Annotated in this window: 60 protein-coding genes, 1 pseudogene and 1 riboswitch (2 of these 62 cut by a window edge); of the genes and pseudogenes, 34 read left to right on the plus strand and 27 right to left on the minus strand. The window is 73.3% G+C overall.

All coding sequences use genetic code 11. The annotated features are described in order from the left end of the window. On the plus strand, positions 1-631 hold the final stretch of the coding sequence (locus ACFYON_RS05325; RefSeq protein ID WP_387320606.1) for a glycoside hydrolase family 65 protein. Its footprint begins 1,742 nt before the window's first position; the window shows 631 of its 2,373 coding nt (coding positions 1,743-2,373); its start codon lies off the left edge, out of view; the stop codon is at positions 629-631. Between the two features lie 42 nt (positions 632-673). Here the strand turns inward: ACFYON_RS05325 and ACFYON_RS05330 are convergent, their stop codons facing one another. The 3 genes from ACFYON_RS05330 to ACFYON_RS05340 all read right to left on the minus strand — a co-directional run bounded on the left by ACFYON_RS05330 (position 674) and on the right by ACFYON_RS05340 (position 1,645). Next, a complete protein-coding gene (locus ACFYON_RS05330) occupies positions 674-853 on the minus strand; it encodes a hypothetical protein (protein WP_357707138.1) in 180 nt (59 codons plus the stop codon). 82 nt (positions 854-935) lie between these two features. After that, a complete protein-coding gene (locus ACFYON_RS05335; protein WP_354868160.1) occupies positions 936-1,283 on the minus strand; it encodes a thioredoxin domain-containing protein in 348 nt (115 codons plus the stop codon). Beyond that, positions 1,253-1,645 carry a MerR family transcriptional regulator gene (locus ACFYON_RS05340; RefSeq protein WP_349879300.1) on the minus strand — a complete coding sequence of 131 codons (393 nt, stop codon included), beginning with the start codon at positions 1,643-1,645 and terminating at the stop codon, positions 1,253-1,255. Before ACFYON_RS05340 ends, ACFYON_RS05335 begins: the two co-directional genes overlap by 31 nt. A 250-nt stretch (positions 1,646-1,895) precedes the next feature. Here ACFYON_RS05340 and ACFYON_RS05345 point away from each other — a divergent pair, with 250 nt between their 5' ends. Continuing rightward, positions 1,896-2,558, plus strand: coding sequence for a dienelactone hydrolase family protein (locus tag ACFYON_RS05345; protein ID WP_387188826.1), 663 nt, complete (start codon positions 1,896-1,898; stop codon positions 2,556-2,558). Between the two features lie 41 nt (positions 2,559-2,599). Here ACFYON_RS05345 and ACFYON_RS05350 read toward each other — a convergent pair whose 3' ends face one another. After that, positions 2,600-3,784, minus strand: a complete 1,185-nt coding sequence (locus ACFYON_RS05350) for an AI-2E family transporter (RefSeq protein ID WP_387188825.1) — start codon at positions 3,782-3,784, stop codon at positions 2,600-2,602. A 130-nt stretch (positions 3,785-3,914) separates the two neighbouring features. On the opposite strand from ACFYON_RS05350, the gene ACFYON_RS05355 reads away from it, so the two are divergent. After that, the gene (locus ACFYON_RS05355) at positions 3,915-4,097 is read left to right on the plus strand and encodes an antitoxin (protein ID WP_354868166.1); all 183 of its coding nucleotides are present in this window, start codon (positions 3,915-3,917) and stop codon (positions 4,095-4,097) included. 78 nt (positions 4,098-4,175) lie between these two features. On the opposite strand, the gene ACFYON_RS05360 is transcribed toward ACFYON_RS05355, so the two are convergent. The 8 genes from ACFYON_RS05360 to eccB form a co-directional block, all read right to left on the minus strand. Continuing rightward, positions 4,176-4,787, minus strand: coding sequence for a C39 family peptidase (locus ACFYON_RS05360; protein WP_387188824.1), 612 nt, complete (start codon positions 4,785-4,787; stop codon positions 4,176-4,178). A 146-nt stretch (positions 4,788-4,933) separates the two neighbouring features. After that, a complete protein-coding gene (locus tag ACFYON_RS05365; RefSeq protein ID WP_354868171.1) occupies positions 4,934-5,347 on the minus strand; it encodes a TIGR03618 family F420-dependent PPOX class oxidoreductase in 414 nt (137 codons plus the stop codon). A gap of 31 nt (positions 5,348-5,378) precedes the next feature. Then, complete coding sequence (locus ACFYON_RS05370; RefSeq protein WP_387188823.1) at positions 5,379-5,708, minus strand: hypothetical protein; 330 nt, start codon at positions 5,706-5,708, stop codon at positions 5,379-5,381. Positions 5,709-5,772: 64 nt separating this feature from the next. Beyond that, on the minus strand, positions 5,773-6,606 hold the full coding sequence (locus ACFYON_RS05375) for a hypothetical protein (protein WP_387188821.1): 834 nt from the start codon (positions 6,604-6,606) through the stop codon (positions 5,773-5,775). 139 nt (positions 6,607-6,745) lie between these two features. Further along, entirely contained in the window at positions 6,746-7,171 is a 426-nt protein-coding gene (locus tag ACFYON_RS05380) for a hypothetical protein (RefSeq protein WP_387187669.1), read from the minus strand. Positions 7,172-7,330: 159 nt separating this feature from the next. Continuing rightward, entirely contained in the window at positions 7,331-8,620 is a 1,290-nt protein-coding gene (locus tag ACFYON_RS05385) for a WXG100 family type VII secretion target (protein ID WP_387187666.1), read from the minus strand. Beyond that, positions 8,613-8,984 (minus strand): hypothetical protein, encoded by a 372-nt coding sequence (locus ACFYON_RS05390; protein ID WP_354868186.1) that lies wholly within the window; start codon positions 8,982-8,984, stop codon positions 8,613-8,615. The genes ACFYON_RS05385 and ACFYON_RS05390 overlap by 8 nt, the downstream gene beginning before the upstream one ends. 116 nt (positions 8,985-9,100) lie before the next feature. Continuing rightward, on the minus strand, positions 9,101-10,570 hold the full coding sequence (gene eccB / locus ACFYON_RS05395; RefSeq protein WP_354868187.1) for a type VII secretion protein EccB: 1,470 nt from the start codon (positions 10,568-10,570) through the stop codon (positions 9,101-9,103). Between the two features lie 162 nt (positions 10,571-10,732). Here eccB and ACFYON_RS05400 point away from each other — a divergent pair, with 162 nt between their 5' ends. Further along, positions 10,733-11,905 (plus strand): type VII secretion protein EccE, encoded by a 1,173-nt coding sequence (locus ACFYON_RS05400; protein ID WP_387187664.1) that lies wholly within the window; start codon positions 10,733-10,735, stop codon positions 11,903-11,905. Here ACFYON_RS05400 and eccD read toward each other — a convergent pair. Then, the gene (gene eccD, locus ACFYON_RS05405) at positions 11,889-13,286 is read right to left on the minus strand and encodes a type VII secretion integral membrane protein EccD (protein WP_387187662.1); all 1,398 of its coding nucleotides are present in this window, start codon (positions 13,284-13,286) and stop codon (positions 11,889-11,891) included. The genes ACFYON_RS05400 and eccD overlap by 17 nt on opposite strands. Before the next feature lie 169 nt (positions 13,287-13,455). On the opposite strand from eccD, the gene eccCa reads away from it, so the two are divergent. From eccCa to ACFYON_RS05440, 7 genes are all read left to right on the plus strand, one after another. Next, on the plus strand, positions 13,456-17,421 hold the full coding sequence (eccCa, locus tag ACFYON_RS05410) for a type VII secretion protein EccCa (protein WP_387188820.1): 3,966 nt from the start codon (positions 13,456-13,458) through the stop codon (positions 17,419-17,421). Positions 17,422-17,494: 73 nt separating this feature from the next. Next, the gene (locus ACFYON_RS05415; protein WP_354868195.1) at positions 17,495-17,905 is read left to right on the plus strand and encodes a YbaB/EbfC family nucleoid-associated protein; all 411 of its coding nucleotides are present in this window, start codon (positions 17,495-17,497) and stop codon (positions 17,903-17,905) included. An 18-nt stretch (positions 17,906-17,923) separates the two neighbouring features. Beyond that, positions 17,924-18,217, plus strand: coding sequence for a hypothetical protein (locus ACFYON_RS05420; RefSeq protein ID WP_354868198.1), 294 nt, complete (start codon positions 17,924-17,926; stop codon positions 18,215-18,217). A gap of 31 nt (positions 18,218-18,248) precedes the next feature. Then, positions 18,249-18,977, plus strand: coding sequence for a hypothetical protein (locus ACFYON_RS05425; protein WP_354868201.1), 729 nt, complete (start codon positions 18,249-18,251; stop codon positions 18,975-18,977). A gap of 12 nt (positions 18,978-18,989) precedes the next feature. Then, positions 18,990-19,259, plus strand: a complete 270-nt coding sequence (locus ACFYON_RS05430; protein WP_354868203.1) for a hypothetical protein — start codon at positions 18,990-18,992, stop codon at positions 19,257-19,259. Between the two features lie 213 nt (positions 19,260-19,472). Further along, positions 19,473-19,781, plus strand: a complete 309-nt coding sequence (locus ACFYON_RS05435; RefSeq protein WP_354868205.1) for a WXG100 family type VII secretion target — start codon at positions 19,473-19,475, stop codon at positions 19,779-19,781. A gap of 28 nt (positions 19,782-19,809) precedes the next feature. Further along, on the plus strand, positions 19,810-20,091 hold the full coding sequence (locus ACFYON_RS05440; protein ID WP_354868208.1) for a WXG100 family type VII secretion target: 282 nt from the start codon (positions 19,810-19,812) through the stop codon (positions 20,089-20,091). 61 nt (positions 20,092-20,152) lie between these two features. Here the strand turns inward: ACFYON_RS05440 and mycP are convergent, their stop codons facing one another. Beyond that, positions 20,153-21,391 carry a type VII secretion-associated serine protease mycosin gene (gene mycP / locus ACFYON_RS05445; protein ID WP_354868209.1) on the minus strand — a complete coding sequence of 413 codons (1,239 nt, stop codon included), beginning with the start codon at positions 21,389-21,391 and terminating at the stop codon, positions 20,153-20,155. A 55-nt stretch (positions 21,392-21,446) separates the two neighbouring features. Next, positions 21,447-21,788, minus strand: coding sequence for a helix-turn-helix domain-containing protein (locus tag ACFYON_RS05450; RefSeq protein ID WP_354868211.1), 342 nt, complete (start codon positions 21,786-21,788; stop codon positions 21,447-21,449). Between the two features lie 165 nt (positions 21,789-21,953). On the opposite strand from ACFYON_RS05450, the gene ACFYON_RS05455 reads away from it, so the two are divergent. Beyond that, the gene (locus ACFYON_RS05455) at positions 21,954-22,607 is read left to right on the plus strand and encodes a carbonic anhydrase (RefSeq protein ID WP_354868214.1); all 654 of its coding nucleotides are present in this window, start codon (positions 21,954-21,956) and stop codon (positions 22,605-22,607) included. A gap of 56 nt (positions 22,608-22,663) precedes the next feature. Here the strand turns inward: ACFYON_RS05455 and ACFYON_RS05460 are convergent, their stop codons facing one another. The 4 genes from ACFYON_RS05460 to ACFYON_RS05475 all read right to left on the minus strand — a co-directional run bounded on the left by ACFYON_RS05460 (position 22,664) and on the right by ACFYON_RS05475 (position 26,054). Continuing rightward, complete coding sequence (locus ACFYON_RS05460) at positions 22,664-23,692, minus strand: hypothetical protein (RefSeq protein ID WP_354868216.1); 1,029 nt, start codon at positions 23,690-23,692, stop codon at positions 22,664-22,666. Positions 23,693-23,695: 3 nt separating this feature from the next. Continuing rightward, positions 23,696-23,827: riboswitch (cyclic di-AMP (ydaO/yuaA leader) on the minus strand. A gap of 154 nt (positions 23,828-23,981) precedes the next feature. Beyond that, positions 23,982-25,256, minus strand: coding sequence for a YibE/F family protein (locus ACFYON_RS05465; protein ID WP_354868218.1), 1,275 nt, complete (start codon positions 25,254-25,256; stop codon positions 23,982-23,984). 163 nt (positions 25,257-25,419) lie between these two features. After that, the gene (locus ACFYON_RS05470) at positions 25,420-25,599 is read right to left on the minus strand and encodes an SHOCT domain-containing protein (protein WP_281600365.1); all 180 of its coding nucleotides are present in this window, start codon (positions 25,597-25,599) and stop codon (positions 25,420-25,422) included. A gap of 155 nt (positions 25,600-25,754) precedes the next feature. Beyond that, positions 25,755-26,054: a metal-sensitive transcriptional regulator gene (locus tag ACFYON_RS05475; RefSeq protein ID WP_013283780.1), complete on the minus strand. Its 300-nt coding sequence runs from the start codon at positions 26,052-26,054 to the stop codon at positions 25,755-25,757. Positions 26,055-26,134: 80 nt separating this feature from the next. On the opposite strand from ACFYON_RS05475, the gene ACFYON_RS05480 reads away from it, so the two are divergent. The 9 genes from ACFYON_RS05480 to ACFYON_RS05520 all read left to right on the plus strand — a co-directional run bounded on the left by ACFYON_RS05480 (position 26,135) and on the right by ACFYON_RS05520 (position 32,250). Beyond that, a complete protein-coding gene (locus ACFYON_RS05480) occupies positions 26,135-26,341 on the plus strand; it encodes a heavy-metal-associated domain-containing protein (RefSeq protein WP_354868222.1) in 207 nt (68 codons plus the stop codon). 34 nt (positions 26,342-26,375) lie between these two features. Further along, positions 26,376-27,347, plus strand: a complete 972-nt coding sequence (locus ACFYON_RS05485) for a hypothetical protein (RefSeq protein ID WP_354868225.1) — start codon at positions 26,376-26,378, stop codon at positions 27,345-27,347. Between the two features lie 17 nt (positions 27,348-27,364). Then, positions 27,365-29,620 carry a heavy metal translocating P-type ATPase gene (locus ACFYON_RS05490; protein ID WP_354868228.1) on the plus strand — a complete coding sequence of 752 codons (2,256 nt, stop codon included), beginning with the start codon at positions 27,365-27,367 and terminating at the stop codon, positions 29,618-29,620. A gap of 67 nt (positions 29,621-29,687) precedes the next feature. Next, the gene (locus ACFYON_RS05495) at positions 29,688-29,861 is read left to right on the plus strand and encodes a CsbD family protein (RefSeq protein WP_073827041.1); all 174 of its coding nucleotides are present in this window, start codon (positions 29,688-29,690) and stop codon (positions 29,859-29,861) included. Positions 29,862-30,036: 175 nt separating this feature from the next. Continuing rightward, entirely contained in the window at positions 30,037-30,453 is a 417-nt protein-coding gene (locus ACFYON_RS05500; RefSeq protein ID WP_354868231.1) for a YbaB/EbfC family nucleoid-associated protein, read from the plus strand. Next, the gene (locus tag ACFYON_RS05505) at positions 30,453-30,776 is read left to right on the plus strand and encodes a hypothetical protein (RefSeq protein WP_354868233.1); all 324 of its coding nucleotides are present in this window, start codon (positions 30,453-30,455) and stop codon (positions 30,774-30,776) included. The genes ACFYON_RS05500 and ACFYON_RS05505 overlap by 1 nt, the downstream gene beginning before the upstream one ends. A 2-nt stretch (positions 30,777-30,778) precedes the next feature. Further along, positions 30,779-31,273 carry a hypothetical protein gene (locus tag ACFYON_RS05510; RefSeq protein WP_354868235.1) on the plus strand — a complete coding sequence of 165 codons (495 nt, stop codon included), beginning with the start codon at positions 30,779-30,781 and terminating at the stop codon, positions 31,271-31,273. A 7-nt stretch (positions 31,274-31,280) separates the two neighbouring features. Next, positions 31,281-31,790: an EndoU domain-containing protein gene (locus ACFYON_RS05515; protein ID WP_354868450.1), complete on the plus strand. Its 510-nt coding sequence runs from the start codon at positions 31,281-31,283 to the stop codon at positions 31,788-31,790. A gap of 16 nt (positions 31,791-31,806) precedes the next feature. Further along, positions 31,807-32,250, plus strand: a complete 444-nt coding sequence (locus ACFYON_RS05520) for a hypothetical protein (RefSeq protein ID WP_354868237.1) — start codon at positions 31,807-31,809, stop codon at positions 32,248-32,250. Positions 32,251-32,260: 10 nt separating this feature from the next. Here ACFYON_RS05520 and ACFYON_RS05525 read toward each other — a convergent pair whose 3' ends face one another. The 3 genes from ACFYON_RS05525 to ACFYON_RS05535 all read right to left on the minus strand — a co-directional run bounded on the left by ACFYON_RS05525 (position 32,261) and on the right by ACFYON_RS05535 (position 35,168). Next, positions 32,261-33,520, minus strand: coding sequence for a sigma-70 family RNA polymerase sigma factor (locus ACFYON_RS05525; RefSeq protein ID WP_355095196.1), 1,260 nt, complete (start codon positions 33,518-33,520; stop codon positions 32,261-32,263). Further along, positions 33,517-33,876 (minus strand): YciI family protein, encoded by a 360-nt coding sequence (locus ACFYON_RS05530; RefSeq protein ID WP_355095199.1) that lies wholly within the window; start codon positions 33,874-33,876, stop codon positions 33,517-33,519. Before ACFYON_RS05530 ends, ACFYON_RS05525 begins: the two co-directional genes overlap by 4 nt. A gap of 101 nt (positions 33,877-33,977) precedes the next feature. Further along, on the minus strand, positions 33,978-35,168 hold the full coding sequence (locus ACFYON_RS05535; protein ID WP_354868241.1) for a DUF2786 domain-containing protein: 1,191 nt from the start codon (positions 35,166-35,168) through the stop codon (positions 33,978-33,980). Between the two features lie 138 nt (positions 35,169-35,306). Here ACFYON_RS05535 and ACFYON_RS05540 point away from each other — a divergent pair, with 138 nt between their 5' ends. Beyond that, the gene (locus ACFYON_RS05540; RefSeq protein WP_357707156.1) at positions 35,307-36,140 is read left to right on the plus strand and encodes a DUF3152 domain-containing protein; all 834 of its coding nucleotides are present in this window, start codon (positions 35,307-35,309) and stop codon (positions 36,138-36,140) included. 13 nt (positions 36,141-36,153) lie between these two features. Here the strand turns inward: ACFYON_RS05540 and ACFYON_RS05545 are convergent, their stop codons facing one another. Continuing rightward, on the minus strand, positions 36,154-36,579 hold the full coding sequence (locus tag ACFYON_RS05545; protein ID WP_355095768.1) for an ATP-binding protein: 426 nt from the start codon (positions 36,577-36,579) through the stop codon (positions 36,154-36,156). A gap of 38 nt (positions 36,580-36,617) precedes the next feature. Next, positions 36,618-37,373, minus strand: coding sequence for a class I SAM-dependent methyltransferase (locus ACFYON_RS05550; protein ID WP_355095770.1), 756 nt, complete (start codon positions 37,371-37,373; stop codon positions 36,618-36,620). A gap of 84 nt (positions 37,374-37,457) precedes the next feature. Between ACFYON_RS05550 and ACFYON_RS05555 the strand changes: the two genes are divergently transcribed. Continuing rightward, positions 37,458-37,676, plus strand: a complete 219-nt coding sequence (locus ACFYON_RS05555) for a hypothetical protein (protein ID WP_354868248.1) — start codon at positions 37,458-37,460, stop codon at positions 37,674-37,676. Positions 37,677-37,684: 8 nt separating this feature from the next. Here the strand turns inward: ACFYON_RS05555 and ACFYON_RS05560 are convergent. Continuing rightward, positions 37,685-38,244, minus strand: a pseudogene (locus ACFYON_RS05560) (ANTAR domain-containing protein). Between the two features lie 145 nt (positions 38,245-38,389). Next, positions 38,390-38,839, minus strand: a complete 450-nt coding sequence (locus ACFYON_RS05565) for an STAS domain-containing protein (RefSeq protein WP_354868249.1) — start codon at positions 38,837-38,839, stop codon at positions 38,390-38,392. 170 nt (positions 38,840-39,009) lie between these two features. On the opposite strand from ACFYON_RS05565, the gene ACFYON_RS05570 reads away from it, so the two are divergent. The 3 genes from ACFYON_RS05570 (at position 39,010) to ACFYON_RS05580 (ending at position 41,569) form a co-directional block, all read left to right on the plus strand. Continuing rightward, complete coding sequence (locus tag ACFYON_RS05570; RefSeq protein WP_387188816.1) at positions 39,010-39,744, plus strand: GAF and ANTAR domain-containing protein; 735 nt, start codon at positions 39,010-39,012, stop codon at positions 39,742-39,744. A 74-nt stretch (positions 39,745-39,818) separates the two neighbouring features. Beyond that, positions 39,819-40,778, plus strand: coding sequence for an ATP-binding cassette domain-containing protein (locus tag ACFYON_RS05575; RefSeq protein WP_354868253.1), 960 nt, complete (start codon positions 39,819-39,821; stop codon positions 40,776-40,778). Beyond that, positions 40,775-41,569, plus strand: coding sequence for an ABC transporter permease (locus ACFYON_RS05580; protein WP_354868256.1), 795 nt, complete (start codon positions 40,775-40,777; stop codon positions 41,567-41,569). Before ACFYON_RS05575 ends, ACFYON_RS05580 begins: the two co-directional genes overlap by 4 nt. On the opposite strand, the gene ACFYON_RS05585 is transcribed toward ACFYON_RS05580, so the two are convergent. Then, positions 41,511-44,744, minus strand: coding sequence for a BTAD domain-containing putative transcriptional regulator (locus tag ACFYON_RS05585; protein WP_354868258.1), 3,234 nt, complete (start codon positions 44,742-44,744; stop codon positions 41,511-41,513). The two genes, ACFYON_RS05580 and ACFYON_RS05585, sit on opposite strands and share 59 nt — an antisense overlap. 287 nt (positions 44,745-45,031) lie before the next feature. Between ACFYON_RS05585 and kdpF the strand changes: the two genes are divergently transcribed. From kdpF to ACFYON_RS05625, 8 genes are all read left to right on the plus strand, one after another. Next, positions 45,032-45,121 (plus strand): K(+)-transporting ATPase subunit F, encoded by a 90-nt coding sequence (gene kdpF / locus ACFYON_RS05590; RefSeq protein WP_036343797.1) that lies wholly within the window; start codon positions 45,032-45,034, stop codon positions 45,119-45,121. Further along, positions 45,121-46,776, plus strand: a complete 1,656-nt coding sequence (gene kdpA / locus ACFYON_RS05595; RefSeq protein ID WP_354868260.1) for a potassium-transporting ATPase subunit KdpA — start codon at positions 45,121-45,123, stop codon at positions 46,774-46,776. Before kdpF ends, kdpA begins: the two co-directional genes overlap by 1 nt. A 20-nt stretch (positions 46,777-46,796) precedes the next feature. Beyond that, on the plus strand, positions 46,797-48,971 hold the full coding sequence (gene kdpB, locus ACFYON_RS05600; RefSeq protein WP_354868262.1) for a potassium-transporting ATPase subunit KdpB: 2,175 nt from the start codon (positions 46,797-46,799) through the stop codon (positions 48,969-48,971). Continuing rightward, complete coding sequence (locus tag ACFYON_RS05605) at positions 48,971-49,852, plus strand: potassium-transporting ATPase subunit C (protein ID WP_354868264.1); 882 nt, start codon at positions 48,971-48,973, stop codon at positions 49,850-49,852. Before kdpB ends, ACFYON_RS05605 begins: the two co-directional genes overlap by 1 nt. 70 nt (positions 49,853-49,922) lie before the next feature. Continuing rightward, positions 49,923-52,469 (plus strand): DUF4118 domain-containing protein, encoded by a 2,547-nt coding sequence (locus tag ACFYON_RS05610; protein WP_354868266.1) that lies wholly within the window; start codon positions 49,923-49,925, stop codon positions 52,467-52,469. Then, entirely contained in the window at positions 52,466-53,146 is a 681-nt protein-coding gene (locus ACFYON_RS05615; RefSeq protein ID WP_354868268.1) for a response regulator, read from the plus strand. The genes ACFYON_RS05610 and ACFYON_RS05615 overlap by 4 nt, the downstream gene beginning before the upstream one ends. A 58-nt stretch (positions 53,147-53,204) precedes the next feature. Next, complete coding sequence (locus ACFYON_RS05620; protein ID WP_355096466.1) at positions 53,205-54,305, plus strand: magnesium and cobalt transport protein CorA; 1,101 nt, start codon at positions 53,205-53,207, stop codon at positions 54,303-54,305. 96 nt (positions 54,306-54,401) lie between these two features. Beyond that, on the plus strand, positions 54,402-54,589 hold the start of the coding sequence (locus tag ACFYON_RS05625) for an ion transporter (protein WP_354868272.1). The gene runs 772 nt beyond the window's last position; only the first 188 of its 960 coding nucleotides appear in the window; its start codon is at positions 54,402-54,404; the stop codon falls past the right edge of the window.

Genomic DNA, 54,589 nt, shown 5'->3' on the forward strand with positions numbered 1-54,589 from the left:
GTACTTCGACCTCTATCGCAAGCAGGTCGTCAAGCAGGCCGACCTGGTGCTGGCCATGCACTGGCGGGGCGACGCGTTCAACGCCGCCGAGAAGCTGCGCAACTTCGTCTACTACGAGCGGCGCACCGTACGCGACTCGTCGCTGAGCGCCTGCACCCAGGCGGTGCTGGCGGCCGAGGTCGGCTACCTCGAACTGGCCCACCGCTACCTGCGCGAGGCCGCGTTGATGGACCTGCACGACCTCAACGAGAACACCCGCGACGGCGTGCACATGGCGTCCCTGGCCGGCGCCTGGATCGCGCTCGTGGCCGGCTTCGGCGGGCTGCGCGACCACGACGGGACGCTCTCCTTCGCACCCCGGCTCTCCAGCCGCCTCAGCCGCCTGGAGTTCTCGCTCCAGTGGCACGGGATGCGGCTACGCGTCGACGTCCGGCCGCACCAGACGACGTACTCGCTGCGCAACGGCGGGCCGGACACCATCGTGGAGCTGCGGCACCACGGCGAGCCGCTGCGGGTCACCTCCGCGCAGCCGGTCACCGTGCCGGTGCCGCCGGCGCACACGAAGGGGCCGCAGCCGGAGCAGCCGCCGGGTCGCGCGCCGCTGATGCACCTGCCGGAACGCGCGGACTGAGCGGCCCCGCCACCATCGGCGGGACCGCTCGGTACGCGTACCTCAGAACTGGCGGCCGTTCGACGGACGCCCGCCGGCGTCGCGCGGCGCCCTGGCCCGCGGGTCGTCGGCGGTACGCGCCGTCGCGGCGCGGTCCGCCCAGTCCGGCGAGCCCTTCAGCTCCTGCTCGCGGCGTTCCTGGTCGGTGCGTTCCTGTTCCCGGGACCTGTCCTGCTTCGCCATGACGATCCTCGCGATCGGTAGGGGTCCGTGGTCACCCCGCGCGTTCCCGCCCGGCGGCGGCTCAACCGTCAGCGCCCAGGGCTCAGGCGTCCAGGTGCTGGGCGAAGCTGCGGCGCAGGTGGTCCTTGGGGCGGGAGCCGACGATCGAGGCGACCACCTCGCCGTGCCGGAACACCAGCATGGTCGGCGCGGACATGATCCGGTGGTCGCGCGTGGCAACCGGGTTCTCGTCGGTGTTGACGGCGACGAAGCGCAGCGCGTCGCCGAACTCCTCGGCCAGCTCGGCCAGGTGCTTCGACACCACCCGGCACGGTGGGCACCATTCGGCCCAGAAGTCCACCACGACCGGCCGGTCGGCGGCCAGCACGGTGGCCGCGAAGGTCTCGTCGGTGACCGGCGTCAGCCGGCCGGTCCCCGTGTCCTGAGGCATGTTTCCTCCCGTTGGGCGATCGCGTGGGCGAGCTGGTCGTGCAGCCGGCGGCGAACGTCGCCGAGCCGGTCGAGGTAGTCGTCCACCTCGGCGAGCTTGCGCCGCAGCACCGCCACCGAATCGGGGCAGACGTCACCGGAGTCGTGCCCGGCGCGCAGACAGGCGACGAACGGCCGGATGTCGTCCAGGCCGAAGCCGATCGCCAGCAGGGACCGGATCTCTCGGACGACGCGCAGTTCCGCCTCGTCGTAGACCCGGTATCCGTTGGCGGACCGGTTCGGCCGGACCAGCCCGTGGGCCTCGTAGTAGCGCAGGGTGCGGGTGCTCGTACCGGCCCGCTGCGCCAGCTCCCCGATCCGCATCCGCCGCCCCCGTCCCTCTCTCTGCCGGTTGACGCTAAACCTTGCCGCCGACGTCAACGCAACCCCGCACTTGTGCGCCCTTGCCGGGCTCCCCGCCGGCCGTCCCCGTCGATCATGGGCGTGAGGTGCGGGGTCGGGGCAGCGCCCCGAGTCGGGTGATCATGAGGTTGGCGGGCGGGGGAAGCGCTTTCTGGGCCGTTAACTTCATGATCGTCGGGGTGGGGGGTATGCGGTGAGGGGAGAGCGGGGGGTGGAGGGAATGCGTGAGGTCTCGGTGCCTGTGGTCGACGGCGGGCTCGTGGGGGACGTGGTGGTGCCTGCCGGGGCGCAGGGGGTGGTGCTGTTCGCTCATGGGAGCGGCAGCTCCCGGCACAGCCCGCGCAACATGGCCGTCGGGCGCGCGCTCAACGAGCGCGGCCTCGCCACGATGCTCGTCGACCTGCTGACCGCCGACGAGGAGGCCCGGGACGAGGTCACCGCCGAACTGCGCTTCGACATCGGCATGCTGGCCGAGCGCCTGGCCGGGATCGTCGACTGGATGGGCGCCGACCCGGAGCTGGGGCGACTCCCGACCGGGCTGTTCGGCGCCAGCACCGGCGCCGCAGCCGCCCTGGTCGCCGCCGCGGCCCGGCCGGACCGGGTGGGCGCGGTGGTCTCCCGGGGCGGCCGGCCCGACCTGGCCGGCAGCTCACTGACCGGAGTACGCGCACCGACGCTGCTGCTCGTCGGCGGCCTGGACGAGCAGGTGATCGTGCTCAACGAGCAGGCCCGGGAGGTGCTCGGCGAGGTCGGGGAACTGCGCATCGTGCCCGGCGCCACGCACCTGTTCGAGGAGCCCGGCACGCTGGAGCAGGTGGCCGACCAGGCCGGCACCTGGTTCACCGCCCACCTGCGCCAGCCGCACCCCGCCTGACCCGCGGCCCGCCTGAGCGCACCTGGCCTGAGTGCAGGCCGTCAGCCTGCGGCTTCGACGGCCCGGTCCGGCCCGGAGGCGCTGCCGATCCCGGCGGCGCTACCGGTATCGGCAGCACTGTCGGTCCCCGCGGCGCGGCCGGTTTCGGCCCGGTGCCGCTGCACGGTGTCCAGCACCCGCCACAGCACCGCCGCGATCGGCACCGACACGAACGCCCCGGCGACTCCGGCGATCAGCGTGCCGGCGGTGACCACCACCAGGATGACCGCCGGGTGCAGCTGCACCTGCCGCCGCATCACGAGCGGTTCCAGCAGGTTGCCCTCGATCTGCTGGACGGCGATCACGGCGGCCAGGGTCAGCAGCGCGGTGGTGGGACCGTTCGCGGCCAGCGCGACGAGCACCGCCACCGCACCGGCCACCGTTGCGCCGATGATCGGCACGAACCCGCCGAGGAACGTGATCAGGGCGAGCGGCAGGGCCAGCGGCACGCGCAGCACGACCAAGGCCAGCCCGATGCCGATGGCGTCGATGGCCGCGATGACCATCGTGCCCCGGCTGTACGCGCCGAGCGTCCGCCAGCCGGCCCGTCCCGCGTCGGCGGTCAGCTCCCGGCGCGGGCCGGTCAGCCGGCGCAGCACCCAGCGCCACATCGAGCGGCCGTCCTTGAGCAGGAAGAACAGCAGCACCAGGGCGAGCAGCATCGCGCCCGCGACCTCGGCGACCTTGCGCGCACCGGCGACCGGGTCGGGCGCGCCGCTGCTCAGGCCCTCGCGGATCTGCTCCACGAGCCGGTCGAGCTGCTGGTCGGTGACCGGCAGGCTGGACGTGACGAAGTCCCGGGTGCGCTGCAACCCCTCGTCGAGCTGCTGGCTCAGCTCGCCGAACTGGCTCGCGGTGAGGTTCCAGACCAGGACACCGGCGCCACCCAGGATGCCGAGCAGCAACAGGATGCTCAGCAGCGCGGCGAGCCCGGCCGGCACCCGCAGCCGGCGCAGGCGTACCAGCACCGGGTCGAGCAGCGCGGCGAGGAAGAGCGTGCCGGCCAGCGCCACCGCGAGCGGCGCGAGCAGGACGGCGATCTGCCCGAGCAGCCACAGCCCGGCCGTCACGACCAGGAGGCAGGCGCTCCAGGTGACCGCCGTGCGTACCGGCCAGGGAAGTCCCGCCCAGGTCTGTCGCGGTCCGGCGGTCGGTGCCTGCCCGGTTATACCAGCGTCGTCGTCCACGTCGCCCTCCTCGATCGTGGCCGTTGGTACCCGGCAGGGATCGATCCGACACCAGGGCGGTAACCGCCCACCCGGTGTTTGTGCCCCCGGTCTCAGGGAAGGCATTCAACGTATCGAAGGGAGATCGGACATGGGTGACTTCATGGACAAGGCCAAGGACTTCGCGGACAAGCACGACAAGCAGGTCGACCAGGGCATCGAGAAGGCGGGCGACGCGGCCGACAAGCGTACGGGCGGCAAGCACGACGACCAGATCGACAAGGGCGTCGACATGGCGCAGCAGCGCACCGGCGACGGCGACACCGGTCGCTGACGTACACCCGCTTCGGCGCCGGAACACGACGGCGGGCCGGTCTCCGCAGGGGGAGACCGGCCCGCCGTTCGGATCGGGTCAGGAGCTGTAGCCGCGGCCGGCGATCCAGTCGGCCAGCTCGGTCACGTCCATCCAGTACGTCGGCGCGTCCGGCCGGGCCGGATCGGCGATGAGCACCCGGTCGCCGTCGCCCTCGTACCGCACGACGGTCACGTAGTGGCCGGCGTAGCTGTGCTCCACCCCGTCGACGTCCCGCGCGCCGCCCAGGATGTTCGCCACCACCGGCCGGTCGTCGTCCACAGCGGTACGGATGTCCGCGCGCAGGCGTTCGACCTGACCCGGGGTGGCCACGTCGTCGCGGATCTCGGTGGTCCGGTACTTGCCTCCGGTGTACTCGTTCAGCACCCGGGTGATGTCGATGGCCGAGTCGGTGCCGTTCTCGGTGGTGCCGAGCTTGGCGGCCAGCTCGTCCTGGCTCACGTCCCTGCCCTCGGCCGACAGCGCGATCCGGGTGGAGGCGGGACCGCAGTAGAAGAAGTTCGGCTGCGCCTGGTACTCGTAGTCGGCGGCACGGTCACCCTTGCCCTTGACCGGGGCGGCGTGGGCGGCGGCGGACGGACCGGCGACGGCACCGCCGGCCGCGGCCAGACCGGCGACGGACAGCACGCACTTACGGATGATCGGGTGCATGGTCGAGGCTCCATTCGGGGGTCGACGGCTCCGTGCGGGAGACGCGGCACCAGGGGTGGCGCTCGGCGTACGCAGAGTTCAACCGCCCTGCCGCGGCGGCCCATTTCCGGGCGTGACCGGGGCCACCGCGGAACCGGACAGACGCCTCAGCCGGGGAGGCTTCCCAGGAGCCCGGTCACCGCGATCTCGATGACGACCCGCTCCGGGTTCGGGCGCGGGGCGCGATACCGCTCGGCGTAGCGGCGCTCGGCCTCGGCCACCGACTCCGGGTCGCGGCGGAGCACCGCCCGGCCCTCCACTGTGAGCCACCACCGGCCGTCGACCTGGCACACCGCGACCGGGACGCCGTCCGGCCCGGCCGCCGCGACGTGCCGGGCCTTCGCCGAACCGGCGGAGGTGATCACCCGGGCCAGCCGGGCCGCCGCGTCGAAGGTCACCCCCACGGGTACGACGTGCGGGGTGCCGTCGGCACGGGGTGTGGTGAGCGTGGCGAGATGCCGGTCCGCGAAGAAGCGGGCCACCCGCTCGTCGCCCGGATCCAACCGGTGCCGTCCCGCCATGTCGTCTCCTCGTCGGCGTACCTGGGAAACCTCAGCGGCGGGGTGCCGGCGGCAACGTCTTCACCGGGGACTCCGCTGCGGCCCGCTGCTCGGCGCGGTGCTTGGCGACCAGCCGGCCCAGGTAGAACAACGCGCCCGCCAGGATGCCCATGTCGTCCAGGTAGATCGGGTCGGGCAGCAGGTCCACCGGCAGGATCGTGTAGATCAGCGCGCCGTAGAACGCGACCTTGCCGCCGGCGCCGAGCGCGCCGAGCATGCGGCGCGTGCGGACCACCCGGATGGCGAGCAGCACCACCCCGACCAGCATGGCCGCCACGACGACGGCGGCGAGCACGACGAGCACCCAGGTTTCACGGGACACGCCATCACGCTAGTCGAGCCGGGCCGGTGCCGCCCGCTGTCGTGGCACCGGCGGCACCGAACTCTCAGGCCGCGACCGCCGCCCGTCCCCGGGCCACCGGCGGCAGCTCGCGGGTGACCTCGACGCCCGCCGTCCCGCCCGGCAGTTCCCGGGTGGTCTCCGGCCCGGCGAACCCGACGATGGAGAGTTCCGCCTGCGGCTCGGCGACCGGATGCAGTGCGGCGAACACCTCGTCGCGCAGGCTCTGCGCCGCCGCCGCGGCCAGCTCGGCTGTCTGCCACGCGGCCTGCTCCCGCTGGGCGGTGGCCCGGTGCCGTGCCGCCAGGTTGTCCCGGACCAGCCGGCGCAGCAGCAGTTCCTGCTCGACCGGGTGCCGGGTCGGGTCCCAGCCGTTGCCGCCGAGGATGTCGCTGAGCTGCCGCACCGTGATCTCGTTGCGCCACTGGGCGTCCATCGCGGCACGGTGCAGCCAGCGCTCCCGATCCGCGTACTCGGCCGGGGTCCGGGCGGTGCGGGGCAGCGGCAGTGCCGCGGCGGCGGCCAGGCGCCGTACGTCGTCCTCCGCCGCCTGGTACGCCTGCCAGGCCGCCTCGGCCTCCTCCTGGGCGGTCAGCCACTCCGTCCGGCTGCGCTCCGCGGTAGCCGCCGCGCGGGATGCGGCCACCGCGACCTCGTCGGCGTACCGGTCCCGGTCCCGATCCTGTACGCGGGCCCGCTCGGCCTGTTCGATGCTGCTCGGCCGGGCGGCGTCGCTGATCCGGTCGACGATCTCCGAGCGGAACCGGGACGGGCGGACGATCAGCGCGGCCACCACTGTCGCGGCCACGGCGAGCAGGACCAGCCAGATCACGGCGGCCGTGGGCATGTCGGGCAGGACGGCGGAGAAGACGGTCTGCATCACCAGCACCTCAAGGTGGAACGTAGGACGGTAAAGGTTGTGGCCCGGACGTCCGGGCGGTGCGCGTCGTGGACGGCCAGGCGACGGGACGCGGCGCGGGCCAGTGGGCCGCGCCGGGGCGTACCGGAAAGGTGGCCGGTCAGGCGCGCGGCGGACCGCGGCGGGCGATGGCGGCCCGGGCCGGGTCGGCGACGGCGACGGCCTGGACGCCGGCGACGCGCCCGGCGGAGGTGGATTCGGCGACGGCCGCGGCGACGGCTGCCGGACCGGTCGTGGTCCGCGGCGCGGCGTCGGTGGCGGTGCCGTCAGCCGCCGCGAGACCGGCGGGACAGACCGTCGCGGCGCCGGTCGTGACCGCGTGCCGGGTTGCGACGTGCTCGATCGCGGCGGCGTGCTTGGCCACTGCGGCGTGCTCGGCCACTGCGGCGTGTGCGACCGCGGCGTGGGCGGGTGTGGCGGCGATGCCCTGAAGGCCGGCGATCAGCACCAGGCCGGCCACCGCCGTGCGGGCGATCCGGCGCAGCGTCGCCGTCCAGGTGGACGGGGCGAACGCTACGGGCAGCACCAATTCAACCTATCGGTCGGCGGACGATCTTGCAGCTCAAAGATCTTGCGGGTTACGTGAGCCACCACACGAGTCGGTGTGGACGGACCTCACTCGGGCCCGACGCGAGACGGCGCGACACCCCGGCGGGGGTGCCGCGCCGTCTCGTGGATGCCGGGATCAGTTGCCGCCGAGCACCGGCGGCGGGGCGGCGTCACCGTCGCCCCAGACCATCTCGTCCTCGGTGAGCCAGGTCAGCCGGCCGTCGGACTCGTCGTCGCCATGGCCTCCGCGCCCGCCCAGGACGCCACCGCGGCCGGCCATCGCGGGCCGCCCGTTGGTGCCGCCGACGCGCTCGGGGGACTTGCTCCCGCCGTCGACCACAAGGCCGCGGCCGGAGGTGAGCCGACCCGCGCCGGCTGCCGAGCGGTTCTCCGCGCCGGGCATGCCGCCGAAGCGGGCCGAGGACGCCGAGTTGGGGGCTGTGCCCGCGAGCGCGCCGGTGCTCAGCACTCCAGGGGCGCCGTAGAGCGCGCCGCCTCCGGGGCCACCGGCGGTCATCGTCGCCGGGCCGCCGCCACCGGGGCCGAAGCCCGGGCCACCGCCGACAGGCGGACCGCCGGGGGCGCCGGTCAGCGGAGTGGCGCCGGCCAGCGAGGTGCCGCCCGGGTCGACCGTCCCGGTGCTCGGCACCGGAACCGGAGTGCCGGTGCCGGGCTGGCCGCCCGGAGTGCCCGTACCCGGAGTGCCAGTACCGGGCGTGCCGCCGGTCGGGGCCGTGTGGTGCACGCCCGAGGTGGTCGCGGTGGCGTTCGCCCCCGGACCGAAGCTGCCCAGGCTCGGGCCGGACGACGGCGTCTTCACCGACGGGCCGTTCTGCAGCGTGGGGTCACCGTTGCCGGTGTGCCCGGGCAGCTCGGCCTCGGGCGGCTCCGGCACCACGATCCGGCTGTACGCCGAGAAGTCGTAGCCCTCGGCGAGCTTCGCCACGACCTGCACCATCCGCTGGTGTGCCTTCTCCTGCTCGGCCTTGTCCTGCTGGTGGCCGACGATCCCGCCGATCACCGCGCCGGCCGCGCCGCCGAGTAGGAGGCCCTTGCCGGCGCCGGAGAGCAGCTTGTCGTTGTCGTCGGTCTTCTCCGGGCTCTCCGCCTTGATCTGCGCGGCCCGCAGTTCGCTGGACATCATGTCGAGGCCCTGCCGGATGCCCGTCATGCCCTCGGCGAGGCTGCCCGAGTAGCTCACGACCATGCCCAGCCGGCGGTGGAACTCCCGCGCGGCGTCGCCGGACCAGGTCTTCGTCAGCGCTTCCAGGTCGGCGGTCAGATCGCGGCCGAGGTCGTCGAGCGTGCCCTTCAGGGAGGTCCACTGGGCGCTCAGCGCCTCGATCTGCTTCGGGTCGCCCGCCTTGACGTCCTGGTAGAGCTCCTCGTGGCTGACGTGCTCGTAGCGCCGGGTGTACTCAGACACGCGGGTCCTCCTTCGGCTGCTTCATCGCATTGTCGAGCCCGGAGAGGGCGGCGGCGATGTCGGCCGCGGCGGCGGCGTTGCGGGCCTCGGCGGTCTTGTAGTTCGTCATGATCTTCTGGGTCGCCTCGCGGGCGGCCAGGATCGCCCGGTGCAGCCGGTCGACGTGGTTGACGTAGCTCTGGTGCGTCTCGGAGTAGCGACGCGCGTTGTCGGCCGCGTCCGTGAACGTGCCGAGGGCCGGCGGGCGGCACTGCATCTGGGTGTTGAGCTTGCGTAACACCGACTCCGCCTGGTCCAGGCGCCGCTCGAGCCGCTGGTGGAAGTCCTCCAAGGACAGTACGTCTACTGTCGTGCGCCCCGTCATGGCTGCATCCCCGTAGTCCTCGTCGATAACCGTACGCCGTACTCAGGTTAGTCGAAGCGGGCCAACCCGGGCGACCCGTGACGCGGATCCTCCACTTCGGATGAGAAGAGAGCGGGTCAACCGCCCTGAACCTGGGCGGCCGCGCCGCCGGCCGAGGGCGTCGCGGTGGGCGCCGCGGGCGCTGACGCATCGAAGTACGCCATCGCGTCCTGTCGGGACAGCGTCGGGCCGGTCGGCACCAGCGCCAGCAGCGAGGCGGGCACCGCGAGCGGTGTCACGTCGCCGTATCCGAGCGCGCTCTTCGCGTCGCCCCCGGCAGTGCCGAGCGGATAGCGGATGCCCTGCGCGGTGATCAGGTAGACAGTCGATCCGGCCGCCGCCTTGCCGCTCTCGCCGGCCGTGGCCTGCACCAGCACGCCCTTGCCGCCGGGCAGCAGCACGTGCTCGGCGGTGCGTACCGCGTCCCGGGCGCCCTGCCGCGCGGGCATCGCGGTCGCCGAGGTCAGCTCGGCCGGCGCGGTGTCGAAGACCTCCAGCGTGGTGGTCGGCGGCTGGCCGGCCGGGCCGGGCCGGTAGGTGGCGCAGAGCACCGTGCGTCCCACGCGGACCTCGTGCAGCGTCGGCAGCCGGGCCGGCAGGCCGTCCGCGTCCAGCCGCTGGTCGGTGAGGAGCCGGCCCGCCTCGTCCGGAGTGATCTGCGTCACCTCACCGCCGCCGCCGAGCAGCAGCAGCGCGGTGACCTCCCGGACGGTGGCCAGGCCCTGCCGGGTGAGCACGTAGTACTGGCCGGCGGCCTGGTAGACCTGGCCGATCCGGGCCGGCCGGCCGGCCACGGTGAGCCCGCTCGCGCTGCCGTCCCCGGCGATCGAAGGCTTGCGCAGCACCGGACCGACCGGGACCGCGTTCAGCAGTTGCTGCCCGACGGTCAGATTCGTCGCGCCGGCCATCTTCAACGCCACCAGCGCCTGCTCGTCACCGGCCACCCGCAGCCGGGAACCGCCGGTGAGCAGGTAGCGGGCGTCGCTGGTCCGCACCACCACGGCCCGGTCGGCGAGCGACGTGCCGCCGGGCAGCGCGCGGTCGATCACCAGATGCGTGGTGGAGCGCTGCGGGTCGTTCGGATCCGGTACGTCGCACACCGACCACGGGAGCCCGACCAGGGACTTGCGATCCGGCAGGTCGTCCGGGGCGCCCACGATGCCGACCAGCCGCCCGCGCGGACGATCCCTGATGGAGGCCTGGGACATGGTGCGCGGCTCGGCCGCGGGGTCGTTGACGATCAGCCGCGCCGAGGCGTAGTTGAGCGTCGGGCGCAACACCTTGTCCTCGCCGAAGTAGTACGTCGCGCCGGTCTCCCGCTCGATCACCAGCGTGTTCGGCGCCAGCGGCGCGGAGTTGCTGGTGAGCTGCCCGTACGCGCCCACACCGCCGAGCACCACCGCTGCCGCGATGACGCTGCCGAACACCGCCATGCCGAGGCGGCGCATCGGCAGTTCGTTTGTCTCCGGATCGCCGGAGAGCAGGGCGGAGACGATGCGGCGGGTGACGAAGCGGTACGCCTGCACCTGATCGCGGCGGGTCCGCATGACTAACCTCCGGCGGGGGTGGGTCCACGACGACAGGTCCGAGCGGCGTCGCGGGCTTCCCTACGATAAGGGGCCGCCGGGGGTGCGCCGGACCCCGTCCGCCGCCCGAACGACAGCACCCGCCCGGCGGAGGCCCAGAATGTCCAGAAGGGACGCACACCGATGACGCAGCTCCAGGCGCCACCCGGTCGTACCGCCACCGCTCCCGCCTTACCGGTGGACCGGCCGGTCACCCCGGCGGACAAGCGCCGCCGGGGACGGCTCGGCCCGGTCGTGGTCGGGCAGCTCGTGGTGGTGGAGTGCGCGGCGCTCGCCGTCTGGTTCGCCACCGCCGGCCCGGCGTGGCTGCTCGCGGTGGTCGCCGTCCTGGCGCTGCTGGCCGTGGGCGCGGCCTTCGCGCGCCGGGGCGGCCGCTGGTGGTACGAGGACCTGATGCTCCGCCGCCGGCTGCGCCGGCGCCGCGACCGGGCCCGGGGCGCGACGCCCGGCGGTGACCCGCGGCTCGCGGCGCTCGCGCCGGAGCTGACAGTGGTGGAGCTGACCGAGCGCGGCACCCGGCTCGGCATCGGGCAGGACGACCGGGGCTGGTTCGCCGCGCTGGCGTTGACCGGCCGTCCCGGCGCGCCCGCCGGCTCGATCGAGGCGGCGGTGGTGGACCGCGCGCTCGCGGTGCTCGCCGACTTCTCCGGGCCGGTCACCCAGACCCAGGTCGTCTCGCACACCCTGGTCTGGTACCCGGCGCCCGGCGCGCCGCCGTCCGCGTACCGGACCGTGTGGGTTGCGCTGCGCCTGTCGGTGTCCGACGCACGGGCCGAGACGGTGAGCCGGGGCGGCGGGCTGCGCGGCGTGCACCGCACGGTGGCGGCCGGCGTGGGCCGGCTCGGCAAGGCGCTCAACGCCGCCGGCCTCGCTCACCGGGTGCTCGACCGCGACGAGCTGCACGCGGCGGTGGTGTCCGGCGCCGGGCTCGACCTCGCGCCGGAGTCCCCGGTGGAGACGTGGACCAGCCTGCGCGGGGGCGGCTGGACGCAGCGCTGCCTGGCCCTGCGGGTACGCCCCAACGGGTCGCTCGGCGCGCTCGTGGACGCGGTCACGGCCACCTCCGCGCCCTCGCACACGGTCGCCGCAGTGGTGCTCCCGAGCGGCCGGCAGGTGCCGCCGCTGCTGCGGGTGGCGGCCATGGACGGGCACGCCGAGGCGCTGGTCAAGGCAGTCCGGGAGATGGCCCGGCGCGCGGGCGTGCCGGCCCGCCTGCTGGACGGCCAGCACGGCCCGGGCGTCTACGCCACCGCCCCGGTCGGCACCGCGATGGGGACGGTCACGGTCGAAGGTTGACGATCCAGCCGTACGCGCCGCAGACCCAGAAGGTCAGCGGCACCAGCGCGATGATCAGCAGGATCTCGATGATGTCCAGGGTCCGGCCCCAGACCGGGGAGATCCGCTTGCCGGCCACGGTCAGGCCGTAGACCAGGCTGATCACCGCCACCACGGCCAGCCCGCCGAGGATCAGCCCGAGCCGCACCGCGAGCGAGCCTGCGGCGAACGTGGCGGCGGCGACCAGCCCCAGCCCGGCGGTGCCGGCCAGCAGCACCGGCGTGCGCTGGGCGCGGCTGAGGAACGGGCGTGCCCGCAGCAGCGACAGCAGCGCCAGCACCAGGCAGAGCAGGACCGCCGGGAGCCGGCCGTCCTCGGCCAGCACCACCTCGCCGCCGAGCACCAGCAGCGACACCGTCCAGAGCAGGCCGGTGAGGAACCCGTCGGCGCGCTCGCTGTTGCGCAGCACCGACGGGCCGTCCACCGACTCGGTGTCGGTCTTGAGGTCGTCCGGTCCGGTGGGGATGGACGGCACCGGCAGCCGGGCCAGGCGGTAGGCGAGCATCGGCAGCGCGGGCAGCGCGCCGAACGCGATGGTGGCCACCACCGCCGCCGAGGCCGCGGCGTCGATGCCGAAGGCCAGGCTGAGCACCGCGCCGAGGCCGACCGCGCCGCCCACGCCCACCGCGCCGAGGAACAGCGGCAGACGGTCGCCGACCGCCAGCGCGCCGATCGCGCCGAACACCACCACCGCGGTGCCGGCGAGCAGGACGTGCGGGCCGGCCAGCTCGCCGAGCGTCCGGTCCCCGGCGAGCACCAGCAGGCCGCCGACTCCCGCGTAACCGATTCCGGCCAGGGCCAGCACCGCGCCGGTGCGGCTGTCGCCCGCGGCCCGGGACAGCACCGCGGCGCCGACCAGCAGCGCCACCGCGACCACGAAGGCGGCGGCCGCACCGGGCAGCTGCGGCGGGCCGGTGAGCAGCGTCGCCACCGCGCCCCCGGCCAGCGCCGACGCGGCGAGCAGGACCGCGAAGACCCGCGTGGTGCCCACCTGCCAGGCGCCCGCCCGCTGGGTGGTGGAGGTGGCGACCGCGTCCACCACGTCGTCGAAGACGATCTCGGGGGCGGTCGCGGCACGCGGGTTGAAGTAGAGCACCTCGCCGTCGCGTACCCCGAGCTGCGCCGCGGTACGGCCGCCGTCGAACGGTTGACCGCCGAGCCGGGACAGGGCCCAGCCGCCGTGCCGTACGCCCTCGTCGGCCAGGTCCTCGCCCGCGTACCGCAGCAGCGTGGGGAGCAGGTCGGCGAGCGGCACGTCGGACGGCAGCGCCAGATCCATCCTGGTACGCGGCGCCACGATGGTGATCCGGCTCAGTCCGCCGGTCGCCGTCTTCGTCGCCACAGTGGCCTCCTCGTGCTCGCATACGATCCGCTGGGCCGTCGGCGTCGCCCCCACGGGTCCACGACGCCTGACGGAGATTACCTACGATGGCGGTCGCACAGGTTGCCCACCCGACGCTCACCGGCGGCGGCAGACCACGATCTGGGCCGCTTCTGGGGAGGGGAGAGCCGTGAGTACGGTGGTGTTCCGCCGACTTCCGCGTCAACCGGGGCCCGCGCTGCCGCGCGGCGAGGTGCTGCTGGAATCCCCGCCCGAGTTGCCCGAGCCACAGGCCAAGGGCATGGGCCAGGTGCTGATGATCCTGCCGATGCTCTGCGGTGTCGGCGCGATGGCGTTCCTCTACGCCGGCCGGGGCGGCGGCATGATGACGTACGTCGCGGGTGGCCTGTTCGGCGTGTCCATGTTGGGCATGGCGCTCGGCACGCTCGGCAACGGAGGCAAGGACAAGGCCGAGCTGAACGCCCAGCGCCGCGACTACATGCGCTACCTCGCGCAGATGCGCAAGCGCACCCGGCGGGCGGCCGAGCAGCAGCGCGCCGCGATGACCTGGCGGCACCCGGAGCCGGACGCGCTCTGGTCGATCGCCGCCTCGCGTCGGCTCTGGGAGCGGCGGATCACCGAGGACGACTTCGGCGAGGTGCGGATCGCGCTCGGTCCGCAGCGGCTGGCGGTGGAGATCGTGCCGCCGGAGACCAAGCCGGTGGAGGACCTGGAGCCGATGAGCGCGATCGCGCTGCGCCGGTTCGTCCGCGCCCACTCCAGCGTGCCGGACCTGCCGACCGCGCTGTCGCTGCGCGCGTTCAGCCGCATCGCGTTGCGCGGCGACCGGGAGCCGGTGCTCGACCTGGCCCGGGCCGCGCTGGGACAGCTCGTCACGTTCCACGCCCCGGAGGACCTCCTGGTGGTAGTGGTGGCCGCGCCGGACCGGCAGGCGGCCTGGGACTGGGTGAAGTGGCTGCCGCACGCCCAGCACCCGGGGCGTACGGACGCGGCGGGCGCACGCCGGATGGTGTTCGCCGCGCTGGACGAGGCGGAGACCGCGCTGGCCCAGGATCTGGGCGGGCGGCCCCGGTTCACGCCGGAGGCGAAGCCCCTGACCACCGCGCCGCACGTGGTGGTGGTGCTGGACGGCGGCGAGGTCTCGGCGAGCTGCGCGCTGACCGGGCCGGGCCTGCTCGGCACGACGGTGTTCGACCTGTCCGGCGCGGTACCGCGCGACGCCGGCCGCTGGCTGCTCTGCCTGGACGCCGGGGACGGCACCGGGCTGGACCTGGTCCGTGGCACCGCCACGTCGAGGCTCGGCCGGCCGGACCTGCTCTCCCTGAGCGCGGCCGAGGGGCTGGCCCGGCAGATCGCGCCGTTCCGGCTCTCCCAGCAGCAGGGCGCGAGCACCGAGGAGCCGCTGGCCCGCAGCATGGAGCTGCCCGACCTGCTCGGCGTCGGCGACGCGGCGACGGTGGACATTCGGCAGACCTGGCGTCCGCGCAGCCACCGGGACCGGCTGCGCATCCCGCTCGGCCTGGGCCCGGACGGCAACGTGGTGGAGCTGGACTTCAAGGAGTCCGCGCACGAGGGCATGGGACCGCACGGCCTGGTGATCGGCGCGACCGGTTCCGGCAAGAGCGAACTGCTGCGTACGGTGGTCGCGGCGCTCGCCGTGACGCACTCCTCGGAGGAGCTGAACTTCGTCCTGGTCGACTTCAAGGGCGGCGCCACGTTCGCCTCGCTGGACGCGTTGCCGCACACCAGCGCGGTGATCACGAACCTGTCCGACGAGTTGCCGCTGGTCGACCGGATGCGGGACGCGCTGGCCGGTGAGATGAACCGCCGGCAGGAGGTGCTGCGGGCGGCGGGCAACTACGTCTCCCGGTACGACTACGAGAAGGCGCGGGCCGCGGGTGAGCCGCTGGAGCCGATGCCCAGCCTGCTGATCATCTGTGACGAGTTCTCCGAGCTGCTGGCCGCCAAGCCGGACTTCATCGACCTGTTCGTGATGATCGGCCGGCTCGGCCGGTCGCTCGGCGTGCATCTGCTGCTGGCCTCGCAGCGGCTGGAGGAGGGCAAGCTGCGTGGCCTGGACACGCACCTGTCGTACCGGATCGGTCTGCGCACGTTCTCGGCGGTGGAGAGCCGGATCGTGCTCGGCGTGCCGGACGCCTACGAACTGCCCAGCGCGCCCGGCCACGGCTACCTGAAGACCGACACCGCGACCATGCTGCGGTTCCGCGCCGCCTACGTGTCCGGCCCGTACCGGGCGCCGGGGCAGGTGCAGCGCTCCACCCGGGCGCACGTGCAGCGCCGGATCGTCCCGTACGGCATCGACTACGTGCCGGTGCCGGTGGCGCCGAGCGCGGCCGAGGCGACCCCGGAGCCGGAGCAGTCCGGCGACGGCAAGGCAGTGGCCATGCTGGACGTGCTGATCGACCAGCTCAAGGGCCGCGGCAAGCCGGCGCACCAGGTCTGGCTGCCGCCGCTGGCCGAGCCGTCCGGGCTGGCCGAACTGCTGCCCAAGCTGAGCGTGCACCCGGCGTACGGCCTGACCACCGCCGACTGGCCGGGCCGCGGCCGGCTCGCGGTGCCGGTGGGCATCGTGGACCGGCCGTACGAGCAGCGCCGCGACCCGATGATGGTCGACCTGGCCGGCGCGGGCGGCAACGTGGTGATCGTGGGGGCGTCGCTGAGCGGCAAGAGCACGATGCTGCGTTCGATGCTGGCCTCGCTGGCGCTCACCCACACGCCGCGCGAGGTGCAGTTCTTCTGCCTCGACTTCGGCGGTGGCGCGCTGCGCAGCCTGGACGGGCTGCCGCACACCTCGGGCGTGGCGGGCCGGCGTGACGTCGAGGCGGTCCGGCGGACGGTGGCCGAGGTGGTCGCCGTGATCGACGAGCGGGAGAACCGGTTCACCCAGCACGGCATCGACTCGGTGGCCAGCTACCGGCGCCGCCGGGCGGCCGGGGAGTTCGCCGACGACCCGTTCGGTGACGTCTTCCTCGTGGTGGACGGCTGGAACACGCTGCGCCAGGAGTACGAGGAGCTGGAGCAGACGATCACCAACCTGGCGAACCGGGGCCTCGGCTTCGGCGTCCACGTGGTGATCACGGCGGTGCGCTGGGCGGAGATCCGGATCAACATGCGGGACCTGCTCGGCACCAAGCTGGAGCTGCGGCTCGGTGACCCGTCCGAGTCGGAGATCGACAGGCGGGCCGCGCAGAACGTGCCGGTGGGCGCGCCCGGTCGCGGTCTGACCCGGGACAAGCTGCACTTCCTGACCGCGATCTCGCGGATCGACGGCAAGCGCGACATCGAGGACCTGACCGAGGCGTCTGTGGCGCTGGCCGGGCACGTCGCGGCGAACTGGCCGGGGCGGCCGGCGCCGAAGGTGCGGCTGCTGCCGCGCAGGCTGACTGTCACCGAGCTGGCGAAGGTGGTCGACAGGTCCGCCCCGGGCATCCCGATCGGCGTCAACGAGTCGGCGCTCGCTCCGGTCTACCTGGATCTGGCCGGCGAGCCGCACCTGACCGTGTTCGGCGACGCCGAGTGCGGCAAGACGAACCTGCTGCGGCTGATCGCCCGGGGGATCGCCGAGCGGTACACCCCGGCCCAGGCGCGGCTGGTCATCGCCGACTACCGGCGCGGTCTGCTGGGCGCGGTCGAGGGGGATCACCTGCTCGACTACGCGCCGTCGAACCAGGTGTTCAGCCAGGGTCTCGGCTCGATCCGCAGCGCGTTGCAGAACCGGCTGCCCGGCCCGGACGTGACCACCGCCCAGTTGCGCGACCGGAGCTGGTGGAAGGGCCCGGAGCTGTACGTCCTGGTGGACGACTACGACCTGGTCGCCTCCGGTGGCAGCAACCCGCTCAGCGCGCTGCACGAGCTGCTGCCGCAGGCGCGCGACATCGGCCTGCACCTGATCATCACGCGCCGGGTCGGCGGTGTGGCCCGGGCGCTGTACGAGCCGGTGCTGCAACGTCTGCGCGAGCTGGACTCGCCGGGCCTGCTGATGTCCGGCAGCCGGGAGGAGGGCGCGGTGTTCGGCAATCTGCGGCCGACCCCGCAGCCACCGGGCCGGGGCACGCTCGTGCGCCGCCGCGACGGCCAGCAGCTCATCCAGACCGCGTGGACGGAACCGGCATGACGGGACGGACGGCCGACGCCCGGTCCGGTAGCGTCGGCCCGATCGATCGTCGCGAGTGGGAAGGGGCGAGTAGGTGAGCAGCCCGTCGGGTTTCGGTGCGGCAATGGAGGGTCTGCTGCGCCAGGCGCAGGAGCAGCAGCGCCGACTGGCCGAGCTCCAGCGGCAGCGCGCGGAGCTACGGGTCACCGGGGAGAGCCCGGACGGGCTGGTGCGGGTGACGGTGGACGGCGACATGAAGGTCGGCGACATCGAGCTGAACGCGCGGGCGATGCGGCTGGACAGCTTCTCCCTGGCCGAGGCGATGCAGGCCGCGATCGACGCGGCGTACGCCGCCTTCGAGGAGCGGCAGCGCGAGATGCTGAGCGAGATGCTCGGCGACTCCGAGACGGTCCGCCAGGCGCAGAACGGCACGCTCACCCCCGAAGACTGGTTCCGCCGCTTCGGGGTGGACCTGTCCGACCCGACCCGCAACCTGCGGCGCTGAACGAGAGGAAGGCCGGCGATGGCGAACACTGTCGACGTCGACGCGATCCGGAAGGCGGGCCAGCGGCTCGACGCCCCGGACGGGCCGATCCAGTACCTGCGCAACGTCGAGACGCTGCTGGCCGAGGTCAAGCTGCCCGGCACTGCGCTGAGCTGGTTCGGCACCGGCGCGGTGGAGCGGCACAACGCGGCGGTGGACGGGCACCTGGACAACGTGCGCAGCGGTGTGGAGCATCTGCGCAGGGCTGCCGCGCAGCTCGAACAGAGCGCGAAGAACTGGGAGAATTCGGATCAGCCCTGGGTGGTCAAGTGACCGGCCGGGTCCGCCACGGAAGGGACGCCTGATGCCACCGGAGATCCTCATCGCCAACGCCTCGGGGACGGTGACCGGCTCGGTGTCGGTCGCGCAGACCACGGCTCCGGTCCGCTCGGCGGCGGCGATCGCCAAGGGCAACCTGGTCTGGATCGCCGCCTCGGCGGCGCTGATCGGCACGATCCTCTACCTGGAGTCGTTCGACAACCAGCAGGTGAACGAGTCCATCCAGAAGTGGGACGAGGCGGCCCGCCTGCTCGGCGCGGACCAGTTCGGCGCGGCCATGGCGGCGGTTCCGCCGGACGCGGCGGAGTGGGACTTCGACGACCGGGACGCGTTCGACCTGTTCCTGCGCAAGCTCGGGGCGGAGATCAACTCGCTGGCCGAGGCGTTCGCCGCCAACCGGGACACGCTCACCGCGGCCCGGGACGCGTACAACGACGCGGTCTCCGGCCTGGCCCAGGCGCTCATGCCGATCCTGGTCGCGGTGATCGCCTCGATCGCGCTCCAGTTCTTCCCCGCCACCACCGCGCTGGCTCAGGCCATCGGCATCGCCGGCCTGGCCGCCACCGCCGCCATCCTGGTCCTGGTCTTCGGCGAGATCAGCGCGTTGCTGCACGCGCTGCTGGCCGCCTTCCACACCGACGACCGGTTCACCTTCACCGCGGACTCCCGTCCCGGGTGGGCCCCGACCGGCTCCGACCCGGACATCAAGGACATCAAGATCGACTGGGTGCGGGACTCCAAGTTCTACGGCTGACGGGGGCGACGCGTGGACACCCTGCTTTTCTCGCTGCTGCTGTACGTGCTGCTCACCATCCCGGTCTTCGTGGTCCTGATGCTGATCGCCGGGCTGACCCGCTCGGCGAAGCTGCGGCGGGCCGCCGAGGTGGTGGCGCTGAGCACCTGTGCGGCGCTGCTGGTGCTGGCGTTCCAGCGCGCGTTCGAGAAGCCGGTGCTGTGGGTCGTGGTGGTGCTGTTGATCGCGGTGCTGGCCTTCGGCGTGTCGACGATCGTCAGATCCACACGGGAACGGCCGTGACCTCGGCGCCGACTGTCCAACTCGTACGGAGACAGCCGGATCGCGTTGTCGGTTCGGGGCTGTCGGAATACGCCGATGGGTCGGCAGGGCTGCGCGGGTTGGACATTGTCCGCTACGGTTCGGATGAAGTGTCCGTCGGTGGGGTGTGTACGCCTTGCCGCGGGGGAGGGCGCGGCGGAACCGCCGCCACAAGATGACGGAAGGGTGTGAAGCATGGCGTTCGAGGTCAGTGCAGCGACTCTGCACACCGCCGCGAGTGACGTGCGGTCCACGCGCAGCGATGTCGACGGCGAGCTCAAGAAGCTGTGGAACGTGGTCGACGACCTGGCGATGGCCTGGAAGGGCCAGGCGTCCACGGGCTTCCAGGGCCTGATGAACCGCTGGAACGAGGACACGGCGAAGCTGCTGACCGCGATGGACAACATCGCGGACCTGCTCGACAAGTCGGGCACCACGCACCAGGTGAACGACGAAGAGCAGCAGCAGATGCTGGACAAGTTCCACGCTGCGCTCAACCCGTGATCCGCGAAGACAGGCAGAGGAGGATTCGATGAGCATCAAGGTTGATTACGCTGTTCTGGAGAGCAGCAACCAGCAGATGCAGGCCATCTCGCGGACCATCGACGAGAAGCTGGACACGCTGCGGGCGATGCTGACCAAGCTCGAGTGGGAGGGCCAGGACCGGGCCGCCTACCAGCAGCACCAGGCCCAGTGGGACGCCGCCGTGAAGGACATCAACAAGGTCCTGAACGAGATCGGCGGCGCGGTGGGCATCGCGCGCGAGAACTACATGACCACGGAGATGAGCAACTCCAAGGTCTGGGGCAACTGACCCTCGACCGGTCCACGACGGCTCCGTTCCGGCTCGCGCCGGGCGGAGCCGTCGTGTGTTGTCAGGCGTCCTGCGGGACGTCGCGTCGGCCGGGCCGCCACCCGCGCCGCCGTCCGCGTACCAGGATGGGCCGCAGCGTCAGCAGGACGCCGGCCAGCAACGCGCCCACGACGGCGACCCAGATCGCGACAGTGCGCTGCAGGGCCAGCGGGTCGGCCGGCGGCGCCGGAGGCGGCATCGCGCCCATCGGCGGGTCGTTCCGGGTGCCCAGCAGGCTGGTGACCGCCCGGTACGGGTTGACCATCCCGTAGCCGACCTCGGCGTTGTGCCCGTCGGGCGGGTTGTCGGCGGTACGGGTCAACCGGTAGGCGACCTCGTCGGCGCTGATGTCCGGGTATGCGGCCCGCACCAGCGCGGCCGCCCCGGAGACGTACGCGCTGGCGAAGCTCGTCCCGCCCTGCGGCTCGGCCCGGTAGCCCGACCCCTGCGGCGCGGGCCCGACGATGTTCAGGCCGGGGCCGGCGATGTCCACATAGTCCCCGCTGACCGAGCTGCCGACGTGCCCACCCTGCTCGTCGATGCCGGCGACGGCGATGACACCCGGGTACGCCGCCGGATAGGCCGGCCGGTCCTCCCGGTTCTCCTGCCGGTTGCCGGCGGAGGCGACGATGATCACGTCCTTGCCGAGCGCGTACTGCACTGCGGACTTCAGCGCCGGGTCGTCGAGCGTGACCAGGGACAGGTTGATCACGTCGGCGTCGTTGTCGACCGCCCAGCGGATCGCCTTGCCGATCTCGGCCGGCACGTTGGGGTCGAAGTTCTCCTTGTTCTCGGCCAGCACCCGCAGCGGCAGGATCTTCGCCTCCGGCGCGATGCCGGTGTACGGCGAGCCGCTGCCCTCCCGGCCGGCGATGATGCCCGCGACCATGGTGCCGTGGCCGACCAGGTCGCACTGCCCCTTCAGGCGGACGAGCTGGTTGAAGTCCTCACCCGGCAGCACCCGCCCGCGCAGCAGCGGGTGGCTCGGTGAGACCCCGGAGTCGATCACTGCGACGGTGATCCCCGCGCCCTTGCCGACCCGCCACGCGGCGGCCGGGTCGAGGCGGCTGATCGCCCAGGGCACCTCGGTGGGCGCGGGGCCGCCGGCCGGGCCGCACTTCGGGGCGGCCAGCGCGGGCGCGGGCACCGCGAGGGCCCCGCCGAGCAGAGCGGCCACCGCCGCTCCGGAGAGGACGGACCTGATCCGGTGTCCGGCCCGGACGCGTCCCGTGGTCGCGCCCGGCCGCAAGCTGTCGCGCACGCGGTGAGATTACCCGCCGCGCCCGCCCGCGCGGGCACACGTGGCACCCGCCGGGTCAGTGGTCGGTGGTGGCGTCCCCGGCCGGCTCGGCGGCGAACAGGGCCAGCAGGGCGCCGACCTGCTGATAGCCCTCGGCCGGGTGCCGGAAGCGGCCCTTCGGGTTGATCGTGTACTCGTTGCGCCGTCCCACCCGCGTACGCCGCAGGTAACCTCCGGCCTCCAGGTCGGCGACGATGGCCTGGGCCGCCCGCTCGGTCACGCCCACCTCGTCGGCGACGTCACGCAGCCGGGCGGTGGGGTTGCGTGCGATCGCCAGCAGCACGTGGCCGTGGTTGGTGAGGAAGGTCCAGTTACGGCGGCTCCCGTCCTCAGGTGGTGTGGTCGCCATGGTGGTCATGCTATGGCCACCTCCGCCGCCGACCGAATCGGCGCGGTCCGGAGGCGGGCGACAACGGAAAGTATGAAATGCGTATCACGAATCTTGACGGCTCCCGAGGGGCGTGTGAACGTTGGTCGGGAGGCCGTCCGGCCTGGTAGTTCCCTGGTAGACGAGGTGAGGGACATGACGCCGAGGACCCCGGAGCAGGCACTTGCCGAACTGCGTGCCGGTAACCACCGGTTCGTCACCGGCGCCCCGCAGCACCCGAATCAGGACGCCGGACATCGGGCGGCCGTCGCCGACGGCCAGCACCCGTTCGCGGTGATCGTCGGCTGCTCCGACTCGCGGCTCGCCGCCGAGATCATCTTCGATCGCGGCCTCGGTGACCTCTTCGTGGTGCGTACCGCCGGGCACACCGCCGGGCCGGAGGTGCTCGGCAGCGTCGAGTACGCCGTCACCGTGCTGGGCACCCCGCTCGTCGTGGTGCTCGGGCACGACTCGTGCGGCGCGGTCCAGGCCGCCCGCGAGGGGGTCCGCACCGGCGCCGGCCCGGCCGGGCACCTGGGCGCGGTGGTGGACGCGGTCTCACCCAGCCTGCTGCGCGCCGCCCGCCAGGGCGTCGAGGACCTCGACGGCATCATCGACGTGCACATAGCGCAGACCGTGGAGGCGCTGCTGGCCCGGTCTGCCGTCCTGGCCGAGTGGGTGGCGGCGGGGCGGTGCACGGTGGTCGGTATGTCGTACCGGCTCGCCGGCGGCGAGGTGCGGACCGTGGCGCAGTCCCCGGCCCTGCTGCCCGCTCAGGCGGCGCCCGCCGATCCGGCGCTGGCGGGCTGACCGCACGGACGACGGAAAAGGGGCCGCCCTCGGGCGGCCCCTTTCGCGTCCGGGCGTCAGAGCAGCGACATGTGGACGTGGTCGGTGTGGTTCGACGGCCCGCTGTAGGAGCGCCAACCGGTGGCCGGGAACCAGATCTGCCGGTTCCAGATGACGTAGTAGATGCCCAGCCGGTCGGCGTTGCGGATGAGGAAGGCGGCCACCTCGTTGCCGTACCTGCGGGTGTCGTTGTTGTGCCAGGGCGCGAAGCCGCTGTTCTGCAGCGACCAGTCACACGCCTTGCCCTTGGGGTGCTCCCACGGCCCGCCGGACCGGTAGCAGCCCACGAAGCGCTTGAAGCCCGCGCGCCGGACCTCCTTGTACGCGTGCAGCGTGCGCGGCGTGACGCAGCCCGAGGTGGTCGGGTCGTCCTCGCTGCACGACTCCGACTTCCACCCGCCGTCGGCGGTGCGGCCGGGGGCGACCTTGGCGACCGGTGAGGTGGCGGAGACCAGGCCGCCGGTGAAGCCGAGACCGCCGACGAGCTTCAGCGCGCGCTCGGCCTGCACCTTCTCGCGCTCCATCGCGTTCTTCTGCTTCTCCTGCTCGCGTACCTCGGCGTCGAGCGCGATCTTGGCCTGTTCGGCGCGGTTCTTGACCGCGTTGATGGCCGCCAGGCGCTGCGCGTTGAGGAGGTTCAGCTCGTCCAGGGCGTTCACCCGGCGGACGAACGAGTCGGGGGAGTTGCTCTCCAGCAGCATTGCCATCGCGCCCATCCGGCCGGTCCGGTAGGACTGGGCGGCGAGCTGGTTGACCTGCGGGCTGAGCGCGTCGAGTTCGGCCTGTGCCGTCTTCACCTCGGCCGCCAGCCGCCGCTGGCGGTCCTGCGACTTGGCGAGCTTCGCCTTGGCCTGGAGGAAGTTCCGGTTGGCGGAGTCGATCGCCTCGGTGATGAGCGGCGGTTCGCCGTCCTCCTCGTGCCCCGAGGGGGTGCCGGGGGCCGCCGCGGTGGGGGCCGCGGTCGCCGGGGTGGGCCCGGCCAGCACGGCCAGTGCGGCCAGCGCGGCCACCACGGGTGTCAGCCAGCGGCGCAGGGGTGCCGTCACAGTGTTCCCTTCCGTCGGCCGCCGACCGGGTTAGCTGACGGGTTCGGGACGGAAGTGGCCCCTACCGCTGTCGCGGATTCACCCCATGTACCTGGTTCCCCGGCTCGCCCGCGGGCGATTGGGCGGCGGCACCGCTGGCGCAGGTGCGCGCCTTCGGCGGTGACCGGCAGCGAGGTTACCCGACAGCACTCGTGAGGATCTACGTCCGGAAGCCGACCAATAGCGAGATTTCGCCGTGGCGCGCCGTGACCAGCGTCGCGTTTGAAATCGATGGTCACCCTGCGGAGTTTCACCATGCGCCCTCCGTACTCCTTCCGCCGCCGAGCGCCTCCAGCGCGTCGTCCCGTCCGGCCGGCGGCCGGGGCGCGGGCGGCGCCGCGTCCGCGCCGCGCGAGCGCCGTCCGGCGGTGGTCACGATCGCGGCCAGTCCGGTCGTCAGCGGTACGGCGGCGATCAGGCCGAGCGTGGCCACCGCGCTGCGGACGATCTCCTGGGCGAGGAACTCGCTGGTGAGGATCTCGCTGACCGGGCGGGAGTCGGCGACCAGCAGGAGCAGCAGCGGCAGCGAGGCGCCCGCGTACGCCAGCACGATGGTGTTGACGGTGGACGCGATGTGGGCCCGGCCGACCCGGGTCGCCGCCCGGTAGAGCTGCCGCCGGGACAGCCCGGGGTTGGCGTGCGCCAGTTCGGTGACGGTGGCCGCCTGGGTGACCGTGACGTCGTCCAGCACGCCCAGCGAGCCGATGATGATGCCGGCCAGCAGGAGGCCGTGCAGGTCCACGTCGGCCTGGAACATGGACAGCGTGGTGGCGTCCTCGCTGCCGAAGCCGGTCAGATGGGTGGCGGACGTGGCGAGCAGGCCGAGCACGCCGGTGATCACCAGGCTGCCGAGCGTGCCGAGCACCGCCACCGACGTCTGCGCGGTGATCCCGTGGGTCAGATAGAGCACCACGAACATGATCAACGCGGCGCCGACGATCGCCACCAGCAGCGGCGGCTGGCCGGCGCCGATGCCCGGCAGCACGAAGCCGAGCAGGATGGCGAAGCTGGCCGCCAGGCCGGCGAGCGCGGCGAGCCCGCGCCAGCGGCCGAACGCCACGATCGCGGCGGCGAACAGCACCATGAGCCAGATCAGCGGCGTACCGCGCTGGTGCTCGGCGATGTTGTAGGACTTGACCGCCGGATCGGCCGGGTCGGTCAGCTCGACCAGGACGACCTCGTCGCCGACCGCGACCCGGGGTGCGCCGGGCCCGGCCGGGATCGGCGTCTCGACCTGACGGCCCGCGTCCGGACCCTGCTCGGCGGTCACCGTCACGGTGCCGCAGGGGCCGCCCCCGCCGTCCGGGGCCTCCGGGGTCGGCGGGCAGGGCTCGGTGACCACCCGGGTCACGGTGCCGTGGTAGCGGGGGACGTCCGCGCCGCCGACCGGCTCCCGGTCCTGCCGGGGCCAGAGGACCAGCGCCGCGATCACGGTGAGTGCGAACAGCGGCACCACCACGGCGACGAGCAGCCGGCGTACGCCCGGCGGCGCGGCGGGTGCGGGGTGGGTGTGGTCGGCACCCATGGCGTCTCTCCCAACGGTCGCGGCGACGCCTGGTCCGCCGGACCGGTCTGGTCACCCGGGCGGCGCGGACGTGTCGACCACGTCCGGGTCGTCGCCCGGCCATGGTAGGCAGCCTGACCGGCTGGCCCCGGGCGCCGGGACCGGTGACGCTCGCCTCGCGTGATCAGGCCAGACCGGCCCGGCGTCGCCGGTACTCGTCCTCGTCGATCTCGCCGCGGGCGTACCGCTCGTCGAGGATGCGCCGGGCCGTCGTCGGGCCCAGGTACTGCGGGCCGGTCCACCGCACGGCCGCCCAGACGAGCCCTGCCAGCACCGCGAGCACCAGCAGGGACCAGATCCACATCCAGCCCATCATCGGGCTCTGCCACATCATCGGGCCGCCCTCCGTCCATCACCGCGGGTCCGCCGGACCGGCCTGCCCGCCACTTCGACGGTACGGCCGCCCGGAGGTGTCAGCTCGGGTCGATGTGCCCTGCTCCGAGGGTCGGAGGTCCCCGCTCAGCCGCGCTTCATCAGGCGGCCGACGGCGGCCATCATCTCGGTCGCCATCTCGTCGGCCCGGCCCTCGGCGGCGCCCTCGTGCATGCAGTGCCGGGCGTGCCCGTCGAGCAGGCCGAGGCCGACCTTGTCCAGCGCCGCCTGGATGGCCGAGATCTGCGTGAGCACGTCGATGCAGTAGCGGTCGTCCTCGACCATCTTCTCGATGCCACGGACCTGACCCTCGATCCGGCGGAGCCGGGCGAGGAGTTGGTCCTTGCTGGCGGTGTAGCCCCGGGTCGGGCTGGACGGCGCGGTCATGAAGCCGAGGATAGCGTACCCCTCGGGGGTATGCTAACGTTCGGCACGTACCCCTAGGGGGTATAAGATCGGAGGGCGAGATGGAAACCACCTACCAGGTGAGCGGCATGACCTGCGGGCACTGCGCCAACTCGGTGAGCACCGAGCTGAGCGCGCTTCCGGGCGTCACCGACGTCCAGGTCGACCTGGACGGCGGCCGGGTCACCGTCACCAGTCGGAACCCGCTGGACGTGGACGCGGTCCGCGCGGCGGTCGACGAGGCCGGCTACGACCTCGTCGGTGCGTGACGGTCCGGCGGACCCGAGAAACCGAGGAGACACCATGAACACGGCGACGAAGCTCAGTGGCTTCGCCCTCGGCCTCGTGGCGGTGTTCGGCGCGGCGTACGGGATCGGCAACCTGGCCGATCCCGTCGCCCCGGCCGCCGAGACCCGCCACGACGACAGCGCCGGCGACCACGGGGCCGGCGACGCCGGTCACGGCGACGAGAGCGGCGCCTCCGCGCACCTGCCCGGCGGGCTGCTCGTCTCCGAACGCGGCCACACGTTCCAGCACGCCGCCGCGCCGGCCGGGCAGTTCGCCTTCCGGATCACGGGCCCGGACGGCACACCCGTCACCCGCTACGAGGTGGCCCACGACAAGCGCATGCACCTGATCGTCGCCCGCCGCGACCTCTCCGGCTTCCGGCACGTCCACCCGGAGATGGACGGCGACGGCACCTGGCGCGTCGCCTCGCCGTTGGACGGCCCCGGCGTCTGGCGGGCGTTCGCCGACTTCACCCCGGCCGGCGGGGAGCCGCTCACCCTGGGCCTGGACGTCACGGTCCCCGGCGAGCTGGCCGCCCGGCCGCTGCCGGCGCCGGCGACCACCACCACCGTCGATGGCTACACGGTCACCCTGACCGGCACGCCGGAGCCGGGCCGGACCAGCCGGCTCACGCTCTCCGTCAGCCGCGACGGGCGGCCGGTCACCGACCTCGCGCCCTACCTCGGCGCGTACGGGCACCTGGTGGCGCTGCGGCAGGGCGACCTGGCGTACCTGCACGTGCACCCGGAGGGCACGCCCGGCGACGGGCGCACAGCGGCCGGTCCGGCGATCACGTTCGCCGCCGAGGTGCCGTCGGCCGGGGCGTACCGTCTCTACCTGGACTTCCGGCACGGCGACGCGGTGCACACCGCCGAGTTCACAGTCCTGGCCGGCGACCGGACCGTGCCGGCGCCCGCCGCGCCGGCATCCACCACCGCACCGACCCCGGACGCCGGACACGGCACCCCCGGGCACGGGCACAGTTGAGCGCCGGAGGTGCCGCGATGACTGCCACGGGAAAGGCGCTGCCCACCGCGCCGAATCTGATCGAGCTGGCGATCGGCGGGATGACCTGCGCGTCCTGCGCCGCCCGGATCGAGAAGAAGCTCAACCGGATGGACGGCGTCGAGGCCACCGTCAACTACGCCACCGAGAAGGCCACCGTCCGGTACGCCGACGACATCGCGCCGGCCGACCTGATCGCCACGGTCGAGAAGACCGGCTACACCGCAGTGGTGCCGCCGCCGCCCGAGCAGGCGGAGGCGGCAGCGGCCGGGGAGCCGGTGGACGGGCTGCGCACGGCGCGTACCCGGCTCTGGGTCTCCGCCGTGCTCACCGTGCCGGTGATCGTGCTCGCCATGGTTCCGGCCTGGCAGTTCGACCACTGGCAGTGGGCCTCGCTCACCCTGGCCGCCCCGGTGGTGGTCTGGGGCGGGCTGCCGTTCCACCGCGCCGCGCTGGTCAACCTGCGGCACGGCGCGGCCACCATGGACACGCTCGTGTCGCTCGGCACGCTGGCCGCGTTCGGCTGGTCGCTCTGGGCGCTGTTCCTCGGCGACGCCGGCATGCCCGGCATGAAGCACCCGTTCAGCCTCGACATCACCCGCGGCGACGGCGCCGGCAACATCTACCTGGAGGCCGCCGCCGGGGTGACCGTGTTCATCCTGGCCGGCCGGTACTTCGAGGCCCGATCCAAGCGCACCGCCGGGTCGGCGCTGCGGGCCCTGCTCGAACTCGGGGCCAAGGACGTGGCGGTGCTGCGCGGCGGGCAGGAGACCCGGATCCCGGTCGGGCAGCTCGCGGTCGGGGACCGGTTCGTGGTCCGGCCCGGCGAGAAGGTCGCCACCGACGGTGTGGTCGAGGAGGGCACGTCGGCCGTCGACGCCAGCATGCTCACCGGCGAGTCGGTGCCGGTCGAGGTGGGGCCGGGCGACGCCGCGGTCGGTGCGACTGTGAACGCCGGCGGTCGGCTGGTGATCCGCGCCACCCGGGTCGGCGGGGACACCCAGCTCGCCCAGATGGCGCGGCTGGTCGAGCAGGCGCAGACCGGCAAGGCGGCGGTGCAGCGGCTCGCCGACCGGATCTCCGGCGTCTTCGTGCCCATCGTGATCGCGCTGGCCGCCGGCACGCTCGGTTGGTGGCTCGGCACCGACTCCGGTACGACCGCCGCGTTCACCGCCGCGGTGGCCGTGCTGATCATCGCCTGCCCGTGCGCGCTCGGCCTGGCCACGCCGACCGCGCTGCTGGTCGGCACCGGGCGCGGCGCGCAGCTCGGTGTGCTGATCAAGGGGCCGGAGGTGCTGGAGTCCACCCGCCGGGTCGACACCGTGGTGCTGGACAAGACCGGCACCGTCACCACCGGGCGGATGGCGCTGGCCGAGGTGCTGCCCGCCGACGGCGAGGACGCCGCCGACCTGCTCCGGGTGGCCGGCGCGCTGGAGGCCGCCTCCGAGCACCCGATCGCGCGGGCCGTCGCCGAGGCCGCGGCCGAGGCCGGTCCGCTGCCGCCGCTTGGCGAGTTCGCCAACGTCGAAGGGCTGGGCGTCACCGGCACCGTCGACGGCCGGAGCGTGGTGGTCGGCCGGGCGCGGCTGCTGCGGGAGCGGGGTCTCGACGTACCCGAGGAGGTCGTGCGGGCCGCGACCGGCGCGGAGGCCGCCGGGCGGACGGCGATCCTGGCCGGCTGGGACGGGCGGGCCCGGGGCGTGCTCGCGGTGGCCGACGCGGTGCGGCCGACCAGCCGGGCGGCCGTCACCCGGCTGCGTGAGCTGGGCCTGAAGCCGGTGCTGCTCACCGGCGACAACACCACTGTGGCGAAGGCGGTGGCCGCCGAGGTCGGTATCGACGAGGTGATCGCGGAGGTGCTGCCCGCCGACAAGGTCGCGGTGGTCGAGCGGCTCCAGGGCGAGGGCCGGGTGGTCGCCATGGTCGGCGACGGGGTGAACGACGCCGCCGCGCTGGCCCGGGCCGACCTCGGCCTGGCCATGGGCACCGGCACCGACGCGGCCATCGAGGCGGCCGACCTGACACTGGTCCGGGGCGACCTGATGGCCGCGGCGGACGCGATCCGGCTCTCCCGACGGACGCTGGCGATCATCAAGGGCAACCTGTTCTGGGCGTTCGCCTACAACGTCGCGGCGCTGCCGCTTGCGGCGGCCGGACTGCTCAACCCGATGCTCGCCGGGGCGGCCATGGCGTTCTCGTCGGTCTTCGTGGTGGGCAACAGCCTCCGGCTGCGGCGCTTTCGCCCGATCGGGTGAGGGGATTGAGCGACCGGCCGGCTGGGTAACCGGTTGTTGTCAGGCAATCGCTTCAGTGGAGGTCATCATGGGTCTCGACGACAAGATCGACAACACGTCCCAGGACGCCGCGGGCAAGGTCAAGGAGGGCGTCGGCCGGGCCACGGACAACGAGCGCCTGGAGGCCGAGGGCCGCAACGACCAGGCCGGCGCGAAGCTCAAGCAGGCCGCCGAGAAGATCAAGGACGCCTTCAAGAGCTGAGTACGCGACGCACGCACACCACCGGGTCGGCCCACGGGCCGGCCCGGCGTGCTGTGTACGGACGGTGACGATCCCGCGTGGCGGAGGCCACCGTCCACATCGATCCGGCGGGACCACCGGGATCGGCTCGGGTGCATAGGATGCGAAGCGACCTCGAATGGGGAGGAGCGTCGCGATGGCCGATCCCGCCGACCCGTCCGGCTTCGGCCGGGTGCTGTCCGAAACCATGGCCGCGCTCCAGCGGCAGGCCGCCGCGGGCGAGCAGGTGGCGCCGCCGGAAGGCGTGGGCGAGGCCGCCGACGGCCTGATCCGGGTCACCGCCGGCCCACCCGGGCAGGTCACCGGGGTGACGCTCGACCCCCGCGTGATGCGGATGGCCAGCGAGGCACTCGCCGAGGAGATCGAGGCGGCCGTCAACGCCGCGCTCGCCGACCTGCGGGAGCAGGCCGCCACCGTCCCCGGCGATGTCGACCTGGGGTCGCTCGGTGAGCAACTGCGCCGCATCCAGGCCGACGCGGGGCGCCAGTTCAGCATGTTCACCGATGCCCTGATGCAGGCGCAGGACCGGCTCGCCCGCCAGGACGGGCGCTGATGCCGGTCGAGATCGATCCGGAGCGGCTGGGCGCCTCCGGGTCGGCGCTCGACTCGGTCGCGACCCGGTTCGGCGCGGCGCTCACCGCCTTCCGGGCCGAGCTGGCCGGCTTCGGCCGTCCCTGGGGGTCCGACGACATCGGCTCGCTCATCGGCGCCGCCCACGACGAGGTGTCCGCGTTCGCGTTCGAGTGCTTCGACGACGCGCTCAACGAGATCGCCGCCGCCGGCGCCGACCTCGGCAGGATGGCCGTCAGCTACACCGAGACCGAGGCGGCCATCACCCGCAACCTCGACGGCCTGCGGCGGATGCTGGGAGGCTGAACATGGGCATGGAACTACCCGGCGAGCTGCGGTCGCTGCTCGGCGTCCTCGGCTACACCTGGCCCGAGGCGGACGAGACCAAGCTCTTCGAGATGGGCAACGCCTGGATCCGGTTCTCCGACACCCTCTCCGGGGTGGTGAGCGACGCGAACACCGGGGCGGCCACGGTCTGGACCCAGCACACCGGTCAGGACATCGCCGCGTTCCAGACCTGGTGGAACAAGGAGGACAGCCCCGCCGACAGCCTGCGCGACGGCGTCACCGCCGCCGTGCTGACCGGCACCGGCCTGATCATCTGCGGCGCGATCGTGCTCGCCCTCAAGGTCGCGGTCATCGTGCAACTGGTCATCCTGGCCGTGCAGATCGCGCAGGCCGTCGCCACCGCGGCGGTCACCTTCGGGGCCTCGCTGCTGGAGATCCCGATCTTCCATACGCTGGCTCGGACCATCGTCGGCAACCTCGTCCAGGAAGCCCTCTGGAAACTCGTCGACGGGTGAGGTGACCATGAGCGGGGGTAAAGCGGGCGGCCGGCTGATGCGCGCCGCGTTGCGCTTTCTCAAGCGGACCAAGACGCGCAACCGGCCCGACCGGATGAATCCGCACTTCACCGAGCACGTGTTCGGCGGCCACGTGAAGCCGGGCATGCCCAAGGGATCGGGCTACCACTACCGGCCCGGCGGCGAGGACTTCCCCGGTCGCCGGCTTCAGCCCGGCAGCGTCGTCAAGGACCCGAAGACCGGGGCCTACAGCGCCAAACCGGAGTTCTTCGACCCGACCATGAACCCCCCGCACGGAGCCTGGAAGCCGAAGAAGGGCAACGGCGGGGAAAGCTCGTTCTTCCCCGACGACTGGACGCCCGCCCAGGTGGACAACGCCATCACCGGTGCCTTCCAGAACGCGAAGCCGGTGCCCGGCACCAGCATGTGGCGTGGCACTCACAAGGGCCTGGTGATCGAGGGTTTCTACAATGGCTCGGGCGGCTTCACCCACGGATGGCCGGTCGTCATCCCATGATCCAGAGGACTTTCCGTTGGCGTTCATCAGTTTCTCCGTCGATGAGTTCCGGCTCCCGCTGTTCAACGTGTCCGATCAGCGCTATCGGGCCCTCGGCGCGTGGCTGATCACCGACGTCTCCGTCTCCTACTCGGCGTGCCTGGACGCCCTTCAGATGATCGACGACGTGGCGAACGGCCGTCCGCTCGACGAGGGGTGGGACAGCGACAAGTACGAGGTCAGGTTCTCGCCGGCCGGCGTCGAGTTCGTCAACGAGTGGGTCGCGGACGAGCGGGGGAGTTACTCGCTGGACGAGACCCGGGAGGCAGTCGAGTCCTACTGGCGCTTCCTGGTCCACCGCCCGGAGAACCGCGAGCTGATCCGCGAGTACCGGCCCGACCTGCCGCGGTGGCAGGCGGAGCTGCTCCAGTGGGAGGAGCGTTGGGGCCGGCCGCATCCGTACCGGGGCCGGTTGTTCTGATCGACTCCGGTCAGCCCGGCCGGACTGCGCTGGCGTCGGCCAGGCGCGCCGCGCGTACCTCCAGATGACGCCGCTCCGGCAGGCTCGTGGTGGCCCGCGCGGCGGCCAGGTACGCGGCCCGCGCCTCCGCGCGGTCGCCGGCCATGTCGAGCAGGTGCGCACGGACGGTGGCGAACCGGTGGTGGCCCGCGGTCCGGTCGTCGGCGTCGAGCGTCGCCAGCAGCGCCAGCCCGGCACGCGGCCCGTCCACCATGGCCACCGCGACGGCCTGGTTGAGCGTCACCATCGGGTTCGGCGCGACCCGGGCCAGCACCCGGTAGAGCGCGACGATCTGCCGCCAGTCGGTGTCCCCGGCGGTGGGCGCCTCCGCATGGACAGCGGCGATCGCCGCCTGCACCTGGTACGCGCCGGGCGTCGACCAGGTGAGCGCCTCGGTCACCAGCGCCACCCCCTCCGCGACGGCGTCCCGGTCCCAGCGGGTGCGGTCCTGCTCGGCCAGCGGCACCAGCTCGCCGTCCGGCCCGGTACGGGCGGCCCGGTGCGCGTCGGTGAGCAGCATCAGCGCCAGCAACCCGGCCACCTCGCCGTCGTCCGGGAGCAGCCGGCGCAGCTCCCGGGTCAGCCGGATCGCCTCGGCGGTCAGCTCGGCCCGGTGCAGCGCCTCGCCACTGGACGCGGTGTAGCCCTCGTTGAAGATCAGGTAGAGCACGCGCAGCACGGCGGCGAGCCGGTCGTCCCGGTCGGCCGGCGACGGCAGCGTGAAGCGGGCGCCGGCCGCCTCGATCCGCTGCTTCGCGCGGCGGATCCGCTGGCTCATCGTCGCCTCCGGCACCAGGTACGCGCGGGCGATCTCGGCAGTGCTCAGTCCACCCACGGCGCGCAGCGTGAGCGCCACCTGCCCGCTCACCGGCAACGCCGGATGGCAGCAGAGGAACAGCAGCCGCAACGTGTCGTCGGCGCTCGGCGGCTCCTCGTCGGCCGGCGGGGCGACAGTCGCGTACGCCGGCTGCCGCACCGCCACCGCCACCTCGCGTTCCCGGCGGGCGTGCTCGCTGCGCCACTCGTCGGTGAGCCGGCGCGTGGCGACGGTGACCAGCCAGGATCGGGGACGGTCGGGCAGACCCTGCTCCGGCCACTGCACGGCGGCGGCGAGCAGCGCCTCCTGCACGGCGTCCTCGCAGGCGTAGAACTGGCCGTGCCGGCGGACGAGCACGCCGAGGACCTGCGGCGCGAGCGTACGCAGCAGGTCCTCGACCACAGGTGCGGTCACATCTCCGTCCCGGCCTGATCCATCACCGCGCGCACCTCCAGCACACCGAAGCCGTGCCGTACGTCCGGCCAGCGCGCGGCGATCTCGGCGGCCCGCTCCGAGGTCTCGCAGTCGACAGTCAGAAAGCCGGCGAACTGCTCCTTGCTCTCCATGAACGGCCCGTCCGTGATCTCGACGCCACCGGCGGCCGGACGGGCCGTGCGGGCCTGCGAGGGGTGGGCCAGTGCCTCGCCGCCGACCAGCTCGCCGGACTCGGTCAGCTCCTTCATGATCTCGTCGACCTCACCGAAGATCGCGGTGCGTTCCGCCTCGGTCAGCTCCTCCACGAAGCCGGGCCGGTTCCAGATGAGCAGCATGTACTTCACCGTGCACTCCTCGGGGTTCAAGCCACCGGCGGTGGCGCCTCGCAGACGGGTCGGAGCCGCTCCGCCCGATCCGACATCATCCCCCGGGAGGTTCAGCGACCCCCGCGAAGCGGACGGCGTGCCGGGCGGCCCGGATCGAGCGAGGCCCGGTCGGCGGCGCTGGTGCCGGAGACCCAGCCCTGCTCGTCGCGCACCTGGAGCCGGTGCCGGGTGGTGCCGGGAAAGAGCTGGTCGACGCGGTCCCGGACGGCGTCCGAGCGGGCCGCGAGCACCGGCAGCAGCCGGTCGTCGTCGAGTTCCCGCGCCGCCGCCGCGCTCGCCTCCCGCAGCCGGTCGCCGATGCGTAGCGCGAACGCGTTGAGGAACGACTCGTCGTAACCCTTGGTGCGCCGCCCGCCGGACCGGCCGCGCTCGCCCCGGCCGCGCAGCATCGCGGCGGTGGCCTGCACGAGCAGCGAGGTGTGCAGCAGCTCGACCGCGGCCAGGTCGGCCGGGAAGCCGAGCACGGTGGCGAAACCCAGGTCGTCGGACCAGACCGACTCGCACCGGTTCGCCGCCGCCACCTCCTGGATCAGCAGTGCCTTCGCGGCCGCGTACGGGGCGTCGACGCCGATCCGCACCCCGCCCGGGCCGCCGGACCGCTCGGCCCCGGCGTCGAGCAGCGCCGCGTCGATGCTGTGCCGGGCCATCAGCTCCTGCGCCTTGGCGGTGAACGCCTCCGCCTCGGCCGGGTATCCGGTCGACTCGGCCTTGGCGAGCAGCGCGCGTACCCGGTCGAGCATCCGGGAACCGCTCGGTGTGGTGGCGACCCGTGCGACGCCGGTCGAGCCCGGTGGCGGCTGGAGCGTCGCGATCGGCGGCAGACCCGCCACCAGGACGACCGCGTCGACGGCGTCCCGCAGCGCGGTGATCCGGTCGCCGTCGGCGCGTCGGTCCAGCCAGCCCGCGTCGTCGTCCCAGCGGGCGCCGGTCTCGGCGAGCTGCTCGTCGAACCAGGCCGGCACCGGGGCGGGCAGTGTGCGCCGCTGCGCGGCCATCGCGTCGCGCAGCAGCCGGGCGCCGCGCGGGGTGAGCCGCCGGACGGCGAGCCGGTCCAGGTCGGCGGGCTGCCAGCCACGCGGCCAGAGCCGGCCCACGTCCCGCGTCAGCCGGGCGAGAAGCGCCGCGTCCACCGCCGCGCCGTCGGCCACCACGAGCCCGTCGAGGGCTCGCTCGGCAGCGCGTACGTCGGTGCCGCGCGCGGTCGCGACGGCGGCGTCGAGCAGTCGCTCGGCTGGTGACACGGGTGGCTCTCCCTGGACTCCGACAGGCGGCAGGTCGCCCACCCCGGCACCGACGGTACCCGGCCCACCCGTTCAACCGACCGGGCCCGGCATCCGTACCCTTGCCCGGAGCGGGCGGCGCGACGGACGGAGATCGACGTGGGTGAGCACCGGCGAGGGCTGCACCGGCGGCGCAGGTCGCGATCAGGGCGGTTCCTGGCGGTGGCTCTGGTCGGTGCCGTACTCGCCGCTGGCGGGTACGCCGCGCGGCATCCGGACCTGCTGGGCCGCACCGAGGCGCCGACCGTCGCGGCGGCAGCGAGCGCACCGGCACCGGACGCCCGCCGCTCGCCGACTGTCGCTCCGGTCCCGGCGGCCGGCCGGGTGGCCCGCGCCATCGGCTACCCGGCCCGGGGGGCGGGCACGTTCCGCACCGCCGACACCGTCGGCGCGGTCGCCGGCCGCTCCGGCGAGCTGCTGCGTTACCGGGTCGCGGTCGAGGACGGCATCCGCAACGTGGACGTGGAACGCTTCGCCCGGGACGTGGCCGCCACGCTCGCCGACCGGCGGGGCTGGACCGGCGACGGCCGGTGGCGGCTGCAACGGGTGGGCCGCGACGACCCGGCCGACTTCACTGTGCTCCTCACCACGCCGGTGACCCGGGGACGGCTCTGCGACGACCCGAGCGACAGGTACACGTCCTGCCGCAACGGCGACCAGGTGGTGATCAACGTGGCCCGCTGGGTGTACGGGGTGCCGCACGTGCCCGATCTCGGCCTGTACCGGCACTACCTGCTCAACCACGAGATCGGCCACCGGCTGGGCCGCGGCCACGAGCGCTGCCCCCGGGGCGGCGGACCGGCGCCGGTGATGGTGCAGCAGACGCTCGGCCTGCACGGCTGCACCCCGAACGCGTGGCCGCTGGTGGGCGGCGAACCGCTGGTCGGGCCGCCCGGCCAGTACGACGACCGGATCCCGGCCGGGGATCACTGAGCCGGCCGGGCCGTCACCGGGAGAACGAGGCCCAGATGTTCTTGGTCTTCTCGGTGGCGTACCAGCCGGCGTCGAGCGAGACCGACTGGGCCAGGAACAGCCCGCGCCCGCCTGAGTCCGTCGGGCTGATGTCGGCCAACTCCGGCACCGTGCTGACGTCGTGGTCGCCCACGTCGAGCAGGAACCGGTCGTCGGTGGCGAGCAGCGTGATGATGGTGGGCGGGCGGCCGTGCCGCAGCGCGTTGCTGGCCAGCTCGGTGGCGACGAGCGCGACCAGGTGCGGCACCTCGTCCAGGTCCTCGCCCTGCACCAGGCCGTGCCGGTTCAGCGCGTCCCGCAGTGAGGCGCGCAGGCTACGGAGATCCTCGGGACTGTCCAGCACCCACCGTTCCAGCTCGGCGGCCTGTGGCGGCGGCGGCGAGGTGCGCAACTGTCCCATGATCTGGCTTTACCCTGCGTAGCCGTCCGTTAAGCAGGTCAGCGCCGCAGCAGCGCGAACACGCCCCACCCCAGGTACTCGCGCTGGAAACGGACGTGGCGCACCGGGTCCTCGGTCAGCTCCCGCCGCAGCTCCGGGGCCAGTTCGTCGTCCGGGTTGGCGTCCAGCCAGCGGCGCAGGTTCAGCCAGTGCGCGGCGGCGTAACGGTCCCAGCTGTCCTGGTCGGCGAGCACCATCTCGACCAGGTCCCAGCCGCACGCGCCGAACGACTCGACCAGGCCGGGCAGGTCGCGGAACTCGTCGCGGGAGCGGGCGTGTGAGCCGGTGACCGCCTCGTCGTCCGGCGGGTCACGCCGCCAGTAGGGCTCACCGACGAGTGCCATGCCGCCGGGCCGCAACGCCCGGCCGAGCAGCTCCAGCGTGCCCGGCACGCCGCCGCCGATCCAGGTCGCGCCGACGCAGGCGGCCACGTCGACCTGCCGCTCCGGGGTGTACGCCGCCGCGTCGCCGTGTACGAAACGTACCCGGTCGGCCACACCCAGTTCGGCGGCGCGTTCCCGGGCGGCGGCGGTGAAGGCGCTGCTGATGTCGACGCCGGTGCCGGTGACCCCGTGGTCGCGGGCCCAGGTGCAGAGCAGCTCACCCTTGCCGCTGCACAGGTCCAGCAGCTCGTCGCCTGGTCGCAGCCGGATCGCGCGGCCCAGCGTGGCCAGCTTGACCTCGTCGAACGGGTTGATGATGCGCAGGTCGCCCTCGCGGATGGTGAACTGGCGCGGCAGGTCCGGTGAAGTCATCCGGGCAGCGTGCCGCCGTCCGGCGGGCAGTGGCAACCGATTTGTGTCTGGGCCGCTCCGGGTCTCCTGCGGTACGGTCACGACATGGTGGTCGAGGAACACTGGTGGAACGGCGTCAACAACCCTCGCGGACGGCGCGATGTCTACATCCGCACCGACGGAAGCCAGTGGCAGGTCCAGGCGCAGATCGGTGGGGCATCCGGCCGATCCAAGATCCAGCAGTGCCCGAGCCGCGGCTCGGCGAGCATCCTCGCCGGCGCGTGGCGTTCGAGCGGTTCCGGCTGGCGGGCGATGCCGCGCTGACCGCACGCTCAGTCACGAGGGCCGTGCACGGCGCGGTCGACGAGTGACTCGGCGACCTCCCGCAGCTTGCGGTTGGAGTCCTGGGACACCCGGGCCAGGATGGCGAACGCCTCGTCGGCCGAGCAGCGCCGCTGCCCCATGATGATGCCCTTTGCCTGCTCGATCACGGCCCGGCTCTGCATCGCCTCCTGCATCTGCTGCGCCAGCGTCGCCGTGCTCTCGTACAGGTGGACGTTCGCGAGCGCGATGGCGGCGTAACCGGCCAGCGGCTCTCCGCCGCCATGTCCGGCACCAGCATCGCCGTGCCGGTGGTGGCCGCGTCCAGGCACGGGCCGCGGCCCTGCGCGTACTGCCACTCGTCGAGGGTCAGCGCCAGCTCACCGGTGTACGCGGCGGTGTGCGCCTCCGTGCCCTGCACCAGGGTGACCGAGACTTCGGCGGTACCGGGCAGGGTGTCCTTGGCGACCTGGGCGATGGTCGACAACACCACGTCGAGGTCGACTTCGTCGTACTTGATCCGACCGAGTCTGATCAAGGCTGCGGCGAGGTCGGGGTGGGCCTGCGGCATGAGCGGTGACGTCCTTGTGGGAAGCGGCGGGGATCGGTCCGCGGTGACGGACCAGCGCCCCGATTCCGGCATGGATCGGGACCGGCGCCGCTTCTTGACGCACGTTTGTGACGCCCCGGGCGGGACGTCGACTACCCGGACAACTCTACGACCCGGAGCGGGTGGGTACGACGGGACCTGCCGACCGGCCGTCGACCGGCGGCAGCGCGGGGAGCTCGACGACCTCGAACGCGGTGAGCGTGCCGGTGACGGTGAGGACGCGACGGACCACCGGGGACGGTCGGTGCAGAACGAGCCGCCGGCCGTCCCCGGTGAGCACCCGCTGCGCCAGCACCAGCGCGCTGATCCCGTGCGCGCCGAAGAAGCCGACCTCCGACAGGTCGATCACCACGAGCGGGGCGGGCGCCGCGACGGCGGTCTGTACGAGTTCGGTGAGCAGGTGCGCGTTGCTGAGGTCCACCTCGCCGGCCACCGAGACCTGGGTCACGTCCGCGCCTATGTCGCAGCTCAGCCACATGATCGGCTCGTCCGGCCGGAACGCTCCGGACGCCGTGGGAACCTGATGCCAGCCGAAGACCGGCCGCTCGCCCGACATGTCGCCTCCGACCTCACCGTTTAGAGGACGCCCTCGGCGAGACGCGCCGTGGGCGGGGAGGGCACATGTCTTGACCCGTAACCAACATACGCCGGACGGGCGGACATCGCAGCGTGGGCGCGTTCGGATTCCGTCGGTCCCGGTCCCGGTACCGTTGGCGGAGCGGACCGATGCCGACGATCTCCACCAGGAGAGGATCCAAGCGTGGAAGCCCCCGTATCGACCCCGGTGACGCGCTCGCGGAGCTGAGCCGGATCCGGCTCGACGAGGTGGCGCTCGACGACGTCCTGGCGCGTGTCGCCGACCTGGCGAACCGGGCGGTTCCTGGTAGCGCGGAGGTCTCCGTCTCCCTGGTGCAGGCCGGCGCGAACCGGGCCATCGCCTACACCAGCGACCTGGCGCGCAGCCTCGACGAGTGGCAGTACGAGCACGACGACGGTCCCTGCCTCGACGCCTCGGTGAGCGCGGTGAGCGTCTCGCTGCCCGACCTGGCCGACGAGCCGCGCTGGCCGGGCTGGGCGGCGCGGGCCCGCGCAGCGGGTGTGCAGAGCTCACTGTCGATCGGCCTGCCGATCCAGGAGGCGGTCACCGGGGCGTTGAACATCCACAGCAGCGTGCCGCACGCCTTCGACAAATCGTCGATCGAGCTGGCGGAGGAGTTCGCCGCGTACGCGGCGGTCGCGCTCGCCAACGCCCACCTGTACGACAGCACCGCGACGTTGGCCCGGCAGATGCGAGAGGCGATGCGCAGCCGGGCGGTGATCGAGCAGGCCAAGGGCATCATCATGGGACAGCGGCGCTGCTCCGCCGACGAGGCGTTCACGCTGCTCGCCAAGCTCTCCCAGGACTCCAACCGCAGGCTGCGCGAGGTGGCCGAGGCGCTGGTCTCCCGCGCCGCCCGCTGACCCGCACACGTCGTCGAAGGGCGTGAAACCGTCGTGAAACCGCGCTGATCCCGCCTGCCGTCACGGTTGCGGGCATGACGACGACGAACTCTCCCGGCGCGATGGTCGAGGTGTCCGGGCTGCGCAAGGCGTACCGGGGGCAGGTGGTGCTCGACGGTGTCGACCTGCGCATACCCGAGGCCACTGTCTTCGCCCTGCTCGGCCCGAACGGCGCCGGCAAGACCACCACAGTGCAGATCCTCTCCACACTCATCCGCCCCGACGGCGGCACGATCCGGGTCGCCGGCCACGACCTGACCGGCGAACCGGACCGGGTACGCGCCGCGATCGGCGTGACCGGCCAGTTCTCCGCCGTCGACGCGTTGCTCACCGGCGCGGAGAACCTGCGGCTGATGGCCGACCTGCGGCACCTGGGCCGGGCCGAGGGACGGCGGGTGGTGGACGACCTGCTGGCCCGCTTCGACCTGACGGAGGCGGCGGGCAAGCCGGTGGCGGCGTACTCGGGCGGGATGAAGCGCCGGCTGGACCTGGCGATGACGCTCGTCGGCCGCCCTCGGCTGATCTTCCTGGACGAACCGGCGGCCGGCCTGGACCCGCGCAGCCGCCGGGCCATGTGGCAGATCGTCCGGGAACTGGTGGCCGAGGGCGCCACCGTCTTCCTCACCACGCAGTACCTGGAGGAGGCCGACCACCTGGCCGACCGGGTCGCGCTGCTCGACGGCGGTCGCATGGTCGCCGAGGGCAGCCCGGCCGAGCTGAAGCGGCTGGTGCCCGGCGGTCACGTACGCCTGCACTTCACCGACGCGGCGCACCTGGCCGCGGCGGCCGGGCTGTTCCCGGCGGCCACCCGGCACGACGACGACTTCACCCTGCGGGTGCCGGGCGACGGGAGCGTCAGCGGGGTGCGGGCGCTGCTCGACCGGCTCGACGCCGCCGGTGTCGCTGTCGATTCGCTGAGCCTGCACACCCCGGACCTGGACGACGTCTTCCTGGCCCTCACCGGCCGTCCCACCGAGGAGAAGGTGACCGCATGAGCACGCTCGCCCACACCGTCGGGGACTCGGCGACCATGCTGCGCCGTAACCTGAGGCACGCGGTGCGCTACCCGTCGTTGACCGTCGTGGTGATCGCCCTTCCGGTGATCTTCCTGCTGCTGTTCGTCTACGTCTTCGGCGGCACGCTCGGCAACGGACTGGGCGGCGTGGCCGGGGGCCGGTCCGCGTACGCCGACTACGTGACCCCCGGCATCCTGCTGCTCGCCATGGCCGGCGCGGCGCAGGGCACCGCGATCTCGGTCGCCATGGACATGACCGAGGGCATCGTGGCCCGGTTCCGCACCATGTCCATCGCCCGCGCGGCCGTGCTCACCGGCCACGTCGTCGGCGCGGTGACGCAGACGCTGCTCGGGCTGGCGGTGGTGGTCGGGGTGGCGCTGCTCGTCGGCTTCCGGCCGGACGCCGGCCCGGCGCAGTGGCTCGGCGCGGTCGGGCTGCTCACCCTCACCGCGTTCGCGATCACCTGGTTGTCGGTGGCGCTGGGCATGGTCCCCAAGAGTGTGGAGAGCGCCAGCAACCTGCCCATGCCGCTGCTGCTGCTGCCGTTCCTGGGCAGCGGGTTCGTGCCAACCGACTCGATGCCCGGGTGGCTCGGCTGGTTCGCCGAGCACCAGCCGTTCACCCCGATCATGGAGACGCTGCGCGGGCTGCTCCTGGCCGGTCCGGTCGACGGCGGCGACGCGGTCGCGGCAGTGGCCTGGTGCGCCGGGATCAGCCTGCTCGGCTACCTGTGGGCGCGCCGGCTGTACGACCGGGATCCGTCCCGCTGAGTTCCGCCAGGGCGGCGAGCCGCAGCTCGTCGTGGTCGAGGGCGGCGTACGACGCGCGGGCCGCGTCATACGCCGCCCCGTCCGCGTCGCGCGCCGCCCGGCGGGCCGCCGCCGAGGACATGGTGGGCTGGAAGTTGCGCAGGTAGCCGAAGTGTTCGGCGAGCGCGACCAGCCGGGCGCCGGCGGCACCGTCGCCGGTACCGCCCGACCCGTCCAGCTCGACCAGGGCGAGGGCGAGCAGCAGCGACCCGTGGATCGGCAGCTGCACGAGAAAGCCGGGCGGGTCGGCGATCGGGTCCGCCAGCAGGGTCACGCTCCGGCGTCGCAACGCGTCGGCGAGCCCCGGCACCAGGTCCAGCCGGCCGTGCCGGGCGTGCGCGGCCAGGGCGGCCGCCCGGATCTCCAGATGCCACGGCGCGTCGCCGGGCGGGCCGGACCAGATGAGCGGGTTCGACGGTTGCCGCAACCCGTCCAGCGCCTCCCGCCAGCCGGCCAGTCCGGCCTCGACATCGCCCCGCGCCAGCGCGAACTCGGCCCGGATGCCACGCTCGTACGCCCGCATGCCGTACTGGTCGTCCGGCACCGGGGCAGCGTCGTACCGGCCGTCGCAGGCGTCGGCGGTGGCCAGCCGCAGCCAGCGTTCGGCCTCGTCGACCTCGCCCAGCGCCAGGTTGACCAGCACCAGACTCCAGCAGATCTGGAGGCGGTCCCACCACGGGCCGGAGTCGGCCAGCAGGTCCAGCGCGGCGGTCAGGTTGTCCCGGGCCTCCGCCGAGCGTTCGGCCTGCATGCAGAGCTCACCGACCCGGGAGTGGGCGAGCACCAGGAGCCACCGCAGCGACCGGTGCGCCACCGCGTCGAGCATCCGCCGGGCCGCGTCGAGCGCGTCGTCGGGCCGGCCGGCCTGCTCCAGCAGGTAGCTGGCCAGGGCGTTCGCCATCGCGACGACAAGCGGTTCGCGGTGCGCGCGCAGCGCGGTGAGCACAGCCGGGTCGGCGCCGATCTCGGGGAGCGCGCCCAGCACCACCGCCATCGCACCGGCGACCGTGTCCGGCGAGGGCGGCGGCAGGCGGCGCAGCACGACCAGCGAGCGGGTCGGCCCGCGCCCGGCGATCATCAGGGTGTGCGCCACGCCGAGCACGGCGACGGTACGGACCGGCGCCACGAACTCCGGCGCCGGACGGTAGTGGGACAACAGGAAGTCGGTGTCCGCGACCAGCGCGAGCATCCGGGTGTAGCTGGTGTCCAGCGTCCACACGGCGGCCAGCGCGGCGGCGACACCCGCCACCGTCGGCGCGTCGGACCGGGCCAGGGCCAGCCGCAGCGCGGTGACCAGGTTGTCCTGCTCGGCGCGGACCGTCGCGACGGTGGTGAACGGTTCGGCGCCGAGCAGCGGCTCGTGGTGCCCGAGGCCGAACTCGCGGGCCCAGGCGAGGAACGCCGCCACCACCCGCTCGTCCTCGCCGGCCTCGGCGCGGCGGGCGGCGCCGAACTCCCGCACCGTCTCCAGCATCCGGAACCGGATCGCGTCCGGCGTCTCCTCCACCCGCAGCAGTGACTGGTCGACCAGGTGTTCCAGCACCGGCAGCGCGTCCTCGCCGAGCACCCGGTCAGCCGCCGCCGCGCTGAACCCGTCGGGGAAGACGGACAGCGCCCGCAACGCCGCCCGCCCCTCCGGCCGCAGCAGGTTCCAGCTCCAGTCGACCACCGCGTGCAGCGTGTGGTGGCGTGGTGGCGCGTCCCGGGGGCCGCCACGCAGGAGCCCGAACCGGTCGTCGAGCCGGCGGGCCAGCTCCGGCACGCTCATCGCCCGCACCCGGGCGGCGGCCAGCTCGATCGCCAGCGGCATCCCGTCCAGGTGCCGGCACACCTCGGCCACCTGGTCGACGGGCAGCACCACGCCCGGCCGGGCGGCGCGGGCCCGCTGCGTGAACAGCTGCACCGCCGTGTCCAGCGGCAGTTCGGACAGCGCGTGCACCGCCTCCGAGGTCAACCCCAGCGGGGTACGACTGGTGGTCAGCACCCGCAGCTCCCGGGTCGCCGCCAGCAGCGCCGCCACCAGCTCGGCGACGCCCCGGACCACCTGCTCGCAGTTGTCCAGCACCAGCAGCACCGGCCCTGGTCCGAGCGCCGCCACGATCGCGGCGACCGGGTCGGCGGGCACCGGCAGCGCGCCGACCGGGCCGGCGACCGGCTCGCCGACCCCCAGCGCCGCCGCCACCGCCTCCGGCACGTCGCCGTCGGCGGCGACCGCGCCGAGCGTCACCAGGCGTACGCCGCGCTGCGGCGCGCGCCGGGCCACCGCGTACGCGAGCCGGGTCTTTCCCAGCCCGCCCGGACCGACGACGGAGACCACCCGGGAGCCGGTCAACAGGGACTCCACCGAGGCCAGATCCCGGTCGCGGCCCAGCAGCTGATTCGGCTCGTACGGGATGCCGGTCCGGGTGACCCGGCTCTCCCCGTCGAGCAGTTCCCGGTGCAGTTCGCGCAGCGCCGTACCCGGCTCGGCGCCCAGTTCGTCGCGGAGCGAGCGGCGGTAGTCCTCGTACCGGGTCAGCGCCGCCGACCGGCTCGTCACCGCTGCCTCGCAGCGCAGCAGCTCGGCCAGCAGCTCCTCGTCGTGCGGACTGCGGACGGTCAGCGCGGCGAGCCCGGGCAGCGCCTCCGCCGGCCGTGCGAGCCGGGACAACGCGAGCGCCCGTGCCCGGGACAGTTCCCGGTACGTGGCGGCCCGGTCCGCGCGCAACGCGGTGAGCGGATCGCCCTCGCCCGGGCCGTCACCGGGCGGAGCGGCCCAGTAGGCCAGCCCGGCCTCCGCCTCGGCGAGCGCGGCCGTGTGCTCACCCGCGCGGGCGTGCCGCGCCGCCGTCGCGGCGTGCCGCAGCACCGCCGCCGCGTCCACCTGCGCGTCGGTGAGCGCCAGCCGGTAACCGGTGGCGGTCCGGACGATCAGGTCTGCACCCAGCTCGGCGCGGGCCCGGGAGACCAGGATCTGCAACGCCTTCACCGGGTGCCGGGGCGGATCAGCCGGCCACAGCGCGTCGGCGAGCGCGCCGGTGCCGCAGCCGGACGCGAGCCGACCGGCCAGGAGGGCCAGCAACCCGCGCAGGCGGGCCCCGCCCACCGGCACACCTCGGCAGACCACGTCCGACAGCAGGGTCAGTTCGGTGGTCACCGGGCCAGAGTAGGCGGCGGACCGGCCCGTCACGGCCCCCGCGCCGGGGTGGCTCGCGGAGGCGGCGTGAAAGGCGCGTCAAGAAACCGCGGTCGCGCGTGATGGTCGCGTCAAAGCCCCTGTCCGTACCGCAGGACCTGGCGTTGTGATTGGCCGGCGCGGCCGGGAGGCGGTCGCGAGGACATCTTCCACTAGGAGAGGTCAGCCGTGTCTGACGTGCTGTTCGTGTTGCTGACGGTGGGGCTGTTCGCGGCTCTCGCCCTCGTGGTGAGGGGTGTGGAGAAGCTGTGAGCGCCGTCAACGCCGTCGGCCTGGTGCTGGCGATCGGCCTGGGCGTGTTCCTGGTCGTCGCCCTGCTGTTCCCGGAGCGCTTCTGATGAGCATGACGACAGCCGGCGTGCTCTTCGTCCTGTCGCTGGTGGTGGCGCTGGTCGCCGTGCACCGGCCGTTCGGCGACCACATGTACCGCGTGGTCGCCGGAACCCGGTCGTCGCGGGTCGAACGGGGGATCTACCGCTTGGTCGGGGTCGACCCGGCCGCCGAGCAGACCTGGGGCGTGTACGCCCGCTCGGTGCTGGCCTTCTCGGCCGTCTCGGTGCTGTTCCTGTACGCGTTCCAGCGCCTGCAGAACCACCTGTGGCTCTCGCTGGGTCTCGACCCGGTGGTGCCGCACGGCGCGTGGAACACCGCCGTGTCGTTCGTGACCAACACGAACTGGCAGTGGTACTCGGGTGAGTCGACGATGGGCCACCTGGTCCAGATGGCCGGCCTGGCGGTGCAGAACTTCGTCTCGGCCGCTGTCGGCATCGCCGTGGCGGTGGCGCTGGTCCGCGGCTTCGCCCGCAGCCGCACCGGCGAGCTGGGCAACTTCTGGGTCGACCTGACCCGGGTCACGCTGCGGATCCTGCTGCCGATCGCGGTGCTCGGCGCGCTCGCGCTGATGCTCGGCGGCGTGGTGCAGAACCTCTCCGCCGGCACCGACGTGACCACGCTGACCGGCGGCACCCAGACCGTCACCGGCGGGCCGGTCGCCGGCCAGGAGGTCATCAAGGAGCTCGGCACCAACGGCGGTGGCTTCTACAACGCCAACAGCGCCCATCCGTTCGAGAACCCGACCGCGTGGACGAACTGGCTGGAGATCTTCTTGATCCTGGTGATCCCGTTCAGCCTGCCCCGGGTCTTCGGCCGAATGGTGGGGCAGAAGCGCCAGGGCCACGCGATCGTCGCCGTCATGGCGATCCTGGCGCTCGCCGGCATCGTCCTCACCAATGTCTTCGAGCTGACCGGTGACGGGACGGTGCCGCAGGCGGTCGGCGCGGCGTTGGAGGGCAAGGAGGTGCGCTTCGACGTGTCGAACTCGGCCACGTTCGCGGCGGCCACCACGCTCACCTCGACCGGCGCCGTCAACTCGTTCCACGACTCGTACACCGCGCTGGGCGGCATGATGACGCTGGGCAACATGATGCTCGGCGAGGTCGCGCCCGGCGGGGTCGGCGCCGGCCTGTACGGGCTGCTGATCCTCGCGGTGATCACGGTCTTCGTGGCCGGCCTGATGGTCGGGCGCACCCCGGAGTACCTGGGCAAGAAGATCGGCTCGCGCGAGATCAAGTTCGCCTCGATGTACTTCCTGATCACCCCGGCGCTGGTGCTCGCCGGCACCGCCGCCGCGTTCGCCACCGGCAACGACTCGACGACGCTCAACGTCGGGCCGCACGGACTGTCCGAAGTGCTCTACGCGTTCACCTCGGCCAGCAACAACAACGGCTCCGCGTTCGCCGGCATCACGGTGAACACGCAGTGGTGGAACACCGCGCTCGGGCTCTGCATGCTGCTCGGCCGGTTCCTGCCGATCATCTTCGTGCTCGCGCTGGCCGGCTCGCTGGCCCGCCGGCACCCCACACCCGCCTCCGAGGGCACCCTGCCCACTCACCGGCCGCTGTTCGTCGGCATGGTCGTCGGCGTGACGGTGGTCCTCGTCGCGCTCACCTTCCTTCCCGCACTCGCGCTCGGCCCGCTGGCCGAAGGGCTGTGACCACAATGAGAGACAAGGACATGACCGCACCTCTCCAGACCGCCGAGGTACCGGTGTCCGGCACACCGGACCGCCGGGAGAACCGGGTCGGCGGCGGCCTGCTCGACCCCGCCCAGTTGCTCGCGTCGCTGCCGGACGCGCTGCGCAAGCTCGACCCGCGCACGCTCTGGCGCAATCCCGTGATGCTGATCGTGGAGATCGGCGCGCTGTTCACCACTGTGCTGACGGTGGCCGAGCCGTCGGTCTTCGCGGTCGCGATCACCGTCTGGCTCTGGCTCACCGTGCTCTTCGCGAACCTGGCCGAGGCGGTCGCCGAGGGGCGCGGCAAGGCGCAGGCCGACACGCTGCGCCGGGCCAAGCAGGACACCGTCGCCACCCGCCTGGTCGGCTGGACGCCGGGCGCCGCCGCGAACGCGTACCGCGACGAGGCGGTGCCCGCGCTGCAACTGCGCAGGGGCGACGTCGTCCTGGTCGAGGCGGGGCAGTTCATCCCGGGCGACGGCGACGTGGTCGAGGGCATCGCCAGCGTGGACGAGTCGGCGATCACCGGCGAGTCCGCCCCGGTGATCCGGGAGTCCGGCGGCGACCGCAGCGCGGTCACCGGCGGCACCCGGGTGCTCTCCGACCGGATCGTCGTCCGGATCACCCAGAAGCCGGGCGAGAGCTTCATCGACCGGATGATCGCGCTGGTGGAGGGCGCCAACCGGCAGAAGACGCCGAACGAGATCGCCCTCAACATCCTGCTGGCCGCGCTGACGATCATCTTCCTGCTCGCCGTCGTCACGCTCCAGCCCATGGCGATCTTCGCCAAGGGCTACCAGGCCGCCGCGCCGGACACCGCGGCGATCACCGACTCCGGCGTCACCGGCGTCGTACTCGTGTCGCTGCTGGTCTGTCTCATTCCGACCACCATCGGCGCGCTGCTGTCCGCGATCGGCATCGCCGGCATGGACCGGCTCGTGCAGCGCAACGTGCTGGCGATGAGCGGCCGGGCGGTCGAGGCGGCCGGCGACGTCGACACGCTGCTGCTGGACAAGACCGGCACGATCACGCTCGGCAACCGGCAGGCCGCCGATTTCCTGCCGGTGATCGGCGTGGACGCGGCCACGCTCGCCGACGCGGCGCAACTGTCCAGCCTGGCCGACGAGACCCCCGAGGGCCGTTCGGTGGTGGTGCTCGCCAAGAACGAGTACGGGCTGCGCGAGCGCGAGCCCGGCCTCATCCCGCACGCCACGTTCGTGCCGTTCACCGCGCAGACCCGGATGAGCGGCGTCGACCTGGACGCCGACGGCGGCGTCCGGCACGTCCGCAAGGGCGCCGCCGCCGCGGTGATGAAGTGGGTACGCGAGAACGGCGGCCGCCCGACCGAACAGGTCGGTGAACTGGTCGACGCGATCAGCGGCACCGGGGGCACGCCACTGGTGGTGGCCGAGCACGTAGCCGGGGAGCCGGCCCGGGCGCTCGGCGTCATCCACCTCAAGGACGTGGTGAAGGCCGGGATGCGGGAGCGCTTCGACGAGATGCGCCGGATGGGCATCCGCACCGTGATGATCACCGGTGACAATCCGCGTACCGCGAAGGCGATCGCCGACGAGGTGGGCGTGGACGACTTCCTCGCCGAGGCCACGCCGGAGGACAAGCTCGCGCTGATCAAGAAGGAACAGGAGGGCGGCCGGCTCGTCGCGATGACCGGTGACGGCACCAACGACGCGCCCGCGCTGGCCCAGGCGGACGTGGGCGTGGCCATGAACACCGGCACGTCGGCCGCGAAGGAGGCCGGCAACATGGTCGACCTCGACTCCGACCCGACCAAGCTGATCGAGATCGTGGAGATCGGCAAGCAACTGCTGATCACCCGGGGTGCGCTGACGACGTTCAGCATCGCCAACGACATCGCGAAGTACTTCGCGATCATCCCGGCCATGTTCGCCGGCATCTACCCGTCGCTGGACCGGCTGAACATCATGCGCCTGGCCAGCCCTGAGTCGGCGATCCTCTCCGCCGTCGTGTTCAACGCGGTGGTCATCGTGGCGTTGATCCCGCTGGCGCTGCGCGGCGTGCGCTACCGCCCGGCCAGCGCCCCCACGCTGCTGCGCCGCAACCTCCTGCGCTACGGCCTCGGCGGCATCGTGGTGCCGTTCGTCGGCATCAAGCTCATCGACCTGCTCGTCCAGTTCGTCCCGGGGATCTCGTGATGCGCCTTCCCAGTTGGCTCTCCCAGCACCTGGCCGCCCTGCGCGCGGTGCTCGTCTTCACCGTGCTGCTCGGCCTCGTCTACCCGCTCGCCCTGGTCGCCGTGGGCCGGCTCCCCGGACTCGACGGCAGGGCGGACGGCTCGCCGCTCACCGCCGGCGGCCGGACCGTCGGCAGCTCGCTGATCGGCCAGTCGTTCACCGACGCGGACGGCAACCCGGTCCCGCGCTACTTCCAGTCGCGCCCGTCGGCCGCCGGGGACGGCTACGACCCGACCGCCACCGCCGCCGGCAACCTCGGCCCGGAGAGCGTGGTGGACACGCTCACCGGCGACCCGGAGACCTCGGCGCAGAGCCTGCTCACCCAGGTCTGCGCCCGCAGCAAGGCGGTCGGCGAACTGGACGGAGTGGACGGGCGGCGCCCGTACTGCACAGCGGACGGGGTGGGCGCGGTGCTCGCCGTGTTCCGCGCCGACGGCCTCACCGGCCGGATCACCCGCGTGGTGAGCGTCAACCAGGCCGCGCCCGCCACGCCGTTCGTCACCACCTGGCAGGGCGTACCGGTGGAGGCGGCCCGGCCCGGCCACGACTACGTGGCCGAGGGCGGCATCGTCACACCGGTACGCGGGGACGCCCCGGTCCGCCCAGCCGTGCCGGCCGACGCGGTCACCGCCAGTGGCAGCGGCCTCGACCCGCACATCTCCCCGGCGTACGCGCGGATCCAGGTGGCCCGGGTGGCACGGGAGCGCGGCGCGGACCCGGCGGCGGTGCGGCGGCTGGTCGAGGAGCACACCACCGGCCGGGCGCTCGGCTTCATGGGCGAGCCCGGCGTGAACGTGCTGGAACTCAACCTCGCGCTGGACGAGGCGTTCCCGGCGCGCTGACGCGTCAGCTACCGCGGCGGCACCGGGAACAGCCGGGGCCGCCGCGGGCCGGTCAGGGAGGATGGACGCTGTGGGCAGGGGTGAACTGCGGATCTACCTCGGCGCCGCCCCGGGCGTCGGCAAGACGTACGCCATGCTGCAGGAGGCCCGGCGCCGGGCCGAGCGCGGCACCGACGTGGTGATCGGCCTGGTCGAGACGCACGGCCGCCGGCACACCGCCGAGATGATCGGTGACCTGGAGACGGTGCCGCGCCGGTCGATGACCTACCGGGGCGTCGAGTTCATCGAGATGGACCTGGACGCGGTGCTGGCCCGGCGGCCCGAGGTCGTGGTGGTGGACGAGCTGGCCCACACCAACGTGCCCGGCTCGCGCCACGAGAAGCGCTGGCAGGACGTGCGGGAGTTGCTCGACGCCGGGATCAGCGTGCTCTCCACCGTCAACGTGCAGCACCTGGAGTCGCTGAACGACGTGGTCGCGCAGATCACCGGCACCACCCAGCGGGAGACGGTGCCGGACCAGGTGGTGCGGGCCGCCGAGCAGGTCGAGCTGGTGGACATGACGCCGGAGGCGCTGCGCCGCCGGATGGCGCACGGCAACATCTACCGGCCCGACAAGATCGACGCCGCGCTGGGCAACTACTTCCGGGTCGGCAACCTGACCGCGCTGCGCGAGCTGGCGCTGCTGTGGCTGGCCGACAAGGTCGACGAGCAGCTCGACGCGTACCGGGCCCAGCAGGGCATCTCCGACACCTGGGAGGCGCGGGAACGGGTGGTGGTGGCGCTGACCGGCGGCCCGGAGGGCGAGACGCTGATCCGCCGGGCCGCCCGGATCGCCGCCCGCAGCAAGGGCGCCGACCTGCTCGCCGTGCACGTGGCCCGCAGCGACGGGCTGGCCGGCGCCGACCCGTCCCAGCTGGCCCGGCAGCGGGTGCTGGTGGAGAGCCTCGGCGGCACGTACCACCAGGTGCTCGGCACCGACATCGCGGCGGCGCTGCTCGACTTCGCCCGTGGCGTCAACGCCACCCAGCTCGTGCTCGGCGCGAGCCGCCGGGGCCGGTTCGCGCAGGTGTTCGCCCGGGGCGTCGGGGTGACCACCACAGCGTTGTCCGGCCCGATCGACGTGCACCTGGTCACCCACCCGCAGGCGGGGCGCGGGCGCCGGGGCACGGCGGTGCCCGCGGCGCTGTCCCGGCGCCGGCGGCTGATCGGGTACGCGCTCGCGGTGCTCGGCATGCCCCTGCTCACGCTCGTGCTGCGGACGCTGCCCGACCTCACCCTCACCAACGACATCCTGCTGTTCCTCGCCGGTGTGGTGGGTGTGGCGCTGGTCGGCGGGCTGTGGCCCGCGCTGGTCGCCGCGCTCGGCGGCTCGCTGCTGCTCAACTGGTTCTTCACCCCGCCGTACCGGACGCTCACCATCGCCGAGGCGGACAACCTGCTCGCCCTGGGTGTGTTCGTCGGCGTCGCCATCGCGGTGAGCTGGGTGGTCGACGTGGCGGCCCGGCGTACCCGGGAGGCGGCCCGGGCCTCCGCCGACGCGCAGACGCTGGCCACCGTCGCGGGCAGCGTGCTGCGCGGCGAGCGACCGCTGCCCGCGTTGCTGGACCGGCTGCGGGAGACGTTCGGGTTGCGCGCGGTGAGCGTGCTGGAGCCGGCCGACGAGGCCGGCGGGCGCCCGGCCCGCTCCCGGGAGGCGGGCGCCTGGCGGGTGGTGGCGAGCGTCGGCGAGCGTCCGCCGGGCAGCCCGGGCGCGGGCGAGACGGTGGTGCCTGTCGACGACCGGCTCAGCGTGGTGCTCGCCGGGCGGCGGCTGGAGGCGGCGGACCGCCGGGTGGTCGAGGCGTTCGCCGCGCAGGCCGCCGTCGCGCTGCGCCAGGAACGGCTGGCCGAGGAGGCGGCCACCGCCCGCCCGCTGGCCGCCGCCGACCGGATGCGCACCGCGCTGCTCGCGGCGGTCAGTCACGACCTGCGTACGCCGCTGGCGTCGGCCAAGGCGGCGGTGAGCAGCCTGCGCAGCCACGACGTCGAGTTCGACGCCGACGACCGGGAGGAACTGCTCGCCACCGCCGACGAGTCGCTGGACCGGCTGGGCCGGCTGGTGGCGAACCTGCTCGACATGAGCCGGTTGCAGGCCGGCGCGCTGGGCGTGCGCGCCACCGCGATCGGGTTGGAGGACGCCGTACCCCGGGCGCTGGACGAACTGGGTGCGGCGGCGGCCGAGGTGACCACCGACATTCCGGCCGACCTGCCGGCGGCGCTGGCCGACCCGGGCCTGCTGGAGCGGGTGCTGGTGAACATCGTGGCGAACGCGTTGCGGCACGGCCCGCCCGGCCGGCCGCCGACGATCACCGGCAGCGCGCACGCCGGGCAGGTCGAGCTGCGGGTGATCGACACCGGTCCGGGCATCCCGGAGGACCAGTGGGAGCACGTGTTCCTGCCGTTCCAGCGCCTCGGCGATCGGGACAACCAGACCGGGGTGGGCCTCGGCCTGGCGCTGTCCCGAGGGCTCGCCGAGGCGATGGGTGGCAGCATCACCCCGGAGAGCACGCCCGGCGGCGGGCTCACCATGGTGCTGCGGCTGCCGGCCGCCGCACAGATCGAAGGGCCGCAGCAATGACCCGGATCCTGGTCGTCGACGACGAGCCGCAGATCCTGCGCGCCCTGCGGATCAACCTGCGCGCCCGCGGCTACGACGTCCAGGTGGCCGACAGCGGCTCCGCAGCGCTCAAGGCCGCCGCCGGGCACCCGCCGGATCTGGTGGTGCTCGACCTCGGCCTGCCCGACCTGGACGGCACCGAGGTCATCCGGGGCCTGCGCGGCTGGACGGGCGTGCCGATCATCGTGCTCTCCGGCCGGGCCGGCAGCGAGGACAAGGTGGCCGCGCTCGACGCGGGCGCCGACGACTACGTGACAAAGCCGTTCGGCGTGGACGAACTGCTGGCCCGCATCCGCGCGGTGACCCGGCGGCTCGCCCCCGCCGCGCCCGGCGTGCCCGCGCTGCGGATCGGCCGCAACACCGTCGACCTGGCCGACCGGACCGTCACCCGGGACGACGGCGTCGAGGTCAAGCTCACCCCCACCCAGTGGGCCATGCTGGAGAAGCTGCTGCGCAACCCGGGCAAGCTGGTCAGCCAGCGCCAGTTGCTGCACGACGTGTGGGGGCCGGAGTACCACCACGAGACGAACTACCTGCGGCAGTACATGGCCCAGCTGCGGCGCAAGCTGGAGGACGACCCGGCCCGGCCCCGGCACCTGATCACCGAGCCGGGCATGGGCTACCGCTACCGCCCCTGACGTTTGCGCGGGTGCCTGCGGGGGATTCGGCGAGCCGGTCGGTCGGCGGGGGTGGGGCATGGCGGACAACTCGGAGGGGTTCGGCCGGCGCCTGGACGAGCACGCCATCGACGCCGGCGCGGCCGAACCGAAGCGACCCGACGGGCTGGTCGACAGCGGCGTCTACGTCGGCGGCGTACGCCGGGCGTCACCGGTCAGCCTCGCCGACACGTTCCGCTGCCTGCAAGGGCTCGACGACGCGATGGCCTGGATCGGGCTGCGCCGGCCGGGCCGGGAGGAGCTGGCCTCGCTCGCCGCCGAGTTCCAGCTCCCCGACCTGGCCGTCGAGGACGCGATCAACGCCCACCAGCGTCCCAAGCTGGAACGCTACGGCGACACCCTGTTCGTGGTGCTACGCGCCGCCCGCTACCTGGACGCGCGGGACGCGGTCGAGTTCGCCGAGCTGCATCTCTTCCTCGGCCCCGGTTTCGTGATCACCGTGCGGCACGGCGGCACGCCCGACCTGGCCGGCGTACGGCGGCGGCTGGAGGCCGAACCGGAGGTGCTCGCGCTCGGCCCGGAAGCCGTGCTCTACGCCGTGCTGGACCGGGTGGTGGACGGCTACGCGCCGGTGGTGGCCGGTCTGGAGAACGACATCGACGAGGTCGAGACCGAGGTGTTCGGCGGTGACCCGAACGCCAGCCGCCGCATCTACGAGCTGAGCCGCGAGGTGATCCAGTTCCAGCGGGCCGCCCGGCCGCTGCTGAAGGTGGTCGACGAGCTCACCGGCGGATTCGACAGGTACGACACGGACGAGGAGCTGCGCCGCCGGCTGCGTGACGTGGCCGACCACCTGACCCAGGTGGTGGAGCGGGTGGACGGGTTCCGGCATCTGCTCCAGAACATCCTGACCGTCAACGCCACACTGGTCTCGCAGGCGCAGAACGAGGAGATGCGCAGCCTGACCGCGGCGAGCTTCGAGCAGAACGAGGAGATCAAGCGGGTCTCCGCGTGGGCGGCGATCCTGTTCGCGCCGACCCTGATCGGCACCGTCTACGGGATGAACTTCACCCACATGCCGGAGCTGGACTGGCGGTACGGCTACCTGTTGGCGATCGTCCTGATGCTCGCCGTCTGCGGCGCGCTCTACCTGCTGTTCAAGCGCCGCGGCTGGCTGTGAGCCCGGGCCGCCGCGTCTCCGCGACGGCTCGCCATCGGTGATCCACTAAAGTGTCCGGGTGGCTACCCCCTGTCGTTCGCGCCTCGTCCGGCTCCTGTGCGGGGGAGGGGAGCGCTGATCGGGGACACGGTTCCGGCCCCGCGCGGCGGACGCCGGACCGGCGACGGAAGGCGTGGGCTGACCGGCCACTGTGCCCGGCTGGTCGCGTCCCGGCCGTTCGAGGTGGCCATCGTGGTGCTCATCATGGCCAACGGGGTCGTGCTGGGCATCGAGACGTACCCGAA

The sequence above is a fragment of the Micromonospora sp. NPDC005686 genome (assembly GCF_042871665.1).
Classification (GTDB): Bacteria; Actinomycetota; Actinomycetes; order Mycobacteriales; family Micromonosporaceae; genus Micromonospora.

What these genes read in the sequence shown, in the direction of transcription:
- ACFYON_RS05420 (WP_354868198.1), top strand. Translation starts at nt 17,924, where the DNA reads ATGGCGAACACTGTCGACGTCGACGCGATCCGGAAGGCGGGCCAGCGG.
- ACFYON_RS05575 (WP_354868253.1), top strand. Translation starts at nt 39,819, where the DNA reads ATGACGACGACGAACTCTCCCGGCGCGATGGTCGAGGTGTCCGGGCTG.
- ACFYON_RS05360 (WP_387188824.1), bottom strand. Translation starts at nt 4,787, where the DNA reads ATGCACCCGATCATCCGTAAGTGCGTGCTGTCCGTCGCCGGTCTGGCC.
- ACFYON_RS05480 (WP_354868222.1), top strand. Translation starts at nt 26,135, where the DNA reads ATGGAAACCACCTACCAGGTGAGCGGCATGACCTGCGGGCACTGCGCC.
- ACFYON_RS05390 (WP_354868186.1), bottom strand. Translation starts at nt 8,984, where the DNA reads ATGACGGGGCGCACGACAGTAGACGTACTGTCCTTGGAGGACTTCCAC.
- ACFYON_RS05490 (WP_354868228.1), top strand. Translation starts at nt 27,365, where the DNA reads ATGACTGCCACGGGAAAGGCGCTGCCCACCGCGCCGAATCTGATCGAG.
- ACFYON_RS05505 (WP_354868233.1), top strand. Translation starts at nt 30,453, where the DNA reads ATGCCGGTCGAGATCGATCCGGAGCGGCTGGGCGCCTCCGGGTCGGCG.
- ACFYON_RS05495 (WP_073827041.1), top strand. Translation starts at nt 29,688, where the DNA reads ATGGGTCTCGACGACAAGATCGACAACACGTCCCAGGACGCCGCGGGC.
- ACFYON_RS05365 (WP_354868171.1), bottom strand. Translation starts at nt 5,347, where the DNA reads ATGGCGGGACGGCACCGGTTGGATCCGGGCGACGAGCGGGTGGCCCGC.
- ACFYON_RS05550 (WP_355095770.1), bottom strand. Translation starts at nt 37,373, where the DNA reads ATGACTTCACCGGACCTGCCGCGCCAGTTCACCATCCGCGAGGGCGAC.
- ACFYON_RS05475 (WP_013283780.1), bottom strand. Translation starts at nt 26,054, where the DNA reads ATGACCGCGCCGTCCAGCCCGACCCGGGGCTACACCGCCAGCAAGGAC.
- eccB (WP_354868187.1), bottom strand. Translation starts at nt 10,570, where the DNA reads ATGCGGACCCGCCGCGATCAGGTGCAGGCGTACCGCTTCGTCACCCGC.
- ACFYON_RS05375 (WP_387188821.1), bottom strand. Translation starts at nt 6,606, where the DNA reads ATGCAGACCGTCTTCTCCGCCGTCCTGCCCGACATGCCCACGGCCGCC.
- ACFYON_RS05605 (WP_354868264.1), top strand. Translation starts at nt 48,971, where the DNA reads ATGCGCCTTCCCAGTTGGCTCTCCCAGCACCTGGCCGCCCTGCGCGCG.
- ACFYON_RS05440 (WP_354868208.1), top strand. Translation starts at nt 19,810, where the DNA reads ATGAGCATCAAGGTTGATTACGCTGTTCTGGAGAGCAGCAACCAGCAG.
- ACFYON_RS05425 (WP_354868201.1), top strand. Translation starts at nt 18,249, where the DNA reads ATGCCACCGGAGATCCTCATCGCCAACGCCTCGGGGACGGTGACCGGC.
- ACFYON_RS05340 (WP_349879300.1), bottom strand. Translation starts at nt 1,645, where the DNA reads ATGCGGATCGGGGAGCTGGCGCAGCGGGCCGGTACGAGCACCCGCACC.
- ACFYON_RS05465 (WP_354868218.1), bottom strand. Translation starts at nt 25,256, where the DNA reads ATGGGTGCCGACCACACCCACCCCGCACCCGCCGCGCCGCCGGGCGTA.
- ACFYON_RS05455 (WP_354868214.1), top strand. Translation starts at nt 21,954, where the DNA reads ATGACGCCGAGGACCCCGGAGCAGGCACTTGCCGAACTGCGTGCCGGT.
- kdpA (WP_354868260.1), top strand. Translation starts at nt 45,121, where the DNA reads ATGAGCATGACGACAGCCGGCGTGCTCTTCGTCCTGTCGCTGGTGGTG.
- ACFYON_RS05355 (WP_354868166.1), top strand. Translation starts at nt 3,915, where the DNA reads ATGGGTGACTTCATGGACAAGGCCAAGGACTTCGCGGACAAGCACGAC.
- ACFYON_RS05485 (WP_354868225.1), top strand. Translation starts at nt 26,376, where the DNA reads ATGAACACGGCGACGAAGCTCAGTGGCTTCGCCCTCGGCCTCGTGGCG.
- ACFYON_RS05615 (WP_354868268.1), top strand. Translation starts at nt 52,466, where the DNA reads ATGACCCGGATCCTGGTCGTCGACGACGAGCCGCAGATCCTGCGCGCC.
- ACFYON_RS05555 (WP_354868248.1), top strand. Translation starts at nt 37,458, where the DNA reads ATGGTGGTCGAGGAACACTGGTGGAACGGCGTCAACAACCCTCGCGGA.
- ACFYON_RS05620 (WP_355096466.1), top strand. Translation starts at nt 53,205, where the DNA reads ATGGCGGACAACTCGGAGGGGTTCGGCCGGCGCCTGGACGAGCACGCC.
- ACFYON_RS05570 (WP_387188816.1), top strand. Translation starts at nt 39,010, where the DNA reads ATGCCGACGATCTCCACCAGGAGAGGATCCAAGCGTGGAAGCCCCCGT.
- ACFYON_RS05545 (WP_355095768.1), bottom strand. Translation starts at nt 36,579, where the DNA reads ATGGGACAGTTGCGCACCTCGCCGCCGCCGCCACAGGCCGCCGAGCTG.
- ACFYON_RS05435 (WP_354868205.1), top strand. Translation starts at nt 19,473, where the DNA reads ATGGCGTTCGAGGTCAGTGCAGCGACTCTGCACACCGCCGCGAGTGAC.
- ACFYON_RS05565 (WP_354868249.1), bottom strand. Translation starts at nt 38,839, where the DNA reads ATGTCGGGCGAGCGGCCGGTCTTCGGCTGGCATCAGGTTCCCACGGCG.
- ACFYON_RS05510 (WP_354868235.1), top strand. Translation starts at nt 30,779, where the DNA reads ATGGGCATGGAACTACCCGGCGAGCTGCGGTCGCTGCTCGGCGTCCTC.
- ACFYON_RS05500 (WP_354868231.1), top strand. Translation starts at nt 30,037, where the DNA reads ATGGCCGATCCCGCCGACCCGTCCGGCTTCGGCCGGGTGCTGTCCGAA.
- ACFYON_RS05450 (WP_354868211.1), bottom strand. Translation starts at nt 21,788, where the DNA reads ATGACCACCATGGCGACCACACCACCTGAGGACGGGAGCCGCCGTAAC.
- ACFYON_RS05530 (WP_355095199.1), bottom strand. Translation starts at nt 33,876, where the DNA reads ATGCTGCTCATCTGGAACCGGCCCGGCTTCGTGGAGGAGCTGACCGAG.
- ACFYON_RS05335 (WP_354868160.1), bottom strand. Translation starts at nt 1,283, where the DNA reads ATGCCTCAGGACACGGGGACCGGCCGGCTGACGCCGGTCACCGACGAG.
- kdpB (WP_354868262.1), top strand. Translation starts at nt 46,797, where the DNA reads ATGACCGCACCTCTCCAGACCGCCGAGGTACCGGTGTCCGGCACACCG.
- ACFYON_RS05580 (WP_354868256.1), top strand. Translation starts at nt 40,775, where the DNA reads ATGAGCACGCTCGCCCACACCGTCGGGGACTCGGCGACCATGCTGCGC.
- ACFYON_RS05400 (WP_387187664.1), top strand. Translation starts at nt 10,733, where the DNA reads ATGACGCAGCTCCAGGCGCCACCCGGTCGTACCGCCACCGCTCCCGCC.
- ACFYON_RS05515 (WP_354868450.1), top strand. Translation starts at nt 31,281, where the DNA reads ATGAGCGGGGGTAAAGCGGGCGGCCGGCTGATGCGCGCCGCGTTGCGC.
- ACFYON_RS05470 (WP_281600365.1), bottom strand. Translation starts at nt 25,599, where the DNA reads ATGTGGATCTGGTCCCTGCTGGTGCTCGCGGTGCTGGCAGGGCTCGTC.
- ACFYON_RS05330 (WP_357707138.1), bottom strand. Translation starts at nt 853, where the DNA reads ATGGCGAAGCAGGACAGGTCCCGGGAACAGGAACGCACCGACCAGGAA.